Source organism: Salinicola avicenniae, assembly GCF_023736115.1.
GTDB lineage: Bacteria > Pseudomonadota > Gammaproteobacteria > Pseudomonadales > Halomonadaceae > Salinicola > Salinicola avicenniae.
This window is the reverse complement of the sequence record NZ_JAKQZC010000004.1, coordinates 284,562-341,646: the sequence shown is the minus strand read 5'-3', so window position 1 is coordinate 341,646 and position 57,085 is coordinate 284,562. Positions and strand designations below refer to the sequence as shown.

At 63.8% G+C, this 57,085-nt stretch carries 50 protein-coding genes (2 of these 50 only partly in view); 28 read left to right on the top strand and 22 right to left on the bottom strand.

Translation table 11 applies throughout. The features are described from left to right. Both MC381_RS10940 and MC381_RS10935 read right to left on the bottom strand, forming a co-directional pair. A protein-coding gene (locus MC381_RS10940) for a branched-chain amino acid ABC transporter substrate-binding protein (protein WP_251977789.1) crosses the window boundary here: on the bottom strand, positions 1-684 show its 5' portion. 441 nt of this gene lie to the left of the window's left edge; only the first 684 of its 1,125 coding nucleotides appear in the window; it begins with the start codon at positions 682-684; its stop codon lies beyond the left edge, outside the window. 348 nt (positions 685-1,032) lie between these two features. Then, entirely contained in the window at positions 1,033-2,373 is a 1,341-nt protein-coding gene (locus tag MC381_RS10935) for a porin family protein (RefSeq protein WP_251977788.1), read from the bottom strand. Positions 2,374-2,692: 319 nt separating this feature from the next. On the opposite strand from MC381_RS10935, the gene MC381_RS10930 reads away from it, so the two are divergent. Beyond that, entirely contained in the window at positions 2,693-5,242 is a 2,550-nt protein-coding gene (locus MC381_RS10930; protein ID WP_374708171.1) for a membrane-bound PQQ-dependent dehydrogenase, glucose/quinate/shikimate family, read from the top strand. A gap of 97 nt (positions 5,243-5,339) precedes the next feature. On the opposite strand, the gene MC381_RS10925 is transcribed toward MC381_RS10930, so the two are convergent. Both MC381_RS10925 and MC381_RS10920 read right to left on the bottom strand, forming a co-directional pair. Next, positions 5,340-6,101 carry an SDR family NAD(P)-dependent oxidoreductase gene (locus tag MC381_RS10925; RefSeq protein WP_251977786.1) on the bottom strand — a complete coding sequence of 254 codons (762 nt, stop codon included), beginning with the start codon at positions 6,099-6,101 and terminating at the stop codon, positions 5,340-5,342. An 80-nt stretch (positions 6,102-6,181) separates the two neighbouring features. After that, positions 6,182-6,931 carry a sulfite exporter TauE/SafE family protein gene (locus MC381_RS10920; protein ID WP_264297435.1) on the bottom strand — a complete coding sequence of 250 codons (750 nt, stop codon included), beginning with the start codon at positions 6,929-6,931 and terminating at the stop codon, positions 6,182-6,184. A 453-nt stretch (positions 6,932-7,384) separates the two neighbouring features. On the opposite strand from MC381_RS10920, the gene MC381_RS10915 reads away from it, so the two are divergent. Continuing rightward, positions 7,385-8,692 (top strand): aspartate aminotransferase family protein, encoded by a 1,308-nt coding sequence (locus MC381_RS10915; RefSeq protein ID WP_251977784.1) that lies wholly within the window; start codon positions 7,385-7,387, stop codon positions 8,690-8,692. Between the two features lie 130 nt (positions 8,693-8,822). On the opposite strand, the gene MC381_RS10910 is transcribed toward MC381_RS10915, so the two are convergent. After that, positions 8,823-10,283 (bottom strand): aminotransferase-like domain-containing protein, encoded by a 1,461-nt coding sequence (locus tag MC381_RS10910; RefSeq protein WP_251977783.1) that lies wholly within the window; start codon positions 10,281-10,283, stop codon positions 8,823-8,825. 509 nt (positions 10,284-10,792) lie between these two features. Between MC381_RS10910 and MC381_RS10905 the strand changes: the two genes are divergently transcribed. The 7 genes from MC381_RS10905 (at position 10,793) to MC381_RS10875 (ending at position 18,260) form a co-directional block, all read left to right on the top strand. Further along, positions 10,793-12,196, top strand: coding sequence for a sodium/glutamate symporter (locus MC381_RS10905; protein ID WP_251977782.1), 1,404 nt, complete (start codon positions 10,793-10,795; stop codon positions 12,194-12,196). Then, complete coding sequence (locus tag MC381_RS10900) at positions 12,193-13,821, top strand: amidohydrolase (protein WP_251977781.1); 1,629 nt, start codon at positions 12,193-12,195, stop codon at positions 13,819-13,821. The genes MC381_RS10905 and MC381_RS10900 overlap by 4 nt, the downstream gene beginning before the upstream one ends. Beyond that, the gene (locus tag MC381_RS10895) at positions 13,814-14,758 is read left to right on the top strand and encodes a CobW family GTP-binding protein (RefSeq protein ID WP_251977780.1); all 945 of its coding nucleotides are present in this window, start codon (positions 13,814-13,816) and stop codon (positions 14,756-14,758) included. The genes MC381_RS10900 and MC381_RS10895 overlap by 8 nt, the downstream gene beginning before the upstream one ends. 391 nt (positions 14,759-15,149) lie before the next feature. Then, positions 15,150-16,043: a transporter substrate-binding domain-containing protein gene (locus MC381_RS10890; RefSeq protein WP_251977779.1), complete on the top strand. Its 894-nt coding sequence runs from the start codon at positions 15,150-15,152 to the stop codon at positions 16,041-16,043. Between the two features lie 92 nt (positions 16,044-16,135). Beyond that, the gene (locus MC381_RS10885; protein WP_251977778.1) at positions 16,136-16,777 is read left to right on the top strand and encodes an amino acid ABC transporter permease; all 642 of its coding nucleotides are present in this window, start codon (positions 16,136-16,138) and stop codon (positions 16,775-16,777) included. Positions 16,778-16,798: 21 nt separating this feature from the next. After that, positions 16,799-17,464 carry an amino acid ABC transporter permease gene (locus MC381_RS10880; protein WP_251977777.1) on the top strand — a complete coding sequence of 222 codons (666 nt, stop codon included), beginning with the start codon at positions 16,799-16,801 and terminating at the stop codon, positions 17,462-17,464. Next, a complete protein-coding gene (locus tag MC381_RS10875; protein ID WP_251977776.1) occupies positions 17,457-18,260 on the top strand; it encodes an amino acid ABC transporter ATP-binding protein in 804 nt (267 codons plus the stop codon). The genes MC381_RS10880 and MC381_RS10875 overlap by 8 nt, the downstream gene beginning before the upstream one ends. A 68-nt stretch (positions 18,261-18,328) precedes the next feature. On the opposite strand, the gene MC381_RS10870 is transcribed toward MC381_RS10875, so the two are convergent. Continuing rightward, complete coding sequence (locus MC381_RS10870) at positions 18,329-19,414, bottom strand: lipopolysaccharide kinase InaA family protein (RefSeq protein ID WP_251977775.1); 1,086 nt, start codon at positions 19,412-19,414, stop codon at positions 18,329-18,331. Between the two features lie 256 nt (positions 19,415-19,670). Here MC381_RS10870 and MC381_RS10865 point away from each other — a divergent pair, with 256 nt between their 5' ends. Next, positions 19,671-20,651: a D-2-hydroxyacid dehydrogenase family protein gene (locus tag MC381_RS10865; RefSeq protein WP_251977774.1), complete on the top strand. Its 981-nt coding sequence runs from the start codon at positions 19,671-19,673 to the stop codon at positions 20,649-20,651. A 46-nt stretch (positions 20,652-20,697) separates the two neighbouring features. Here the strand turns inward: MC381_RS10865 and MC381_RS10860 are convergent, their stop codons facing one another. Continuing rightward, positions 20,698-21,408 (bottom strand): glutathione S-transferase N-terminal domain-containing protein, encoded by a 711-nt coding sequence (locus MC381_RS10860; protein WP_251977773.1) that lies wholly within the window; start codon positions 21,406-21,408, stop codon positions 20,698-20,700. Between the two features lie 390 nt (positions 21,409-21,798). Between MC381_RS10860 and MC381_RS10855 the strand changes: the two genes are divergently transcribed. The 5 genes from MC381_RS10855 (at position 21,799) to MC381_RS10835 (ending at position 28,067) form a co-directional block, all read left to right on the top strand. Further along, positions 21,799-23,496, top strand: a complete 1,698-nt coding sequence (locus tag MC381_RS10855; protein WP_251977772.1) for an L-lactate permease — start codon at positions 21,799-21,801, stop codon at positions 23,494-23,496. A 132-nt stretch (positions 23,497-23,628) separates the two neighbouring features. After that, a complete protein-coding gene (gene glcD / locus MC381_RS10850) occupies positions 23,629-25,128 on the top strand; it encodes a glycolate oxidase subunit GlcD (protein ID WP_251977771.1) in 1,500 nt (499 codons plus the stop codon). A gap of 61 nt (positions 25,129-25,189) precedes the next feature. Then, positions 25,190-26,302, top strand: coding sequence for a glycolate oxidase subunit GlcE (glcE, locus tag MC381_RS10845; RefSeq protein ID WP_251977770.1), 1,113 nt, complete (start codon positions 25,190-25,192; stop codon positions 26,300-26,302). Between the two features lie 9 nt (positions 26,303-26,311). Continuing rightward, positions 26,312-27,676, top strand: coding sequence for a glycolate oxidase subunit GlcF (gene glcF, locus MC381_RS10840; protein WP_251977769.1), 1,365 nt, complete (start codon positions 26,312-26,314; stop codon positions 27,674-27,676). Next, the gene (locus tag MC381_RS10835) at positions 27,666-28,067 is read left to right on the top strand and encodes a GlcG/HbpS family heme-binding protein (protein ID WP_251977768.1); all 402 of its coding nucleotides are present in this window, start codon (positions 27,666-27,668) and stop codon (positions 28,065-28,067) included. The genes glcF and MC381_RS10835 overlap by 11 nt, the downstream gene beginning before the upstream one ends. Positions 28,068-28,149: 82 nt before the next feature. Here MC381_RS10835 and rluF read toward each other — a convergent pair whose 3' ends face one another. The 4 genes from rluF to MC381_RS10815 form a co-directional block, all read right to left on the bottom strand. Beyond that, complete coding sequence (rluF, locus tag MC381_RS10830) at positions 28,150-29,292, bottom strand: 23S rRNA pseudouridine(2604) synthase RluF (RefSeq protein WP_251977767.1); 1,143 nt, start codon at positions 29,290-29,292, stop codon at positions 28,150-28,152. A gap of 63 nt (positions 29,293-29,355) precedes the next feature. Continuing rightward, positions 29,356-30,081, bottom strand: a complete 726-nt coding sequence (locus MC381_RS10825; protein WP_251977766.1) for an IclR family transcriptional regulator — start codon at positions 30,079-30,081, stop codon at positions 29,356-29,358. Positions 30,082-30,236: 155 nt separating this feature from the next. After that, entirely contained in the window at positions 30,237-32,003 is a 1,767-nt protein-coding gene (locus tag MC381_RS10820; protein ID WP_251977765.1) for an NADPH-dependent assimilatory sulfite reductase hemoprotein subunit, read from the bottom strand. A 30-nt stretch (positions 32,004-32,033) separates the two neighbouring features. Continuing rightward, positions 32,034-33,842: an assimilatory sulfite reductase (NADPH) flavoprotein subunit gene (locus tag MC381_RS10815; protein WP_251977764.1), complete on the bottom strand. Its 1,809-nt coding sequence runs from the start codon at positions 33,840-33,842 to the stop codon at positions 32,034-32,036. Positions 33,843-34,074: 232 nt separating this feature from the next. Between MC381_RS10815 and MC381_RS10810 the strand changes: the two genes are divergently transcribed. Further along, positions 34,075-34,758, top strand: a complete 684-nt coding sequence (locus tag MC381_RS10810; protein WP_251977763.1) for a glutathione S-transferase — start codon at positions 34,075-34,077, stop codon at positions 34,756-34,758. 13 nt (positions 34,759-34,771) lie between these two features. On the opposite strand, the gene MC381_RS10805 is transcribed toward MC381_RS10810, so the two are convergent. Then, positions 34,772-36,568, bottom strand: a complete 1,797-nt coding sequence (locus tag MC381_RS10805) for a DUF748 domain-containing protein (RefSeq protein ID WP_251977762.1) — start codon at positions 36,566-36,568, stop codon at positions 34,772-34,774. Between the two features lie 305 nt (positions 36,569-36,873). Between MC381_RS10805 and MC381_RS10800 the strand changes: the two genes are divergently transcribed. Then, positions 36,874-37,599: a dienelactone hydrolase family protein gene (locus tag MC381_RS10800; protein WP_251977761.1), complete on the top strand. Its 726-nt coding sequence runs from the start codon at positions 36,874-36,876 to the stop codon at positions 37,597-37,599. 78 nt (positions 37,600-37,677) lie between these two features. Here MC381_RS10800 and MC381_RS10795 read toward each other — a convergent pair whose 3' ends face one another. After that, positions 37,678-38,634 carry a TIGR03571 family LLM class oxidoreductase gene (locus MC381_RS10795; protein ID WP_251977760.1) on the bottom strand — a complete coding sequence of 319 codons (957 nt, stop codon included), beginning with the start codon at positions 38,632-38,634 and terminating at the stop codon, positions 37,678-37,680. Positions 38,635-38,723: 89 nt separating this feature from the next. Between MC381_RS10795 and MC381_RS10790 the strand changes: the two genes are divergently transcribed. Continuing rightward, complete coding sequence (locus tag MC381_RS10790) at positions 38,724-39,344, top strand: flavin reductase family protein (RefSeq protein WP_251977759.1); 621 nt, start codon at positions 38,724-38,726, stop codon at positions 39,342-39,344. Here MC381_RS10790 and MC381_RS10785 read toward each other — a convergent pair. The 3 genes from MC381_RS10785 to MC381_RS10775 are packed head-to-tail and all read right to left on the bottom strand — an operon-like array spanning position 39,341 to position 42,545. Next, the gene (locus MC381_RS10785; RefSeq protein ID WP_251977758.1) at positions 39,341-40,948 is read right to left on the bottom strand and encodes a diguanylate cyclase domain-containing protein; all 1,608 of its coding nucleotides are present in this window, start codon (positions 40,946-40,948) and stop codon (positions 39,341-39,343) included. The genes MC381_RS10790 and MC381_RS10785 overlap by 4 nt on opposite strands. Before the next feature lie 6 nt (positions 40,949-40,954). Next, positions 40,955-41,371 carry a type 2 periplasmic-binding domain-containing protein gene (locus MC381_RS10780; RefSeq protein WP_251977757.1) on the bottom strand — a complete coding sequence of 139 codons (417 nt, stop codon included), beginning with the start codon at positions 41,369-41,371 and terminating at the stop codon, positions 40,955-40,957. 10 nt (positions 41,372-41,381) lie between these two features. Next, entirely contained in the window at positions 41,382-42,545 is a 1,164-nt protein-coding gene (locus MC381_RS10775; protein WP_251977756.1) for a porin, read from the bottom strand. Between the two features lie 249 nt (positions 42,546-42,794). Here MC381_RS10775 and MC381_RS10770 point away from each other — a divergent pair, with 249 nt between their 5' ends. The 4 genes from MC381_RS10770 to MC381_RS10755 all read left to right on the top strand — a co-directional run bounded on the left by MC381_RS10770 (position 42,795) and on the right by MC381_RS10755 (position 47,063). Then, complete coding sequence (locus MC381_RS10770; RefSeq protein WP_251977755.1) at positions 42,795-44,357, top strand: bifunctional GNAT family N-acetyltransferase/carbon-nitrogen hydrolase family protein; 1,563 nt, start codon at positions 42,795-42,797, stop codon at positions 44,355-44,357. 3 nt (positions 44,358-44,360) lie between these two features. Then, positions 44,361-45,182 carry a M90 family metallopeptidase gene (locus MC381_RS10765; protein ID WP_251977754.1) on the top strand — a complete coding sequence of 274 codons (822 nt, stop codon included), beginning with the start codon at positions 44,361-44,363 and terminating at the stop codon, positions 45,180-45,182. A 396-nt stretch (positions 45,183-45,578) separates the two neighbouring features. Beyond that, on the top strand, positions 45,579-46,148 hold the full coding sequence (locus tag MC381_RS10760; protein WP_251977753.1) for a ParB/Srx family N-terminal domain-containing protein: 570 nt from the start codon (positions 45,579-45,581) through the stop codon (positions 46,146-46,148). Positions 46,149-46,235: 87 nt separating this feature from the next. After that, on the top strand, positions 46,236-47,063 hold the full coding sequence (locus MC381_RS10755; RefSeq protein WP_251977752.1) for a hypothetical protein: 828 nt from the start codon (positions 46,236-46,238) through the stop codon (positions 47,061-47,063). A gap of 204 nt (positions 47,064-47,267) precedes the next feature. On the opposite strand, the gene MC381_RS18355 is transcribed toward MC381_RS10755, so the two are convergent. Next, complete coding sequence (locus tag MC381_RS18355; protein WP_319022839.1) at positions 47,268-47,489, bottom strand: hypothetical protein; 222 nt, start codon at positions 47,487-47,489, stop codon at positions 47,268-47,270. A 182-nt stretch (positions 47,490-47,671) separates the two neighbouring features. Here MC381_RS18355 and MC381_RS10745 point away from each other — a divergent pair, with 182 nt between their 5' ends. Continuing rightward, a complete protein-coding gene (locus MC381_RS10745) occupies positions 47,672-47,896 on the top strand; it encodes an addiction module protein (RefSeq protein ID WP_251977751.1) in 225 nt (74 codons plus the stop codon). 396 nt (positions 47,897-48,292) lie between these two features. Here the strand turns inward: MC381_RS10745 and MC381_RS10740 are convergent, their stop codons facing one another. Then, positions 48,293-48,565: a hypothetical protein gene (locus MC381_RS10740; RefSeq protein WP_319022838.1), complete on the bottom strand. Its 273-nt coding sequence runs from the start codon at positions 48,563-48,565 to the stop codon at positions 48,293-48,295. Positions 48,566-48,642: 77 nt separating this feature from the next. Beyond that, positions 48,643-48,939 (bottom strand): YciI family protein, encoded by a 297-nt coding sequence (locus MC381_RS10735; RefSeq protein WP_251977749.1) that lies wholly within the window; start codon positions 48,937-48,939, stop codon positions 48,643-48,645. 186 nt (positions 48,940-49,125) lie between these two features. Between MC381_RS10735 and MC381_RS10730 the strand changes: the two genes are divergently transcribed. Together MC381_RS10730 and ltaE are read left to right on the top strand one after the other, a co-directional pair. Continuing rightward, the gene (locus tag MC381_RS10730; RefSeq protein ID WP_251977748.1) at positions 49,126-49,989 is read left to right on the top strand and encodes a sirohydrochlorin chelatase; all 864 of its coding nucleotides are present in this window, start codon (positions 49,126-49,128) and stop codon (positions 49,987-49,989) included. A gap of 129 nt (positions 49,990-50,118) precedes the next feature. Further along, positions 50,119-51,135 carry a low-specificity L-threonine aldolase gene (gene ltaE, locus MC381_RS10725; RefSeq protein WP_251977747.1) on the top strand — a complete coding sequence of 339 codons (1,017 nt, stop codon included), beginning with the start codon at positions 50,119-50,121 and terminating at the stop codon, positions 51,133-51,135. A gap of 7 nt (positions 51,136-51,142) precedes the next feature. Here ltaE and MC381_RS10720 read toward each other — a convergent pair whose 3' ends face one another. Together MC381_RS10720 and MC381_RS10715 are read right to left on the bottom strand one after the other, a co-directional pair. Beyond that, a complete protein-coding gene (locus tag MC381_RS10720; RefSeq protein WP_251977746.1) occupies positions 51,143-51,646 on the bottom strand; it encodes a hypothetical protein in 504 nt (167 codons plus the stop codon). A gap of 143 nt (positions 51,647-51,789) precedes the next feature. Beyond that, positions 51,790-52,653 (bottom strand): LysR substrate-binding domain-containing protein, encoded by an 864-nt coding sequence (locus tag MC381_RS10715; protein ID WP_251977745.1) that lies wholly within the window; start codon positions 52,651-52,653, stop codon positions 51,790-51,792. Positions 52,654-52,989: 336 nt separating this feature from the next. Here MC381_RS10715 and MC381_RS10710 point away from each other — a divergent pair, with 336 nt between their 5' ends. Both MC381_RS10710 and MC381_RS10705 read left to right on the top strand, forming a co-directional pair. After that, positions 52,990-54,219 carry a TauD/TfdA family dioxygenase gene (locus MC381_RS10710; protein ID WP_251977744.1) on the top strand — a complete coding sequence of 410 codons (1,230 nt, stop codon included), beginning with the start codon at positions 52,990-52,992 and terminating at the stop codon, positions 54,217-54,219. Between the two features lie 126 nt (positions 54,220-54,345). Then, a complete protein-coding gene (locus tag MC381_RS10705; RefSeq protein WP_251977743.1) occupies positions 54,346-55,287 on the top strand; it encodes an ABC transporter substrate-binding protein in 942 nt (313 codons plus the stop codon). 418 nt (positions 55,288-55,705) lie between these two features. Here the strand turns inward: MC381_RS10705 and MC381_RS10700 are convergent, their stop codons facing one another. Beyond that, entirely contained in the window at positions 55,706-56,629 is a 924-nt protein-coding gene (locus MC381_RS10700; protein ID WP_251977742.1) for a LysR family transcriptional regulator, read from the bottom strand. Positions 56,630-56,716: 87 nt separating this feature from the next. Between MC381_RS10700 and MC381_RS10695 the strand changes: the two genes are divergently transcribed. After that, on the top strand, positions 56,717-57,085 hold the 5' portion of the coding sequence (locus tag MC381_RS10695; protein WP_374708170.1) for a glutathionylspermidine synthase family protein. The gene runs 786 nt beyond the window's last position; 369 of the gene's 1,155 nt are visible here — the first part of the coding sequence; its start codon is at positions 56,717-56,719; its stop codon lies beyond the right edge, outside the window.

Here is a 57,085-nt window from a genome sequence, read left to right as displayed (position 1 = left end):
GGCGGTCCAGAACACCGCATCGGCGCCGGAACCGCGGATCTTGTTGACCAGCGCGGAGAAATCCTGCTCACCCTTGTTGACGTACTCGAACGCGGCAACCTCGTGTCCGGCTTCGGTCCAGGCGTCGCGCGTCAAGTTGGCCAGATCCTGTGAGTAGGCATCCCCCTGATTGACGATCGCCAGGCTCTCGATGCCCTTGCCCTCGAAGAAGTCGAGCGCCGTCTTGGCCTGATCGTCACCGGTAGAGTTGATCATCACCGCGTTGCCGGGGTTAGCGGGAATCAACTGGGTCGAGTTGGCCGCCACGATCACGAAAGGAATGTTGGCGTCGCCGTAGGTCTTGAGCGTCGGCTGCGTCGCGCCCGAACAGTAGCCGCCGACCACGCCAACCACCTCGCGCGAGGCCAGCCGACTGGCGGCGTTGACCGACTGCTGCGGATCGCAGGCCGAATCACCGGTCACCAACTCGATCTGACGCCCGTCCAGCAGGCCGCCCGCGGCGGCGTTGATCTCCTCGGCGGCCAGCTGCATGGCGTTGAACATGTCCTGGCCGTAGGTGGCTTCCGACCCGGTGGTCGGCACCTGCACGCCCAGCGTGATGGGGGGCTCCTGGGCCATCGCCAGCGAACTGACCGAGAGGCCAAGCAAGGCGGTGGAGACAATGAGATTGCGGAATTGACTCATACAGCAACTTCTCCCTTCAGCGCATTTGTGATTGTTCGAACTGCAAAGGGGACGGGCGCTGCGCCCTTCCGGGTCGACCTGTCACACTCGGCGACAGGTCATCCTGCCATGCGATGTTACATTTCGACACTATGCCTTTTGTATAAAATATACGACAACTATTTGCCGACAACGGCCCTGCAATCAGCGCTGTTTAAACGCGACCGAACGGCCCAACGTTCGTCGCTGGAATCTCCTGCGCAACCCCGGACAGGCCGCCAGCGCGGGTCTTCAGCCATCTCCCGGAACGAAAACACCCCGCCGGAAAGTCCGAGCGGGGCGTTGCGACGAAGGCCATCGAGCGAGCGATCAGTAGGTGATGCCGAAATGACTCTGGAAGCTGGTATGCCAGTTGTCGTCGACCGGCCCGATGTAGTTCAGCGCATTCTTGGACGTGATGACATCGAACCAGGCGTAGTAGCGGCCGGCCGTGACCTTCACACCCAGATCGTTGAGCATCGGATCATCCATATCGCCGAAGCCACCGTTGATTGCCGAATAATCATCGGTCGGATCGATATAGCTGAAGTCGTTATAGAAGAAGAGGTTATCGACGGCACCCCAATTCACATCCATGCTGTAACCGAGACTCGCCGAGTACATCTGCGCTTCGGCCGGAATCAGGAAGTTGAAACCGAACGAGCCGACTTCCACCGCATTGTCGGAGATGCCGGAGACCGATTCGTCAGGGTTCTCGGCATTGAACTCGTAGGTGGTCGCCTGCAGCAGGGTCGTCCAGTTGCCGTAGTTGCCGTTCAGGCCGGCAGCCACGGCCCAGCTATCGCCGCTGTCGTTGGTCTGGTTGTTGTAGAGTTGACCGCCCTTGGCCGACAGGTTCACCTCGGTAGTGTAGTCGGTCCCGTCATTGAAGGTATAGGCGATACGGGCCGCAAGCTGGTTCTCTTCGGTATTGCCCTGGTTACCACGATCGATCAAGTCGCCATTGGCATCATAGGTAGCGGTGCCAGTCATGCCGACAGCGTTGGCCCCATAATGATCGTTGGAATCGCCCAGCTGATCGCTCTTGAAAAAGGCCAGCGAGGTATCCCAGGCGCCCTGGCTGTGCTCCCACGAGATCCCGGCGTTCTGGTTGTCATTGAAGCCTGCCAGATAGGGCAGCGTGCCGTAAAAGCTGAGATATCCGTAATCCATGTTGCCGAACGGCGTCTGGAAAAGCCCCAGCTTGACGCTATCGTTGTCGCCGAATTGATAGGCCGCCCAAGCATGGTGCAGAAAGTCATAGCCATCATAGAAGCGGTACTGGAAGGAGTAGGAGAGGTCCCCCTCGCCGCCGGACATGCCGAGGATGAACTTGCCGAAATCGACATCCCCCGTGGTGTCCTTGTCAGCCTCGTTCCAGTCGTTGAAGGTATAACCCAGTTCGACCAGACCACTGAACTGCGGCGTACCGACTTCATCCAGTAACGAGCGATTTTCCTCGGCCATTTCGCGAGTTTCCGCAGTCGAGGCCTGTTGAGTCGTCTGCTGATCGGCGAGCTGCTGACGCAGCTGCTGGACTTCCTGCTGCAATGCATCCAGACGTCGCTGGATGGTTTCACTGTCCTGCGTCGACTGGGCAAATGCCCCCGGCGCACAAGTCAATAAGCCCAAGGTGATACCCAAGGACTTGAAGATTTTATAGGAATTCACGTTATTGTTCCCTTGCTTACGAATTTGAAGGCGTTTGGCTCAATCTCGATAATTTTCCTCGTCGATGGCGTCGCTTTTACACCGTAACAAAGACCAAAACCCTATTAAACCCTCTTTCAATAAAGGTATATCGACAAACGTTGACCGCATGCCCCTGTCAGCGTACCTGCAGGACGCTGACAGATTGGCGCCAATGCCTCGCCTAACGCCTTGTCTGGGTCTACCATGAAGATATGCGACACCTTGTCGCACAACCCTGCGCCATCGCGACGCCGTTGGCGCCATGCCAAAAAGATCGATATTCAAGGGAGAGAATACGGTGGCCTCATCTTTATCCGCCGGCGGCGGCGGGCAACTGCTGGCCAGGATTGTCGGCATCCTACTCACGCTGATTGGCCTGATACTGGCAGCCGGCGGCGTCTATCTAGCCGTGCTTGGCGGCTCCTGGTACTACCTGATCGCCGGCGTTTTGACACTGCTGTCCGGCATTCAATTACTGCGCGGCAAGCCTTCCGGACTGTGGATTTTCGCCATCGTCTTTATCGGCACCTTCCTGTGGAGCGCCTGGGAGTCAGGGCTCAATTACTGGCGCTGGATCCCGCGTCTCGATGTCATGTTGATCCTTGCGATTCTGGTCGCGCTGGTCTCACCGGCGCTCGCCGGAGGCCCCTCGCGCAAGGCCGGATTCGCCACTGCCGGTGTCCTTTTCCTCGGCCTGGTGGTTGCAGGCGCGCTGGCCTTCCTGCCGGGACGCGGCTACCAGCAGTTCGATCCGGTGCCCGCGGTCGCCGACCGTTCGCTGTCGACCGACGTCGGCGATGCGCAACCGGCCGACGTCCCGGCTGACGGCGACTGGAGCGCCTACGGGCGTGATTCGGCGGCCACGCGTTACTCGCCGATCGAGCAGATCACACCGGATAACGTCGAGAACCTGGAAGTGGCTTGGCAATACCGCACCGGCGACCTGCTCGATCACCGCTGGGGCGCGGAGACCACGCCGCTCAAGATCGGCGATAACGTCTTCCTCTGCACATCACGCAATATCCTGATCTCTCTGGATGCCGCCACCGGCGAAGAGAACTGGCGCTACGACCCGCAGGTCTCCGAAGACGCGGTTCCCTACACCGCGGCCTGCCGCGGCGTGACCTACTACGAGGTACCGGAAACCGCCGACGACGGCGACGCCTCCTCGGCCGACGACGCCAGCATGGAGGTCGCCAACAGCGACACGACCGAGAGCAACGATCAGCAGAACGATACTTCAGCTGCCGAGGCGACCGACGTTGCCACCAACCGCGATCAGAACTGCCAGGCGCGCATCATCTCCGGGACGCTCGACGGCCGCCTGGTCGAGGTCGATGCCATGACCGGCGAGCCCTGCACCGGCTTCGGCGACAATGGCCAGGTCGATATCAAGCGCAACATGGGCGAGACGCCGCCGGGCTACGTCTCCATCAACTCCGCCCCTGTCGTGGTACGTGGCGTGCTGGTGACTGGCCACCAGGTACTCGATGGCCAGCGTCGCTATCCGCCTTCCGGCGTGATCAAGGGCTACGACGTCGAAACCGGCGAACTGCTGTGGGCCTGGGATGCCGGCCGTCCGGATCGCAGCGAGCCACTGACCGGCGACGAGACCTATGTTCGCGGCTCGCCCAACATGTGGACGACCGCCGCCGGCGACAGCAAGCTGGGGCTCGTCTACCTGCCGATGGCCAACAGCGCGGCGGATTACTGGAGCAGCTCGCGCACGCCGGAAGAGAACGAGTGGGCCAGCTCGATGATCGCGCTCGATGTCGAAACCGGCTTGCCAAAGTGGCACTTCCAGACCGCGCACAAGGACGTCTGGGACTACGACCCGGGCTCGCAGCCGACGCTGATCGACTTCCCCACCGGAGACGGCAAGGTACCGGCGCTAGTGATGCCGACCAAGCAGGGCGAGATCTACGTCTTCAATCGCGAAACCGGCGAGCTCTTGGGCGGCGGCGCCGAAGAGCGCGCGGTGCCGCAGGGAGGGGCCGAACCGGAGCAGCGTAGCGAAACACAGCCGTTCTCGAACTACGCCACCCTGCGCCAGCCGGATATCGACGAGAAGGACATGTGGGGCATGACACCCTTCGATCAGCTGTTCTGCCGTATCCAGTATCGCCAGGCCAGCTGGGAAGGCATGTACACGCCGCCGACCGCCGAGCAGCCATGGGTCCAGTACACTGGCTACAACGGCGGCTCCGACTGGGGCAGCGTGGCGATCGATCCCAAACGCGGCGTCATGATCGCCAACTACAACGACATGCCCAACTACAACGAGTTCGTGCCGCGCGATGTCGCCAACGAGCGTGGCTGGGTGCCGCGTGAGGAGCTCGAGCAGGATAGCGGCGGCGCCGAAGGTGCCGGCGATCCGCAGGCCAACACGCCCTACGCGATCAACGTCAACGCCGGCTGGCGTGTGCCCTACACCGGGCTGCTCTGCAAGCAGCCGCCGTACGGTCACATCCGCGCCATCGATCTGGCCAGCGGCGATACGCTGTGGGATCGCCCACTCGGTACCGCGCGCGCCAACGGGCCCTGGGGCATCCGTTCCGGCCTGCCGATCGACATCGGCACGCCCAACAACGGCGGCTCCGCCGTCACCGCCGGTGGTCTGATCTTCATTGCCGCAGCCACCGACGACCTGATCCGCGCCATCGACATTGAGAGCGGCGAAACCGTGTGGCAGGCACCGCTGCCCGCTGGCGGCCAGGCCAACCCGATGGTCTATGAAGCGGATGGACGCCAATACGTGGTGATCGTCGCCACCGGCCACCACTTCATGGAGACACCGACCGGCGACTATGTGATTGCCTACGCCCTGCCGGAAGAGACCACCGACTGAGTCGGAGACCGGCCCCTCAACGACATCGCCCCGGCCAGCTGGCCGGGGCGATGTCGTTTTTAAGCCGTGTACCGTGACGGGCACGGCCAGGGCTGGCTCAGTCGTCGCGATCGATGGCGAAGGCCGACCAGGCCTGACGCGTCGGCATCACTTCTAGACGGTTGAAGTTGATGTGCGCCGGCAGCGTCGCGATGTAGAACATCTGCTCGGCGATATCCTCGGCGGTCAACGCCGTGGTGCCGCGATATAGGTTATCGGAGGCCGTCTGGTCGCCGCCGGTCCGCACCAGCGTGAACTCGGTCTCGGCGATGCCCGGCGCCAGGTCGGTGACGCGAACGCCGGTGCCCAGCAGATCGCAGCGCAGGTTGTAGCTGAACTGCTTGACGAAGGACTTGGACGCGCCGTAGACGTGGCTGCCCGGGTACGGCCACTGACCGGCGATGGAGCCGACGTTGATGATCGTGGCGCCCTCACCGACTTCGATCAGTGTGGGCAGCAGCGCATGCGTGACGTTGACCAGACCGGTGACGTTGGTGTCGATCATGGTATGCCAGTCTTTCAGCTCGACCTTCTGCGCCGGCTGTGGCGCCAGCGCCAGACCGGCGTTGTTGACCAGCGTGCGCACGCGCTTGAAGGCGTCGGGCAATTCGGCCACCGCTTTCGCCACGGCTTCGTCGTCACGCACATCGAGCACGACGGTGTGCACGGCCACCTTGTCGGACAGCTCGGCCTTCAGCGCCTCGAGCCGATCGCCGCGACGGCCGGACAGCACCAGCGACCAACCAGCCTCGGCAAAACGGTGGGCAGCCGCACGGCCGAACCCGGAAGTCGCACCGGTGATAAAAGCAACGTCGTTCACAAGACTCTCCTCGTTTGATTTCGATTCGTCGAACGCGGGGGCACGTCCGACGGCACTCCGTATTGTGTCGTCCCGGACGACTAGAACCACTCCCGCAGCAGCACCCAGGCCGACAACAGCATCAGCAGCGGCGCTACCGTATATTTCAGCGAACGCGGCGGCGAACGTTCGAACGCCCACTGGCCGACCCCGTTGCCGATCAGCGCCGGCACCAGCAGCCAAGCCGCCTGCAGCAGGGTATCGCGTCCCAGTTCGCCGGCCAGCCCCAAACCGATCAGCGAGGCGCTGCTGCTGGCCACGAAGAACAGGATCGCGGTCGCCCTCAGGGACACCGGCGACAGGCGCTGATGCAGAAGATACAGCATCAGCGGCGGCCCGCCGGAAGACGCCAGCGTCATGCACAGACCGGATACGCCACCCGCGACCACGCTGCTCGGCCCCGGTGATCGTGGCGCCGAGTCGATGGCTGACGACTCCCGTCGCAGCAGCAGCGCCAGCGCCCCGGCCAACGCCAGCAGCGCAATGGCGATCCGCAGTGGCGAGGCGGGCAAGCTGGCAATCAGCCAGACGCCGACGACCGTCGCCACCAGCATACCGGCCAGCAGTCGCGCCAGTCGCGGCCAGTCGGCGCGACGCGCGGCCCGCCGCCACAGGCCGATACTGGTCACCAAGTCCAATAACAGCGCCAGCGGCACCGCCTCGATCGGGGGCAAAAACAGCATCAGGCCCAGCGCCAGCAACATGGCGAAGCCAAATCCACAATACCCTCTCACGGCGCCGGCAAAACAGGCCAGCCCCACGGCCGGCCAGAGGTGGGGCAGCGATGACATCATCAAGCGTGATTCCACTTTCGGTGACAGGGGTTCCTCCCGCACCTTAGTCAGCGCCGGGGGCGCCGGGTAGAGCCAGATCGATCAGCGCGACGAGACATCACCCGAGTCGGCGGGCCGCAATCAGGCCACAACTACGCCACAACTACGCTACAACCACGCCACCAACCGACCGACGCTGACACCGCATCCCCCGCTGTCACGAGAGACAATCGATTCTGGCTCTACGCGAACGCCCGCCGGCCCCCTACTCTGATTTCATTCGCGATCGACCGCCCGATGCCAGGGAGGATCGCACCCGACCCGACGCACGGGCCGCTTTCCGGCACGTCGGCCGGTGTCGCCGTACGGGTTTCAGTATCGGCGCCGGCCCCGGTTCCACGACATCGGCTCCACCACTCCGTTTCCATAACACCGGCTCCACACCGGCTCCACAACAACAGGACTCCTGCCATGAACGACAGCATGACCAACGACTTCGTCCGTCAGCTCGACCGCCAGCATGTCTTCCACTCCTGGTCGGCACAGGGCAACCTCAATCCGTTGGTCATCGCCGGCGGCCGTGGCTGCAAGATGTGGGACTACGACGGCAAGGAGTATCTCGACTTCAGCAGCCAGCTGGTCAACACCAACATCGGCCATCAGCACCCGAAAGTCGTCGCCGCGATCCAGGCCCAGGCCGAGCAGCTGGCCACCGTAGCGCCGGCGCATGCCAACCTCGCGCGCAGCGAAGCGGCCAAGCGCATCCTGGCGCGCGCGCCTGCCGGTTTCAGCAAGGTGTTCTTCACCAACGCCGGCGCCGACGCCAACGAGAATGCCATCCGCATGGCCCGCAGCATGACCGGGCGCGACAAGATTCTCTCCGCCTATCGCTCCTACCATGGCAATACCGGCGCCGCGATCGCCGCGACCGGCGACCCGCGTCGTATTCCCAACGAGTTCTCGCGCGGCCACGCGCACTTCTTCAATCCGTACCTCTACCGAACCGAGTTCTGGGCGGGCAACGAAGCCGAAGAGTGCGAGCGTGCCCTGCAACATCTGAAGCGGGTCATCGAGTGCGAGGGGCCGCAGTCGATCGCCGCGATCCTGCTCGAGTCGATCCCCGGGACCGCCGGTATGCTGATTCCGCCCAAGGGCTATATGGAAGGCGTACGTAAGCTGGCCGATCAGTACGGCATCCTGTTGATTCTCGACGAAGTCATGGCCGGTTTCGGCCGCACCGGCCGCTGGTTCGCATTCGAGCACTTCAACGTCAAACCGGATCTGATCGTCTTCGCCAAGGGTGTCAACTCGGGCTATGTACCGGCCGGTGGCGTGGTGGTCTCCGAGGCCATCTGCCGCCACTTCGACGACAACATGTTCTACGGCGGCCTCACCTACTCCGGCCACCCGCTGGCCATGGCCGCGATCGTGGCCACGCTGGACGCGATGCAAGAAGAGGGCGTGGTCGAAAATGCCGATCGTGTGGGTAATGGCGTGCTCGCCAGCGGCCTCAGAAAGCTTGCCGACAAGCATGCCGTGATCGGTGAAACCCGTGGCGTCGGCGTTTTCCATGCGCTCGAACTAGTCAGCGATCGCGAGACTCGTGCCCCGCTGCCGCCTGCGGAGATGGCAAAGATCAAGGGCGCGATGGTCGACAAGGGCCTGTTGCCGTTCGTGGTCGAGAACCGTATCCACGTGGTGCCGCCCTGCATCATCAGCGAAGCGGAAGTCGAACAGGGCCTGTCGATTCTCGACGAGGTGCTCGGCGCCTACCGCTGATCGGATGCGTCCGTGACGCGTCTGGTTCAGGCGCGTCACGGTGAACCATCGTGGGGAACAATCAGACCGCCGTGCCGTCGGGCACGGCGGTCTGTCGTTATGGGGGGGAGCGGCGGCGGCCGGCCGTCACTCAGCCGAAGGCGCGTGCCAGACGCTCGATGCCCGGGCCGATCCGCTCCACGTCGATCGCGCCGAAGCCGAGGCGCATGAAATTGCGTGGCGGCACGCGATCGAAGAAGTGCTGGAAGCCGGGCTCGATCAGCACCCCGTGCTGCGCCGCCTGCCACGCCAGCCGCTGGGTATCGACCGTTTCCGGCGCCTCCAGCCAGAACACGCTGGCATGATCGCCGCCGACACGGCGACACATCGGCAGCTCGCGACGCAGGCTGGTGTCCATCGCCTCCCAGCGTCGAGACATCTCCTCGGCGAACAGCCGCAGATAGCGATCGTAATGTCCCTGAGACAGAAACTGGGCCACCTGCTGCTGCAGGCTGGAAGGCGGATGGCGATACATCAGTCGTCGTAGCGCCCGCAGCTCGTCGATCAGCTCGGCATCGGCCACGAGATAGCCGAGCCGGAGACCCGGCGACAGCGGTTTGGACAGGCTGCTCATGTAGATCACGCGCGAGCCGGCGCGGCTTGCCTTGAGCGCCGGCAAGGCGTGGCGGTCGAAGTTGACCTCCGCATCGTAGTCGTCCTCCAGCACGATCTGATCGCGCTGCTGGATCTGCTCGATCAGCGCCTCGCGCCGGGCCTGGCTCATGGTGACACCGGTCGGCCCCTGATGGCTGGGCGTCACGTAGAGATAGTCGCTACCGGTGGCGCCCGCATCCAGACACATGCCCTCCGCATCGATCGCCTGATAGCTCAGCTGCGCGCCCTGGCGCAGGAAGACATTGGCCGCCTCGCGATAGCCGGGATTCTCCACCGCGACGCGGGTACGGGCGTCGAACAGCAACTGCGCGATCAGGAATAGCGCATTCTGCGACCCCAGCGTGATCAGGATCTCGTCGCTGCGCGCATGGATCCCTCGTTTGGGCAGCACGCGTGTGCGCAGCTGCTCGATCAGCATCGGATCGTCCTGGTCATAGCGGTCACCCAGCCAGTGGCGGTCACGGCGCCCGCCCAGAAGCTGACGCGAGGACTCGCGCCACTGCTCCAGCGGGAACAGCCGCGTATCGAGCTGGCCATAGACGAACGGAAACTCGTAGTGCATCCAGTTGCTGGGGCGCAGGACGCCCTGCAGGTGGCTGGGACGATGCGTAAAGCGATTGCCCCATAGTGGTGCATCGACAACCTCGTCGCGCATCGATACCGGCGTTTCTAGTGCATCGGCGCCATGATAGGCATCATGCAGGTAGTAACCGCTGCGCGGACGACTGACCAGATAGCCATCCTCGACCAGTCCCTCGTAGACCAGCGCCACGGTATTGCGCGACACGCCAAGCTGCAGCGACAGCTTGCGGCAGGAAGGCAAAGCTTCGTCCACCGGGATCGTGCCGGTGTGGATCGCCGCCAGCAGCGCCTCGCGCAGTTGCTCCTGCAGACCGCGCGGCGCATCGAAGTCGAGATGAAAATGATGATCGAGCATGGTGCACTCCCACAGCAATTCTCTGCATGCCCCATCCTTGCAAGATTCACGCCATTCGTCCGTGGATTTCACTGCCGCCACCCCTTTTCACCCATGGAGCCCACGCCGTTGGATCGTTTGCACGGCAAACAACTGTCCCGGCGGTGCACGCGATCTGTCCTATAGAGGTCTGTATCTCTAACTTTAGTATGATTGCCATCTCGACTGGAGGTGGCACGTCGGCCATGACAGCCAGGCCGACAGGCCAGAGCCTGAGCGGGGCCAGACCTGGGCCGACGCCCAGGGCAATGCTCAGGACAGTGCCCACAACGACGCCCCGGACAGTACCTAATCGGACAGTGCCTAATAACAGTACCGACAACACCGACAACGAGACCCGCATCGATGCCAGAGTCGATCGAGCCTCGGGTCCCGAAAACCGATTGCCGCGCGTCAGCCCAAGACCACAATGCCAATGCCGGGCATGACGCCATCGCCGACAACAACGTCAATTACGAGGACTACACATCATGGGCAGCACCTTTCATGGCGTGATCGCCTTTGCGCTGCTGGCCGGCCTGCTGGTCATCGGCAGCCTGCTGCGCAGCCGCCTCGGCTTTCTGCGCGCCAGCTTGATTCCCGGCAGCATCGTGGCCGGCGTCATCGGCTTCGCGCTGCTCTCGCTGGGCTGGATCCCCGGGTATGGACCGTCGGATTTCACCCCCTTGGCTTTCCACTTCTTCACGCTGAGCTTCATGTCGCTGTGTCTGACCGGTAGCCCCAAACCCGCTGCCGGCGAGGCCAAGCAGGGCATTCTCGGCGGCGGGCTGTGGCTGACGCTGATCTGGACCGCCAGCCTCGGCGCCCAGGCGGTGATCGGCTATGCCCTGATGGCAGGCTACGACCTGCTCAGCGGCAGCGACCTGAGCCCGCTGCTCGGCGCCATCGTGACCCACGGCTTTACCCAGGGGCCTGGTCAGGCGCTGACCTACGGCACCATCTGGGAGAACGACTACGGTATCGCCAACGCGGCGCAGGTGGGTGTCATCTTCGCCTCGCTCGGCTTTGTCGCCGCCTTCGTCGTCGGCGTGCCCGCCGCGCGCTATTTCCTCAAGCGCGGCATGAACGCCAATCGCGAATCGACCCTGGACGACGACTTCATCGCCGGCTTCCACAAGCCGACGTCCCGCCCCTCGGCAGGCAAGCAGGTATCACACTCGGGCACCGTCGACTCGCTCGCCTGGCATCTCGGCCTGCTCGGCCTGGCCTATGTCATCACCTACGTCTGGCTTACCGTGATGCAGCCGCTGGTCGAGGGCAATCAGGTGCTGACGGTCTTCTTCAGCTACAACCTGTTCTTCATCCACGGCCTGACGGTCTGCGTGCTGATGCGCCTGGTGATCGACCGCTGCGGCTGGGCCGACAAGGTCGACGACGATACCCTGAAGCGCATCACCAGCGGCTCGGTCGACTTCATGGTCGTCGCCACGCTGATGAGCATCCAGATCGCCGTGCTGGCCGCTCTGCTGGTGCCGATCGCGATCGTCACCGTTGCCGTGACCCTGGTCACGTTCCTCGGTGCCATGGCCATCGGCCGTCTCAGCGGGCGGCTTGGCCCCGAGCGCTCGGTCACCGCCTTCGGCTGCTGCTGCGGCTCCACCGGTACCGGCCTGCTGCTGCTGCGCATGCTGGACGCGGACTTCAGCACCTCGGTGCCCAAGGAGCTGGCGTTCTTCAATATCGCGATTATCGTGGTCAACATCCCGACGCTGTTCTTCATCGCGCCGATCGCGCCGACCCTGAGCGCCTGGCAGTATCTGGCTATCTTCGGCGGCTACTTCCTGCTGATGCTGGTCTGCGTACCGCTGCTGCTGAAGTGGCAGCGTAGCCGGGGCGCCTCGAATGCCTCACTGCAGGAGCCGAATCCGTCATGAGCCACCGCATCTATGTCGCCCGCCGCATTCTGACGATGAACCCGTCGCAACCGGAGGCGACCCACGTCGCCGTCCGCGATGGCAGGATCCTTGGCGTGGGCTCGCTGGAGACACTGGCCGATCTGGGCGACTACGAACTCGACGAGCGCTTTGCCGACAAGGTGATCCTGCCCGGCTTCGTCGAAGGCCACAGCCATGCGCTGGAGGGCGTGCTCTGGGAGTACGCCTATGCTGGCTACTTCTCGCGCACCGACCCCACCGGCGAGACCTGGCCGGGCCTGACCGATATCGATGCACTGCAGCGCCACCTGAGCGCCCAGGCCGCGTCGCTGCCCGCTGGCGAGCCGTTGATCGCCTGGGGCTTCGACCCGATCTACTTCCCGACCCGTCGCCTGACCCGCGAGGAGCTCGATGGCGTCGATCGCGAGCGGCCGATCGTCATCCTCCATGCCAACCTGCACATGATGACCGTCAACAGCGCCATGCTGTCGCGCGCCGGCCTCGAGACACAGGCGGATATCGAGGGCGTGATGACCTTCGAGGATGGCCGACCCAACGGCGAGTTGCGCGAGATGGCGGCGATGTTCGCCATCTTCGACAACCTGAATATCGACCTCTTCGATCGCGGCAGCGAGCCCGCTACGCTCGAGCGCTATGCGCGGATCGCCCAACGTCATGGCGTTACCACGCTGACCGATCTCTACAATCCGCTGAGCGATACCGGCGTCGCCAACATGCGCGACACCTGCAATCGCGACGACGTGCCGATGCGTCTCGCGCCGGCCATGAGCGCGCTCACCTACACGCCGGACGACGGCATCGAACGGCTGCTGGACGCAAAGGTCCATGCCAGTGACAAGCTGCACTTCGGGCTGGTCAAGCTGATGACCGATGGCTCGATCCAGGGCTATACCGCCCGGCTCAACTGGCCCGGCTATCATGACGGCACCCCCAACGGCATGTGGAACGCCGAGCCGGAGCGGCTGACCGAGATCGTCCAGCGCTATCACCAGGCCGGCTTGCAGCTGCATATCCACACCAACGGCGACGAAGCGGTCGATCTGATGCTCGACGCCATCGAATCGGCGCTGGAACTGTGGCCACGGCCGGATCATCGCCACACCCTGCAGCACTGCCAGATCATCAACCAGGCGCAGATGAAGCGCGCCGCGCGCCTCGGCGTCTGCCTCAACATGTTCGCCAACCACCTCTACTACTGGGGCGACATCCACCGCCAGCGCACGCTCGGCCACGAACGCAGCCAGCGACTCGAACCGCTGGCCTCGGCGGACCGTCTCGGCATTCCCATCGCGGCCCACTGCGATGCCCCGGTCACGCCGCTGGCACCGCTGTTCACCGCCTGGTGTGCCGTCGCACGGCGCACCGCCAGCGGCGAGGTCCTCGGCCCGCTGGAGGCACTCAGCGTCGAGCGCGCGCTGAAGCTGATCACGCTGGATGCGGCCTACACGCTCAGGCTCGATGACCGCATCGGCAGCCTCGAGGTGGGCAAGTTCGCCGACATGGCGATCCTCGACGAGGACCCGCGCGAGGTGTCGCTGGACCGGCTGCCCGAGATCGGCGTCGTCGCGACGATGGTGGGCGGTCGCCTCTTCGCCAATGACTGAGGCGTCATCCACGGCCGAGACGATCGCCGTCACCCTGATCGCAGGCTATCTCGGCGCCGGCAAGACCACCTGGCTCAACGCGCACCTGCGCGACGGCGTGGCGCCAGGCACGTTGCTACTGGTCAACGACTTCGGCGCCATCAACGTCGACGCCGAGCTGATCGACTACAAGGGCGACCGCCTGCTCAAGCTGAGCAGCGGCTGCCTGTGCTGCTCGCTCAGCGACGAGCTGGGCACGCAGCTGTCGCGCATCGCCCGCTGGCCCGAGCCGCCGAGCCACGTGCTGATCGAGACCAGCGGCGTGGCCAGACCGACGCGTATCGCCGACCTGATCCGCGTCGCCCGGCAGTATCATCTCGCGCGGATTGTCACCCTGGTCGACCTCGCCTCGCTGGCAACACGCCTCGCCGACCGCCGTGTCGGCGACCTGGTCGCGGCGCAGATCACCGCCGCCAACGAGCTCTTTTGCAACCGTGGCGACGCCCTCGACGACTCGGCGCAGCGGCAGCTGCAAGAACGCCTTGCCGCTCTCAATCCCGACGCCAGCCGTTTCTGGACAGCGCCATTCAACCCCGATCGCGAGGCGGGCACGACCCGCGATGACCGCCAGATCTCGACGCCCCAACCGCCCGCCAGGCCGGTCTATCGCCCGGCCGAGCAAGACCCGGCATGGCAGCGCTTCGCCATCACCCTGCCCGCCACCCTGCAGCGCCAGGAACTCGACGCGCTGCTGACCGCCCATGCGGACGGTCTGGCCCGCGCCAAGGGCTTTCTGCAGGCGGATGGCCGCCACTACGTCTTCCAGTGGAGCGGTGACAAGGCCGACTGGACCCCGAGCACCCCGCGCCCGGGCAGTGGCCAGCTGGTCGGCATCGGCTTCGCCGGCGCCACCTACGAGGCGCTGATCGCGGCACTCGAGGCGCTCTCGACACGCTGATGGCGACCTTTCGACACGCTGATGGCTCTGCCTTTCAGTACCCCGATCGCCTCAACATGCTGAGGGCGCTCGACCACGCCGATAGTCCGTGAACGCGCGACGATCGGGCGACTCGATGCCCCATTTCAGTGCACTTTTCCACCGTTCCCACCCATCGTGCACCACGCTGATATTGGCCTCCCTATCTGGCCAGCCGTTGCCCGCCAACTGGCTCTATAGTCCCGCGCGCCCGATTCTTTAGGGTGGAATCACCGGAGCCCAGACGCGACCGCCATCGGGTTCGGCAGCCATACCTATCCAAGAACAATCAATAGATAGCGCTGGCCCCACGGTGCATGACCAGCGTTGTTCAACTCGCAGTATGACCAACAACAACACGCAAGGGTGATTCATGATGCGTTTGACAACCCGTAGCACTTCGCACTCTCGTCGTTTCTCGAAGCTGATCGCGGCCGCCGTCGCCGGCACGCTGCTATCGTTCTCGCTGTCGAGCGTCGCCGCCGATCTCTCCGAGGTCGAGAGCCGCGGCTATCTAAGCGTCGCGACCGAAGACAACTACTCGCCGTTCAACTACATCGAAGACGGCAATGCCGTCGGCTTCAACGCCGAGATGCTGGAAGAACTCCGAGACTACGCCGACTTCGAGGTGCGTCAGGAGATCCTGCCCTGGACCGGCCTGCTCGCCGCAGTGTCCACCGGCCAGTACGACATGGCGCTCACCGGCGCTTCCGTCTCCGACGAGCGCCTGCGCGTGTTCAACTACACCGCGCCCTACGCCTCCGCACAGCACTTCGCGATCAAACGCGCCGACGACGACAGCATCAGCGACGTCGCCGACCTCGGCGGCAAGACCGTCGGCGTGCAGGCGGGCAGCGTACTGCTTTCGCGCCTGCCGGAGCTGGAGAAGATGCTCAGCGAGCAGGGTGAAGAAATGGGCGAAGTCGTCCAGTACGAGTCCTATCCGGAAGCCTTTGCCGATCTGGCCAACGGCCGCCTGGACTTCGTCATCGATTCCGCCGTCCCGGCCAACACGCTAGTGGCCTCCAAGCCGGACGTCTTCGCCAAGGGCCCTGCGGTTTCCGGCCCGGGCTACGTCTCCTGGCCGATCCCCAAGGGCAGCCCGGAACTGCTCGATTACATGAACGGCTTCCTCGACGAGATGCGCGAAAGCGGCAAGCTGGCCGAGCTGCAGGAGAAGTGGTTCGGCGAGGCCTTCCCGGACCTGCCGACCGAACCGCTGACCAGCGTCGATCAGTTCCACGAGCTGCAGTTCAGCAACATGTGATGCGCCACGCGGGCCGGTCATCCGGCCTGCGTGCCAACGCCGCGGGCAACCCGCGGCGCCTCCCCGCCTGATCGCCCCATGGAGCCACCACCATGAACGCCAGTGCCTGGCAAATGCTGCTGGAAGGCGCGTGGACGACCGTCTGGATTTCAGGCATCTCCATCGCGCTGGGCGTGGTCGCCGGACTGATCATCGCCCTGATTCGAATCGCCAAGATTCCCGTCGTCGACCAGATCCTGGTGCTCTACACCAGTCTGGCCCGCGCCACGCCACTGGTGACGCTGACCCTGTTCATCTTTCTCAGCGCACCGACGTTTGGCATCAATCTCGATCGCAATGTCGCCGGGATCCTGGCGCTGACGCTCAACACCACCGCCTTCAACGCCGAAATCTGGCGCAGCGCCTTTCGCAACTTCTCCCGCGATCAGCGCGAAGCGGCGATGGCTGCCGGCATGACGCCGTGGATCACCTTTCGGCGCATCATGTTGCCGCAGATGGTGATCACCAGTCTGCCCGGCCTGATCAACGAAATGTCTTTCCTGATCAAGGGTAGCCCGGCCATTGCCGTCATCGGCATCGTCGACCTGACCCGGGTGACCAATCGCATTTCCGCCGTGACCTACGAGCCGTTGCCGCCGATTCTCGTCGCCTGCGTGCTCTACATGGCCGTGATCGGCTGCCTCGTCTGGCTGCAGCGAATCGCCGAACGGCAAGCCAATCGGCTGGCCGTCTAGGCAAGCGACAGAGGACAACGCATGAGCAACTGGGAAATACTCTGGAGCGCCCGCGATCAGTTCTGGGTCGGCTTCCTGCGCACGATGGAGATCTTCGGTCTCTCCATCAGCGTCGCCTTCGTGATCGGCTGCGCTCTGCTCTACCTGCTTGAGGGCAGCCGACCCCGGCTCACCGTGCCACTGCGCGTCTTCATCGACGGCATGCGCATGCTGCCCTTCCTGATTCTGGCCTATCTGCTCTACTACGGGCTGCCGAGCTTCGGCATCCGGCTGGATGCCTGGTGGGCCGGCGTCGGTGCGCTGGCGGTCTATCACGGCTGCTATATCGGCGAAATCTTTCGCGGCAGCCGCATCACCTTCCCGCCCGGGCAGGTCGAAGCCGCCAAGGCGCACGGCTTCACCAAGGGCAAGATGTTCTTTCGCCTGATCCTGCCGCAGATCGTGATGCAGACCCGGCCACTGCTGGGCAATCAGCTCATCTATGCGCTCAAGGACACCGCCTTTCTGGTCATCATCACCGTGCGCGAGCTGACGGCCGCCGCCAACAGCCTGTCGGGAACCTACTTCATCCCCACCGAAGCCTTTATCGTCGTCATCGGCTTCTACTGGGCCGTGAGCGTGGTCATGGAAGTCATCATCAAACAGTGTGGGCGCTTCAGCGCCAAGCGAGGATTCGACAATGCCTGATGCCAACCCGTCCACAGCCGGCCACCGCGAGAACGACCGAAGCGGCGCGACCGCGGTCGCCATCCGCAATTTGTCGAAGAGCTTCGATGACGTCGAGGTGCTGCGTGACGTCAATCTGGAGGTCAAGAAGGGGGACGTCGTCACCATTCTGGGCTCGTCGGGCTCCGGCAAATCGACGCTGTTGCGCTGCATCAACTGGCTGGAGCAGCCGGAGCGCGGCAGTATCCACATAGCCGGAGAACGCATTGGCATGACCGACGAGGGCCGCGCCATGTCGGTGAAAGCGCTCGCACGGGTACGTGCCAAGACCGGCATGGTATTTCAGGGCTTCAATCTGTGGCCGCACCTCAACGTGCTGCATAACGTGACCGAAGCGCCGATCCACGTGCTCGGCAAATCGAAACACGAAGCCGAGACCCATGCCCGCGCACTGCTCGAGAAAGTCGGCATGTCGCACAAGATGGATGCCTATCCCAACACGCTCTCCGGCGGCCAGAAACAGCGCGTCGCGATTGCCCGAGCACTCGCCATGCAGCCGGAAGTGATGCTGTTCGACGAACCCACCTCGGCACTCGATCCGGAGCTGGTCGGCGAAGTGCTGGCGGTGATCAAGGATCTCTCGGCCGAAGGCTACACAATGGTCATCGTGACGCACGAAATGGCCTTCTCGCGCGCCGTGTCGGATCAGGTCGTATTCCTCGAAAAAGGGCTGATCATCGAGAAGGCCGACCCGGAAACCTTCTTCACCAACCCCAGCACCGAACGCGTGCGCAAGTTCCTGGAGCGCAACGATTAGGCGCGGGCGGAAACGTCGACGAACGCAGTCGCTTTCGGATAAAGCCCAAGGCTAGCGACACCGCTGCCCTAGCGTCGTGCCGGGCCTGGCCCGCTATCGCAATGCGCCATGGCCGCTTCCTCCGCGCGCTGGGCAGCCGAAGACGTCGCGGCGACGCGGGTGCCGGCCGAAGGCAGCGCGGCCAGCACCTGCGAAACCTCCGGGCACCCTCGCAGCGCGGCGTTCTTGTAGGAGCGAAGGGCGCGTACCTCGAGGCTGCGTAGATCAAGGCTTCCGGTCGCGCGCACCAGGCGCCGGATCGAGATCGTCTTGCTCAGCTGATAGCGCAGTGCCAGGACCAGCAGGGCATCCTGCTCGGCACTCACCGGGCTGTCGGTCACGAAGGCCAGCATCTCTCGCGCCTGATTCAGGCGGGTTGGCAGCTCGCTTTCGTGTCGGCCGTAGAGACTGCGCAGCATCTTGCCGACCTGCAGCGCGGAGGCAATATCCGGGCGCGGCACATCGCGAATCAGTCGCGCGCAGTCGATCACCTTCATCTCGCCGGGATCATCGGCCGCGACCATCACGTTGGTCGGGTTAAAGTCCAGATGACAGAGGCCGACCTGATGAAAACGACGTATCAGACACTGGACCTCATCCAGCAGACGACGTCGACCGACCGTATCGGCCTGCTGCCACGCATCGCCCAGCGTGAGATACCCCTCTAGCCATGGCTGGATCAGTACCTGTGCCTGTGGCAAGCCGTGACGCCGGAAAGTGCCGAGCGCCAGCGGCGCCACGGCCTGCCCGGTCGTGCGCGCGACATAGAGCGTATTGTCGAGCTCCGCAACGCCGTGATCGTAGCCAAACAACCGGTTCTGAACGCCGAGTGCCGCACCGACACGCTTGCGCAGTGGCCGCAGTTCAATGCGCTTGGCGAAGAACTGGCCGCCTTCCGACGAGACCCGCATCGCCGTGCGGCCCTTGCGCCGGCGCAGGACCTCGACGCCAGGCACCTCGAACGCGTCGTTGGCCAGCACCGCATTCAATTGCAGCGCGACTGTCCCGACGGCAGCGTCACCGAGCCGCCAGTCGCCGGCAGAGCGCCCGGCGGTCACGACATCGTCGATCGGCGCCTGCAGGCTGACCGGCAGGCAGAGAGAAATGGCAAGCATGGGGATTTTCGCTTCGTTGAAGACCCAGCGATATCGGCAGGTCTCGGTATTACTTAAGATTGGCTTAAGCAATTTACACCACTATTAGTTACCACGCTATCTTTTATGCCTGAAATCTTGCCCCTCACCGCTTGCGCCCCTGACGACGTTCGAGATACCTCGACACTGACAATCCCCGGTCGCCGCTCAGACGGCGTTGGGCTACGCTGCCGAAAATGGCGCGCATCCTTGTCCGCCAATTGCTCAGGAGGTGCTCATGTCGTTCACGGTCACGGTATTGGATGACTATCAGGGCTGCTGCGCCTTTCTCGATGCCGCGCACACATTGGATGGCAGCGATATCCGTCTCGACGTCGAGCACAATCATCTCGAGGCCGCCAGCCTGCCCGCCCGACTCGCCGATAGCGATGCGGTGATCCTGATTCGCGAGCGCACGACGCTGACTCGCGAGATTTTGGCGCAGCTCCCCAAGCTCAGATTGATCGTGCAGACCGGACGACTGTCCTCGGCAATCGATCTTGAGGCGTGCGACGATCTGGGGATCGCTGTCCGCGACGGCAGCGGCTCGCCCACGGCGCCGGCGGAGCTGACCTGGCTGCTGATCCTGGCGGGTTGTCGACGTCTGGGAAGCTATCTAGCACGACAGTCCCAGGGAGAGTGGCAACGCAGCACCGACCGGCTGGAAACCGAATCGCTGGGTCATGCCCTCAGCGGCCGCACGCTGGGCATCTGGGGGCTTGGCAAGATCGGCTCTCGGGTGGCCGACTACGGGAAAGCCTTCGGCATGCAGGTCATCGCCCACGGCCGCGAATCCAGCGCGGGCCGCGCGTTCGAACAGGAGATCGACTATATCGCCGACCGGCAGGCGTTTCTGGCGCGCAGTGACATCGTCTCGCTACACCTCAAGCTCAACGCCGAGACACGCGGCATGATCGGTGCCGCCGACCTTGCCTCCATGCGCGCCGATGCGCTGCTGGTCAATACCAGTCGCGCCGAGCTGATACGCCCCGGCGCGCTGCTCGATGCCCTGGATGCCGGCCGCCCGGGTAGCGCCGCGCTGGATGTCTTCGAGAACGAACCCGATGGCGCCCGCGCCTATCAGCATCATCCCCGCGTGCTCGCGACGCCGCATCTCGGTTTCGTCGAGCGCGACACCTATGAGCGCTACTTCACGACCGCGTTTCGTCAGGTCAGGGAGTTTGTCGAAGCGGCCCGGCCAACGTCAGCCAGCGCCTAGATCTCGGCAATCGGATTGACGCGCCTTGGCGCTCGGGGCCGGGCCATCATCCGCCGTAACCACCGTCGATATCGACGAGGCGCGTCGCGTTGCGCCCGAGGCCGCCATGCAGATCGAGCATGCGGTGATACCAGGCGTAGACCGGATCGGCGTTGGAGACGAGATCCGCCGCGGAGCAGACTCGTGCCCACAGGAAAACGCCAATGACCAGATAGTCGCTCGCCCCGGCCGCGTCGCCTTCCAGAAACGGCGCTTCATCCAGACGCCCGCGCATCGGCTCCAGCGCGCGGTCGAGCATCGAGAGCCCCTGACTCGGCGAGTGCATCTCCTCGAGCGTGCGACCGAAGGCCTTCTCGCGGGAAGTACGGAAGTAGTCGCGATCCTCGGGATGCACGGCGTTGAACACGTCCATCAGAATCGTGCGCATCACGCCCGGCGCCAGCGAGCGCTCGGCGTAGAACTTGAAGAATCGTGCCCGCGCCTCGGCGACATCGCCGCCCAGCAGAGGCCGCTCGGGATAGACCCGGTCGAGATAGCGAAAGATCTCGTAGCTGTCGGTGACGGTCGTGTCGCCATCCACCAGCACAGGCACTTTCGACTGCCCGGAAAACGCGATTGCGTCCTTGTCCGTGAACTTCCAAGGAATGAAATCGCAGTCGAGCCCCTTGTGCGCCAGCGCGTACTTCACCCGCCAGCAGTAGGGCGAGAAACGCAGCCGCTCATCGCGGCCGCACAGATCGAACATCTTGCGGCTCATGTCACTCTTCTCCGATGTCATCAAGGTTTCGGGTGTCGTCGCAGCATGTGCAAGCGTAGTGCTCGACGTCAAACGAATCCCACCTCCTGAGTGCACATAGGCTAGCCGTCCATTAGTCGCAGCAACGATCGACACGCCGTACCTCAATCCCCCCTCGCTTTGCCAAATTAGCCTTTCCTCTCAGCTCGTTATCCCACCGGTCTCCACCTTGGTCTTATCTGGTCAGACCAATTGTCCAGCGTTGGCACCTCTCGTGGCGCTGGTTATCTTCCGGGCAATCGCCGCACGCTCGTGAAGGCCGCATCAGCGCACGCGCCTTCCCTTCGCCAGGGCGATTGGGCGCCCGCCACGGCGATCCGGGCTCACAATAACGACGCAAGGGCTTTCGACATGAATCAGACACTGCTGTCACTGCTAGCCTTCCTGCCTCTGATACTGGCGGGGGTGTTGCTGATCGGATTTCGCATGGCGGCACGCCTGGCGATGCCGATCGTATTCATTGTCGCGGTGCTGGTCGCACTGCTGGCATGGGACATGACCGGCACCCGCGTGCTCGCCTCGACCCTGCAGGGTCTGATCCTCACCGTGTCGCTGTTGTGGATCATCTTCGGCGCGATTCTGCTGCTCAACACGCTCAAGCACTCCGGTGGGATCATGGCGATCCGTAACGGTTTCTCCGGTATCAGCCCGGACCGCCGCGTGCAGGCGCTGATCGTCGCCTGGCTGTTTGGCTGCTTCATCGAGGGCGCCTCCGGCTTCGGCACTCCAGCCGCGGTTGCCGCCCCGCTGATGGTCGCGCTCGGCTTTCCGGCACTGGCGGCGGTGGTGGTGGGCATGATGCTGCAGTCCACGCCGGTCTCCTTCGGCGCGGTCGGCACCCCGATCGTGGTCGGTGTCACAGGCGGGGTGAACCAGTCCGCGATCGCCGAGCAGCTGGCCGCGGACGGCTCGAGCTGGGAGACCTACTTCCGCCTGATCACCTCGGAGGTCGTCGTGACCCACGGCATCATCGGCGTGTTCATGCCGTTGATTCTGGTGACCGTCATGGTGCGCTTCTTCGGCGCCAACCGCTCCTGGACCGAGGGCCTCTCCATCGCCCCGTTCGCGCTCTTCGTCGGCGCCTGCTTCGTCGTGCCGTCGATGCTCGTCGGCGTCTTTCTGGGACCGGAATTCCCCTCGCTGCTGGGCGGCCTGATCGGCCTGGCGATCGTGGTACCCGCCGCGCGCAAGGGCTTCCTGCTGCCGAAGGATACCTGGGATTTCCCTGAGCGTTCGCAGTGGCCCTCGGAGTGGCTCGGCAAGATCGAAATCAAGGTCGAGGATGTCGCCGGTCGCGCGCCGATCTCCACGCTGATGGGCTGGATGCCCTATGTCATCGTCGCCGTGCTGCTGGTGATTTCGCGCACCGTCCCGTCGGTCAAGGCGGCGCTCTCTTCGGTCAGCACCGGCTGGAGCGACATTCTCGGCGAAGCGGGCATCTCCGGTAGCGTCCAGTGGCTCTACCTGCCCGGCGGCATCATTCTGATCGCGGTCATCTGCACGATCTTCCTCCACCGCATGCGCGCGCCGCAGGTGAAGGCAGCCTTCGCCGAATCCTCGAAGACGATCTTCGGCGCTGGCTTCGTGCTGCTGTTTACCATTCCGATGGTGCGCATCCTGATCAACTCCGGCGTCAACGAGTCCGATCTGGTCTCGATGCCGGTCGCCATGGCCCAACTGGTGGCCGACGGTGTGGGCCAGATCTACCCGCTGTTCGCGCCCGCCGTCGGGGCCCTGGGCGCCTTTATCGCCGGCTCCAACACCGTCTCCAACCTGATGCTCTCGGCGTTCCAGTTCAACGTCGCCGAAGTGCTCGGCGTCTCCACCGCCATGATGGTCGCGCTGCAGGCCGTGGGCGCCGCCGCCGGCAACATGATCGCCATCCACAACGTGGTCGCCGCCTCGGCGACGGTCGGCTTGCTGGGCCGCGAGGGCACGACGCTGCGCAAGACGATCCTGCCGACGCTCTACTACTGCCTCTTCGCCGGCGTCATTGGCCTGCTGGCGTTCTACGTACTCGGCTTCCGTGACCCGCTGATGGGCGGCTGAGCCGGCTCCGGCGCTCCGGATCCTCACGGCCGTGACCGCAACAGCCGTGATGGAGACGGGGGCGCCGATCGTTCATCGCCGCGCCCGGTTGCGGAGCGCCGCCGGGCGACACGCGCACATGAGGAGAGGACCATGTCACTGCTTTACGACGAGCGTCTCGATGGCGAGATCACCGCCGTCGACCGCACCGCGCTGAAGCGGGCGATTCTCGCCGCCGCCCCGGACCTCACGCTGCTCGATCGCGAGGAGGATCTGCACCCGTTCGAGTGCGACGGTCTCTCCGCCTATCGCACCCTGCCGCTGCTGGCAGCCCTGCCGAGCCGGCTGAGCGAGGTCGAATCGCTGATGCGCGTCTGCCACGAGCACGACGTGCCGGTCGTCACCCGCGGCGCCGGCACCGGGCTCTCCGGCGGTGCACTGCCGCTGGAGAAGGGCGTGCTGCTGGTCATGTCGCGCTTCAACCGCATTCTCGAGCTCGATGCCGATACACGCCTCGCTCGGGTGCAGCCCGGCGTGCGCAACCTGGCGATCTCCGAGGCGGCATCGCCGCATGGCCTCTACTACGCGCCGGACCCGTCGTCGCAAATCGCCTGCTCGATCGGCGGCAACGTCGCCGAAAATGCCGGTGGCGTACACTGCCTCAAGTACGGCCTGACCGTGCACAACGTGCTGCGCGTGGAGATCGTCACCATCGAAGGCGAACGCATGGTACTCGGCAGCGAGGCGCTGGATGCGCCCGGCTTCGACCTGCTCGCGCTGTTCACCGGCTCCGAGGGCATGCTCGGCGTCATCACCGAAGTCACCGTCCGCCTATTGCCGAACCCCGAAGTCGCCCGCGTGCTGATGGCCTGCTTCGACGATGTCGAACGTGCCGGTCGCGCGGTAGGCGACATCATCGCCGCCGGCTGCATTCCAGGTGGACTGGAAATGATGGATAACCTGGCGATCCGCGCGGCGGAAGACTTCGTCCACGCCGGCTATCCGGTCGAAGCCGAGGCGATCCTGCTGTGCGAGCTCGACGGCGTCGAGGCCGATGTCCAGACCGACTGCGACCGTGTCCGCGCCATTCTCCAGGCCGCCGGCGCCACGCATATCCAGCTCGCCCGCGACGATGCGGAGCGCCAGCGCTACTGGGCCGGACGCAAGGCCGCCTTCCCCGCCGTCGGGCGCATGTCGCCGGACTACTACTGCATGGACGGCACGATTCCCCGCCGCGAACTGCCGCGGGTGCTGAAGGGGATTGCCGCGCTCTCCGCGGAGTACGGCCTGCGCGTGGCCAACGTCTTCCACGCCGGCGACGGCAACCTGCATCCGCTGATCCTGTTCGATGCCAATCTGCCCGGCGAGCTGGAAACGGCCGAGACGCTCGGCGGGCGTATTCTGGAGCTGTGTGTCGAGGCCGGCGGCAGTATCACCGGCGAGCACGGCGTCGGCCGCGAGAAACTCAACCAGATGTGCAGCCAGTTCGCCGATGACGAGATCACCTTCTTCCATGTCGTGAAGGCGGCCTTCGACACGCACCGCCTGCTCAATCCCGGCAAGAACATACCGACACTGGCGCGCTGCGCCGAGTTCGGCGCCATGCATGTACACCACGGCCAGCTCGCGCATCCCGAGCTGCCCCGGTTCTAGGTTTCGGCCAGGTCCGGGCTGAGCGCTCTCCGCCCGGCGATTCACCTTCAGGAGCGATGTCATGCCCGAACTCGAGTTCCCGCGGCCGGCGGCCGGCAGCGACAACGATGCCGGCCACGACGCCACCGAAGCGCTCTGCGAGACGGTACGTCGGGCCGCCCAGGCGCGGGAAACGCTGCGCATCGTCGGCGGCGATACCAAAGCCTTCTACGGGCGCCACGTATCGGCGCATCACACCCTGTCGACGACGGGGCACCGCGGCATCGTCCACTACGACCCGGTCGAGCTGGTCGCGACCGCACGCGCCGGCACGCCGCTGACCGCGCTCGAGCAAACGCTCGCCGACAACAATCAGCAACTGGCGTTCGAACCGCCGCATTTCGGCGCTGCGGCCACCGTCGGCGGCATGGTCGCCGCCGGCCTCTCCGGGCCGCGCCGCCCGTGGGCCGGCGCCGTGCGCGATTTCGTGCTCGGCATTCGTCTGATCTCCGCCGAGGGCAAGGCCCTGCGTTTCGGCGGCGAGGTGATGAAAAACGTCGCCGGCTACGATCTCTCGCGCCTGATGGTCGGCGCCCAAGGCACGCTCGGCCTGCTGACCGAGGTCTCCTTCAAGGTGTTACCCAAACCGACCGCCTCGACCTGCCTGAGACTAGAAATGGCCGCCGACGCCGCGCGCCAGCACCTGTGCGAATGGGGACGCGAGCCGTTGCCGCTGACCGGCGCGGCGTTTCACGACGGCGTCCTCCACGTGCGCCTGGAAGGCGGCGAGCGCTCGGTCGAGGCGACCCGTCAGCGCCTCGGCGGCGAGGCGGAAGCCGCCGACTACTGGCAGGACCTGCGCGAACAGCGCCTCGCGTTCTTCGCCGCGGCGGACGCGCGCCCGCTGTGGCGTCTCTCGCTACCGCTACGCGCCCGACGTCCGCCGCTCGAGGGCGACTGGCTGGTCGACTGGGGCGGTGCCCAGTGCTGGCTCAGGAGCGCGGAACCCGACGCCGCGATCCAGGAAGCGGCCATTGCCGCGGGCGGCCATGCCACGCGCTTCAGCCCCTGCGGCAGTGAAAACGCGCCGTTTACACCGCTGCCGCCGGTCCTGGAGAAGTATCACCGCCGGCTCAAGGCAAATCTCGACCCCGATGCCATCTTCAATCCCGGCCGGCTATACGCCGGCTGGTAGGGAGCGCCCATGCAAACGCATTTTTCCGAAAGCGCCCGCGCCAGGCCGCAGATCCGCGAAGCGGATCGCATCCTGCGCAGCTGCGTGCACTGCGGCTTCTGCAACGCCACCTGCCCGACCTACCAGCTACTCGGCGACGAGCGCGATGGCCCACGCGGGCGCATCTATCTGATCAAAGAGCTGCTGGAAAGCGAACCGGACGACGATCAGGTGACCCGCGAGACCCAGCTGCATCTCGACCGCTGTCTCAGCTGCCGCAACTGCGAAACCACCTGTCCTTCCGGCGTCGAGTACCACAAGCTGCTCGATATCGGCCGCGCCGAGCTCGAGACACGCGTCGGGCGCCGGCCTGCCGAGCGCGCCCTGCGCCTGGGGCTGCGCACCGCGCTGGTCGAGCCGGAACGCTTCCGGGCGCTGCTGGCGCTGGGCCAGACCTTCCGACCGCTGGCGCCGGACGTGCTGCGCGCCAAGATTCCACCACGCCATCCCCATGATCATCGCCGTCCCGACCCCGACCGCCATCAGCGGCAGATGCTGATTCTCGAGGGCTGTGTTCAGCCCGGGCTCGCGCCCGAGACCAACGACGCCACCGCGCGCGTGCTGGACCGGCTGGGGATCGGCGTGCGCGCCGCCCAGGAGGCGGGCTGCTGCGGCGCGATCGACTTTCACCTCAACGCCCAGCGCACGGGCCGCGCGCGCATGCGCGCCAATATCGACGCCTGGTGGCCGATGATCGAAAAAGAGGGCGACGCGAGGGTCGAAGCCATCGTCCAGACCGCCAGCGGCTGCGGCGCCTTCGTCAAGGAGTACGGCGAGATGCTGGCCGACGATCCAGAGTATGCGGCGAAGGCCCGTCGTGTCAGCGAGCTGACGAAGGACCTGGTGGAGGTACTGCGTGACGAGCCGCTGGAGAACCTGCCATTGGCCCCGGCGGACTCACGTCAGCGGCTGGCCTTTCACTGCCCCTGCACCCTGCAGCACGCGCAGAAGCTCGGCGGCGCGGTGGAAGGCGTGCTCACGCGGCTGGGGTTTCCGCTCGTCCCGGTGCAGGACGCCCACCTCTGCTGCGGCTCCGCCGGCACCTACTCGATCACCCAGCCGACACTGGCGCGCCAGTTGCGCGACAACAAGCTCGACGCGCTCGAGGCGCAGGCGCCGCAGACCATCGTAACCGCCAATATTGGCTGCCAGAGCCATCTCGAGAGTGCCGGCCGCACCCGGGTACGCCACTGGATCGAGCTGGTCGACGAGGCCCTCGATGACACGACCGACGCCAGCGAACGCCAATCCAACGAACACCGATCCGCCAATCGCCAATCCACCGATCGCCATGCCGCCCCTTCCGACACGGAGCACCGTTCCCATGCAGACTAAAGCCGTCCTCGAGCTCAACGAGGTCAACGCCATTCTCGATACCGCCCAGACCGAAGCCGATGCCCAGGGCTGGGCGGTCACGATCGCCGTCTGCGACGATGGCGGCCATCTGCTGGGCCTGCGCCGATTGAACGGCGCCTCGCCCAACAGCGCCGCCATCGCCACCGAAAAGGCACGCAATGCCGCTATCGGGCGCAAGGAGACCCAGGTCTTCGAAGAGATGATCAACAACGGCCGCACCGCGTTCGTGACCGCGCCGATGAGCGCGCTGCTCGCCGGCGGCGTGCCGGTGATGCACGCGAACCAGTTGATCGGCAGCGTCGGCGTCTCGGGGGTGAAGCCGGATCAGGACGTTCAAGTCGCCAAGGCGGGCGCCGCGACAATCGTGTGAGTCCACGATGCGCCGATGACGCCGCCATGGATCCGGCGGCCGTCTGGTGACCCGCGACGGCTCTCGTCGGACCGGTGCTGCCTCACCGCTTCTTGTTACGACCCTGCGTGGCGTGGCCGGCGCGCGATTTGCCGCTGCCGCGCCCCTCGGGCTTGCCCGATTTCGGCGATGAGGATTTACTCGATTTCGGTGACGAGGACTTCCCCAGTTTCGACGATGAGGGCTTACCCGGTTTCGACGATGCGGACTTGCCCTTGACCAGCGGCTGGCCCTTCGGCTTCAGCTTCGGTTTCCCCGTCGCCGCCGTACCCGACTTCGCCGCCTGCCGCCCGGTCGGGCCGCCCTGACTGCCAGCGCGAGGCGGCTTGTGCTTCGTACCACCGGGCTTCGCGCCGCCGGGCTTGGCGGCCGTCGAGGACTTGCCTCGCCCGCGATTGGCGCCGTTCGCCCCGGCTTTCGTGCCCGACTTGTTGGCGCGGGGTGATTGACGCTTGTCGGTCGTCTTCTCGGACTGCTGGGTGAGCGCAAGAATGCCATCGATCTCCTTCGGCGTGAGATCGCGCCAATCGCCCAGTGCCAGCCCCTTGAGCGACACGTTCATGATCCGGGTTCGCACGAGCTGGGTGACGTCGAAGCCGAAGTACTCGCACATACGGCGAATCTGACGATTCAGCCCCTGCACCAGCGTGATGGTGAAGACGAAGGTCGAGACCTTCTCGACCCGGCAGCGCTTGGTCACCTGGCCGAGGATCGGCACACCGCTCTGCATGCCCGTGATGAAGGCGTCGGTGATCGGTTTGTTCACCGTCACCCGATATTCCTTCTCGTGGTTGTTGTCGGCGCGCAGGATCTTGTTGACCAGATCGCCGTTGCTGGTGAGAAAGATCAGCCCCTCTGAGTCCTTGTCCAGCCGGCCGATGGGAAAGATGCGCGCCCCGTGGCCGACGAAATCGACGATGTTGTCCTTCTCGCTCGACTCGGTGGTACTGACGATGCCAACCGGCTTGTTGAGCGCAATGAGGACGAAATCGTCCGCCTCCACCGGCTCGATCTCCTGACCGTTGACCTTGACCCGATCCCCCGGTACGACCTGATCGCCGGTCGTCGCCCGCCGCCCGTTGATCCAGACATTGCCCTGCTCGACGAAGCGATCCGCTTCGCGTCGGGAGCACATGCCACTTTCGCTGATGTACTTGTTGATGCGGGTCGATTGTCGAAGCGACATAGCGTCAAACACCAAAAAACGTCGTGGAAAACCCAAAGTGTGTCGCAAACCGCCGAGGATCCGTTAGTCCTCGAGGCAAAAAACCTGCGCGACATCACCGGTCGTCGAGTCGACACGGGGCATGAGTCGAGTACTGTCTCCCGCCGGCCAGTGATTGGCCAGCGCCGCGAGCTGCGACTTCAGCGCGGCGGTAAGCTCGCCCCCGGGTTCGTCGACGAAGCGTGGCGTCACGCCGGAGAGCGTCAGCGCGCCTAGGGGGCGTCCGTCGGGCGCATGAACGCCGACCGCCAGCACGGCGAGACCGGCACAGCCCGCGTCTCGCTCGACGAAGACTTCGCCGGACGCTTCCGACGCCTGCAGAGCGCGATCGATCGCGCCCTGCGCTAGATCGGATACCGCTCCCGCTTCGAGATAATGGCGCATCTCGCGCCGGCCGATCTCGACGAGACAGCAGCGGCGCTGCCGACCGTCGAGTGTATGGAAGGCAGCGGTTTCCGCAGTGGCGTCACGCAGCGCGATCAGCACCGGTCGCATGAGGCGCTCCAGGCTGTCGTCTTCCGCCGCCAGTGGCGCCAGCCGCGCGATAGCCGGGCCGATGTGGTAGACACCCCGGTCGTCGCGAACGGCATAGCCGTAGTGCTCGAGCGACGCCATCAGCCGCAGGATCGTGCTTTTGTAGAATCCGGTCGCCTGAGACAGCTCGGTCAAGGTCAGCGCCGGACGCTGCGCCGAAAAGGCTTCCAGCAGTGTGAGTGCTCGCTCGACCGCTTCCACACGCCGTTGCGCCATGCTCTTCTCCTCGTCGACCTTTCGAACCCGCATTTCGCGCCATCGACCCTTGCCGATACCGTGCCACTTATCGCGAAGAAAGTTTTACACAGAAAAACGGGGGTCCGCCAAAGAGAATTCGGTATCGACATTGCCGTTTCCAGAAACCCTGGGGCTCAGGCGTCGTGAAACGCTCGCCCAGCGGTGGTCTCCTTGATCACGCCGGTACGAATGACGAAGTCACCAAACGGTTCGCCGGTCTCACGCTCGGCGGCGTAGCGCTGAATCAGCGGTTCGAGTTCGCCGAGGATCGTCGCTTCGTCGATGTTCTCGCGATAGAGCTTGTTGAGGCGCTGACCGCTGAAGCCGCCACCGAGATAGAGGTTATAGTGCCCCGGCGCCTTGCCGACGAAACCGATTTCGGCCAAATAAGGGCGCGCACAGCCGTTGGGGCAACCGGTCATGCGTACGGTGATGGCGTCATCCGAGAGTCCCGCCTCATTCATCACCGTATCGAGCTTGTCGATCAGTGACGGTAGATAGCGCTCGCTTTCGGCCATCGCCAGACCGCAGGTCGGGAATGCCACGCAGGCCATGGCACTGCGCCGCAGCCGTGAGTGATCGGCGACGACCCGATGACGATCGAGAATGGCGTCGATCTCCTCGCGCTTCGTCGCAGGCACCTGAGTCACGATCAGGTTCTGGTTGGTGGTGAGCACGATGTCGCCATCGTGGGTTTCGGCGATCTCGCGCAGGCCGCTGCGTAGCTGCGGGCCGTCATCGAAGTCGGCGATTCGCCCGTTCTGCACGAACAGGCCGTAGTGCCAAAGCCCGTCGTCGCCCTCGATCCAGCCGAGACGATCGCCGTTGTCGGCGAAGTGATACTCACGCGCCGGCGCCAGCGCTTCACCAAGATGCGACTCCACTTCAGCCTTGAAGGCGTCGAGCCCCATGGACTCGACGGTGTACTTGAGCCGCGCCTGCTTGCGGTCGCGGCGATTGCCGTTGTCGCGCTGGGTCAGCATGATCGCCTCGGCGACCGCGGGCACGGCTTCCGGCGTGCAGTAGCCGATCGGGTCGGAAAGTCGCGGAAAGGTGGAGGGCTCGCCGTGAGTCATCCCCATGCCGCCGCCGATGCAGACGGTGAACCCGTCGAGTTCACCATTCTCGACGTGGGCGATAAAGCCGACATCGTGGGCAAACAGATCGACGTCGTTCTCCGGCGGGATTGCCAATGCAACCTTGAACTTGCGCGGCAGATAGTGGCGCGTATAGAGCGGCTCTCGAGGATCGCCCTCGGCTTCGGCATCACGCTTGCTCGACACCGTTTCACGTTCTTCGGCGCCCCCGGCCACGCGTTCCTCGCCGAGAAATATCTCGTGATAGGCACGGGTGCTGGGTAGTAGTCGATCGCTGATCGCGTGGCTCAGCTCGTAGACCTGGCGGTGAATCTGGGAGCGGTGCGGGTTGGCACTGCAGATGACGTTGCGATTGACGTCGCCGCAGGCGGCGATGCAATCGATCATCGCCTTGTCGATCGCCTGCAGATGCGCGCGCAGATTTTCCTTGAACACGCCGTGATACTGGAATGTCTGGCGCGTGGTGATGCGCAGCGTGCCGTTGGCGTAGCGCGAGGAGACATCGTCCAGCGTTAGCCACTGCTTCGGCGAGATCACGCCGCCGGGCAGACGCAGACGCACCATGAAACTGTAAAGCGGCTCGAGTTTCTGATGCCGGCGTTCGTCGCGCAGGTCACGGTCATCCTGCATATAGAAACCGTGGAACTTGGTAAGCTGGGTGTCGTCCTCGGCCACCGCGCCGGTCGCCTCGTCAGCCAGCCCCGCCTCGAGCGAACCGCGTAGATAATCGCTCTCAACCTTGAGCCGTTCATTAGGATGCAGCTCGTCGAACGGCACGTCGCGCAATTTGGCGATGATATCCATGATGTTCTCCTTGCCGGTGAGACCGACCTCTTAGTAGACGTCGCGCAGGTAGCGCCTTTCCTGCTGAAGACGGCGCAGGTAGTCGTCCGCCCCCTCGGCATCGCAGCCGCTCTGCTCGCGGATCACGTCTTTCAGCGCCTGATGCACGTCCGGCGCCATGAATTCGGCATCGCCGCAGACATAAAGGTAGGCGCCGGCTTCAAGCCAGGCGAATAACGTTTCGGCGCGTTCGCGCAGCCGATCCTGAACATAGATCTTGTCGGCCTGATCACGAGAGAATGCGACATCCAGCCGAGTAAGCAGCCCCTGCTGACGCCATTTCAGCCACTCGGTCTGGTAGAGAAAATCGCTTCGCTTGTGCCGATCGCCGAAGAACAGCCAGTTGTCACCGTTGGCCTCGCGCTCCTCCCGCTCCTGCAGGAAGGCGCGAAACGGCGCCACGCCGGTACCGGGACCGATCATGATCAAGGGGGCTTCGTCATCATCGGGCAGCTTGAACTGCTTGTTGTGATCGATATAGATCGGCACCTTGTCGCCGGGCTCGACGCGGTCGGCGAGATAGGTCGTCGTCACGCCGTTGCGCGCCCGGCCGTGAGTCTCGTAGCGCACCACCGCAACGGTAAGGTGCACTTCGTCCGATGCCGCGGCCTGGCTGGAGGCGATGGAGTAGAGCCGCGGCGGCAGCTTGCGCAGTGCCGCGGTGAACTGCGCGGCGTCGATGCCGTCCACCGGAAATTGCTCGATCAGGTCGATGATCTGGCGCCCGTGGAGCCAGTCGCGCAGCTCGTCGCGGGCCTCTTCGCCCAGCAGCCGTTCGAGCTCCGGCACCTCGGACCACTCGGCCCACTGTTTCAGAAACGGTCGCGTCAGCGTGGTGACCTCGAAGTCGGCCAGCAGCGCATCGCGCAGCACTCGCCCCTCGTCGAGCTTTGATGCGGCGTCGAGCTTGAGCGTCTCGATCAGCTCGTCGACGTGGGCGGGGTCGTTCTGCGGCACGACGCCGACGGCATCGCCGGGCAAATACTCAAGCCCGGAATCCTCGAGCGAGAATTCCAGATGCAGCGTGTGCTTGTCGGAGCCGCGGCCGGTGAGCGGCTGGCTGGTCAGCACTTCGGCCATGAACGGGTTCTTGCGCGAATACGCACTCTTGATCGGCGTTGCCGCAGCAGCGTTTGCCTCCGCCGGGGCCGTCGACGAGGAGAGATCGCCGGAGAGCGATTCCAGCACCGTGTCGATCCAGCTCTCGGCGGTCTCCTCGAAATCGACATCGCAGTCGCCGCGGTCAATCAGCCGCTCGCCGCCCAGTTCCGACAGGCGCGCGTCGAACTCCTTGCCAGTGTGGCAAAAGTGCTCGTAGCTGGCGTCGCCCAGGCCCAGCACTGCAAAGCGAACGCCTTCGAGCTTCGGCGCCTTGCGCCCCATCATCAGCTCGTGAAATTCGAGCGCCGGGTCCGGCGGATCGCCATCACCCTGGGTACTGACGACGACCAGCAGCCGCACGACGGCTTTCAACGTTTTCTTGCTGGCATCCGCCATGCTCATGAGCTGGACGTCGAAACCCATCGCAACGGCCCGCTCCGCAGCCAGTTCGGCGACGCCTTCTGCGTTACCGGTCTGGCTCCCGAAGAGCACGGTCAGCGACGTCGACACGGAGGTCGCTTCCACCTGGCTGGCGCCGCTCTCCTGCGCCTGATCCACCGGTTGTGCGCCAAGCCCTGCCAGATAGCCGCTCAGCCACTGGCGCTGAGACGCATCGAGGCTTTCGAGGGCTTGCCGCACACGTTTGGCCTGGTCGGCACTCAAGGGGCTGTTGGTTTCGGTCAGCGAAATCGGGGCCATTCAGAATCTCTCGTCGGTGCTGAAGTCGCGCGTTGTCGGCATCACGCCTTGCCATTCCCTGGGCAAAGGTTAGGCACAGAACCGCTCAGTGTTGGGGCAATGTGCAAAAAGCGAAAAGTTCGATCCGCGCTGTCATTATTCGATTCAGGATTATTGGTCGAGTGATGAAGGCTTTGCGCCCCGAAGTCGACGACGCATACTCGGCTTCTCATTCACGTGATCCGAGGCTCTCATGGCTTATCGACTCTTTATCGCCAACAAGAACTACTCATCTTGGTCGATGCGGCCCTGGGTACTGCTACGCACGCTGGAAATTCCCTTCGAGGAAGTCATGACGCCCTTCGAAGGCGCCGGCATGCAGCAAGCGTTCACGCGATTTTCCCCCACGGCCAAGGTGCCTTGTCTGCATGACGGTGATCTTGTGGTCTGGGAATCGCTGGCGATTATCGAAACCCTCGCCGAAGACCATGCCGCAGTCTGGCCCGGCGATCGTAATGCCCGTACCTGGGCGCGCTGCGCCAGTGCCGAGATGCATGCCGGCTTTGCCGCCCTCCGCGACGAATGTTCGATGACCTGCTCGCTGAGCATCGATCTCGGCACGCCGAGCACGGCGCTCATGAAAGATATCGCGCGTCTTGATGCGCTATGGAAAGAAGGTCTCGATACCTTCGGCGGTCCCTGGCTGGCGGGAGGCGCTTTCACCGCAGTCGACGCCATGTTCGCGCCAGTCGCCGTGCGCGTGCGCGCTTACGGCCTCGAGCTCGGTGAGGCCGCCGCCGCCTATGCACGGCGCCTGCTTGCGCATTCCGCCGTCGCCGAGTGGATCGAACAGGGCATCGCCGAGCCTTGGGTCGACGAACCGCACGAAGCGGACTGCCTACGCGGGCGACGCGTGATCGAGGACCGTCGAGGCTAGGCGGCGCCGAACGTCAATCCGCGCTGTTGTCGCCGCCAATCAGGGCCTGCAGCGAGTCGACCGGCGAGGTGAGGAGATTCGCGAGCGACTCGCGGATCGCCTGCCAGATCACCACGCTCATATCCACCTGCGTGTCGCCATCGACCGTGGTCTCGATCGGAATGTCGAGATCGATCACGCCGGATTCCGCCTGCAGCAGCCCGACCAGCTTCTTCAACGGCAGCGATGTCTCGTCCTGGTCGGTCTGCTCGCCCAGATCGAGCTGCTTGATAATGATGTGATTGCGCGCCGTGAGCGCGCCGTCACGAAGCTGATAGTTGAGATCCAGGTCGGCACTGCCGCTGTCGATTCGGTAACCGGCGAAACGCCGGATGTAGGGAGCGAATTCCGATAGCGCCAACCGCTCGGTGGTCAGGCGCAGGCGCGCCTCGAGCGAGTCACCAAAGCTCGCCTCGCCTTCGATCATGACCGGCGTTCCATCGCTCTCCATACCATCGAAGCGATAGCTCACCGGGGCGTCGCTGCGCGAGTCCAGGCCGTTCAGCTCGCCTTCGAGTTCGTCGATATCGAGAGCCACGGTCGGTGACATGCGGCGATCCTCGAAATCGAACTCGCCTTGCTCGATTCCGAGATGGTCGAGCGCGACGGACAGTCCGCCGCCCTGGCCTTCGCGACCGCGGCCACCATTTTCGTCAGCTCCGTTATCGCCGCCGCTGTCAGTATCATCGCCGCCGCTACTGCCAGCCTCCGCGCCGCCACTGCCAGTCTCATCGCCGCCGGCGCGCGGCGCATCGTCCTGCCCTCTACCCAACGCCTCGGCCAGGTTGAACTGCCCCGACTCTCCCAACTGGGCGGTCAACTTGGGCCCGGTCAGCGTCGCCGACGCCACCCGCAGCTGCTTGCCAGAGGCGAAATCGACCTTCTCGAAGCGCCCCTGCGCCAGCGAGAAGAGCGGCTGCCCCTGCGGCGCATGCGTCTCGAATCCAGTGAGCGCCACCTGTCCGCGATAGGCGATCAGTGCCTCGCTGGCGGCACCGAAGCGGAGCCGACCGTCGAGATCGAAGCGCCCGGCATCGATCCGCGCCGGCACCGCCGCGGTGAGCCAGGGATCGAGTGGCGCCGCCGCGACCTGCTGCGTGGTCACGGCGAGATCGCCGGTGAAAGGCTGGATACCGAATGCCCCTTCGAGATCGACCGTGCCCCCGCCGAGTGTCGCTGTCGCCTGCCCGTGCATCGGGCGACCGCTACCCAGCCGGTAGTCGTGCAATGTCACCTCGACGTCGCTCGCCCTGAGCGAGGCGTTCTCCGGCGTGCGCCGATCCTGCCAGTCGATGCGGCCACCGTGCGCCTCGAGCCGCGCAATCGTGAGCGGCGATGCCTCGCTGTCTGCTTGTGAGGAAGCGCTGCCAGACGAGCCCGCCGCCCCTTCGCTACCCAGCGTCGCCACGTTGAGGGAGCCATCGGCGCGCGAGACGAGATGCAGACGCGGGGCCTCGAGCCGCACCTGCCGCACCTGAATGCCGGACTGCCACAGCGTCGACCAGGCGAACATCACCTCGCCGCTGGGCACCGTGATCATCGGCGTGCGCGGCTCACCGATATCGAGCCCCGAGAATCTGGCTGTCGCCGTGAAGGGATTGAGGGTGATGCGTTCGAGATGCACCGGGGCGCCCAGCGTGCGCGTGAAGCGACTTTCGGCCCACTGGGTCAAGGCCCACGGCGTGATGACGATGGCCGCAAACAGCAACAAGACAACCAGTCCGAAGACGACGGCCCAGCGGCCGTTTCCGGACCCAGCATTCCTGAACATTGACACACTCCCTTGCGTCGACGGCGAATCCATGAGGCGTTGACGCGGAACCGTCAGCGCCTGCCGGGCACGAACCTCCCGGCTCCTTCAGCATAGCAAGCGGGCACCCGAGGTGTAGTCGCTCACTCGCGATCCGGCACAGGCCGCCGTTCGCTCAACATCGCCTCCGGATCGAAAGCGACGTGCTTGTCGCCAGGGAGCGAGAAGCGACAACCACGCCCGGGCAACTGCTAGACTGCCTGATTCGGGCCCTCGATCATCCGCTGTCATGTCACTCTTTTCCACCGGGCCCGCAGGGAGAAACCATGTCTCAAAGCGATTCCCAGACCCGGATCCGAACCGAGTGGATCGAGATCACGGCCGAGGACGGCCAGACGTTCAAGGCTTATCAGGCGCTGCCGCACAAGGGCAAGGGCCCCGGCATTCTGCTGATCCAGGAGATCTTCGGCGTCAACGGCCATATCCGTGGCGTGGCCGAGCAGTACGCGCTCGACGGTTATTCGGTGATCGCCCCTGACATCTTCTGGCGCGAAGCGCCGGGCGTCGAACTAGGCTACGAGGGCGAGGACTGGAAGGCCGCAGCCGCGCACAAGAACGCGCTGGACTATCCCACGGCGATCAGCGATCTGCGGGCGGCCGTGAAGGCATTCCGGGCGAGCCCGGTCTGCGACGGCCCGGTCGCCTCGGTAGGCTACTGCATGGGCGGCGTGCTCTCCTACCTCAGCGGTCTGGATGCTGGCGTCGATGCCGCGATCTGCTACTACGCCGGCGGGCTGACAGAGTATCTCGACCGCGCCGACGCGCTCAAGGTCCCGACCCAGTTCCACTTCGGTGCCGAGGACGATCACATCCCGCTGGAGCACGTCGAGCGCACGCGTGCGGCCTTCGAAGGCCGCAGCGATGTAGAGGTCCATCTCTACGGGGGTGCCGAACACGGCTTCAACTGCTGGGCCCGCGCCAGCTACAACCAGCACGCCTCGGCACTGGCTCACGGCCGCACGCTGACTTTTCTGGCGACCCACGCCCAGTAAGCCGGCGATCCGCGCCCAGCAAGGCAGCCGCTCGGTGCCGGTAGCGCGCTCGCCGGCCGGTTCACGCCGGTCGCCGAATCACGGCGAGTGGAAGTGCGGCAGCACGTGGGCCGCCAACTCGTCGATCACCGCCTCGGCGGGGCGTTCGTCCAGCTCGAGATTGAGCGAGACATGGTGAACGCCCATCTCGCGCAGGCGGGAGAGCTCGCCGACCAGGGCATGCCGCCCGCTACGATATCCCAGCGAGATCGGCGCCGCCGGCGCATCGGGGTCGGTCTCCAGCGCAAGGCGCATCGCCTCGCCAAAGGCGCGGAATTCGCCCGGCACGCTACGCTCGACGGCCGTGCGCCAGAGCCGGTAGCGGTCGCGCTGCTGTCCCGGTTCGCGGTGATAGGTCATCCAGCCTATGGCGTGGCGTGCGATCCAGTTCACGCTCTGCCCGCCGGAGCCGACCGCCAGCAGCGGCACCGAACTCGGCGGCTGAGGTTCGAGCCGGAACGTCGGCGTTTCCGTTTCGTGGCGATCAGGCACCACGGTTGACGGCTCGCCGAGCGCGAGCGCGACCCGTTCCCAGTGCTCGGCAAACCGCCGGCGGCGTTCGCCAATCTCGCGTCCGAAGGCGGCGAACTCGCCCGGGCGATCTCCCGCGCCGAGCCCCAGGACGAAGCGCCCTTCGGACAGCACGGCCACGGACGCTGCCGCCTTGGCGATATGCAGCGGGTGACGCAACGGCAGCACGATGGCGCCGCTGACCAGCACGGCCTGGCGCGTCTCGACCGCCAAGGCGCCCAGCCAGCTCCAGGGGTCGAGATGCCCGACCGGATCGGGATAGTCCGGGCTGTTGAGCGGCACGTCCCGCACCCACAGGGCACGGAAGCCCGCCGCGTCGGCCCGCCGTGCCAGCGCACGCTGGGCCGCAACATTGACCACCCGCTGCCCGGACCGCACCAGCGGCAGATTCAAGCCGATCGACAGCCGCCCCGGCGTGAACAGGCGCCCCGCAGGATTGGCGAGAGTGGCGATAGATTCCGACATGGGACTATCCTTCGACTCCTGATTTTCCGCTTCTGATCTTCCGCTTCACTTTCCGGTAGATAGACGGCACCGGCCAAGGAATCCCAGACATGCCCAGCAACGCCCACTTCTACGAACCGCATCTCGGTCACGGTCTGCCCCACGACCCGTTTAACGCCATCGTCGGTCCGCGACCGATCGGCTGGATCTCCTCGCACGACCGCGACGGCACACTCAACCTGGCACCCTACAGTTTCTTCAACGGCTTCAATTACACGCCGCCGATCGTCGGCTTCGCCAGCGTGGGCTACAAGGATAGCGTGCGCAATATCGAAGCGACCGGCGAATTCTGCTGGCAGTTGGCGACCCGCGAACTGGCCGAGCCGATGAACGAAAGCTGTGCATCGGTCGAGGCCGATGTCGACGAGTTCGCCCTGGCGGGGCTGACGCCGGCGCCCTCTCGCGTCGTCGAGGTCCCTCACGTTCAGCAGGCGCGCGTGGTCTTCGAATGCCGCCTGACGCAGACGCTGCGCCTGCAGTCAGCCGCCGGTGACGAACTCGACACCTGGATGGTCTTTGGCGAAGTGGTCGGCGTGCATATCGATCCTGCGCTGCTCACCGACGGCGCCTACCAGACCGCCGAGGCGCGGCCGATTCTGCGCGGTGGCGGCCCGGCCGACTATTTCGAGATCGACGAGGCTCGCAAGTTTCAGATGTACCGCCCCGGCTAGCGCGACGCGCCCTCTGGCCTATCGTCGCCATGGAAGCGCCAGGCATTGCGCCCGGCGCGCTTGGCGGCGTACATCGCCATGTCCGCATACTGCATCGCCTGCTGCGGGTCGTCGGTATCGCGCCCCAGTATGGCGATGCCGACACTCGCCCCGATGACGATCTTCTCCCCGTCAGGTAGCGAAATCGGCGTGGCGAGCTGCTCGACGAAACGCTGGAGCAGCCGCTCCACTTCCTCCCGCCGCGAGCAGCCGTCGAGCAGCAACACGAACTCGTCACCGCCGAGCCGGGCCACGTAGTCACGCTGACGGACCAGCTGGGAGAGAATATCGCCGACATGGCGCAACACGCGATCTCCCGCGTGATGGCCGTAGGTGTCGTTGATCTGTTTGAAGTGGTCGAAATCGAGCACCAGCAACGCATGGCCGCGTTCCGGGTAGAACCGGTGGTGGCGCGCGATGACCGCCAGTCGGTGATCGAGCCCACGGCGGTTACCGAGCCCGGTCAGCGCATCGGTGATCGCCATACGTTCGGCTGCCGCCGCCGCCGTTTTGCTGGCGGTGATATCCTGCGCCACGCCCTGAATGCGCCCCGTCTCCAGCGGGCTCAATATGAGATTGACCCAACGCTGCTGCCGCTCGTCGCCCAGCGCCACCTCCCAGTGCCGCTGTTCCTGCTCGCCCTCGAGCAGCCCACGCAACGCCTCCGGCCCCGGGGCGCCACTGCTGACGAGTGATGTCAGCGCCTGCGGGTACTGCTCCAGATCTCGCGCCCCGATGATGTCGAATAGGGTCCGGAACGCCGGATTGGCGGCGCGAATCCACCCTTCATCATCGAGTTCGAAGATACCCGCCTCGACGTTGTCGAAGATCGCCCGATAGCGGCGCTCCTCGACCTCTCTCGCCAGTCGCAACCGGCGCTCCTTGCCCAGCGTCTCGACCAGATTGTCGATCATCGCGTTGACGCTGGTGACGAGCTGCCCGATCTCGTCCCCCTGATTGCCGCGCGGAATCTTGAGCTTCTGTCCCGTTTCGGCCTCGAGTTCACTCAGACGATGCGAGATCCCGGTGATCGGACGCGTCACGAAGCGCACGACGACAAGCACCACGCAGATGCCGATGCCGGTCAACTGCAGTACCAGCACGAGACCGATGAACAAGGAAGACTCACGGACCAGCGCATCGATGCGCTGCTGGTTGGGGGTCAGCGTGATGCTGCAGACCGCATCCTCGGCGTCGAAGGGCGACATGATGACACGCGCAACGCTGCTGCCATCGAGCTCGACGCCTTCCGACCGCCCCTGGGCGAGCAGGCTGCCGTCGCCGAGACGAATCCGTGCGGCGTTGACGACCCGGTTGCTCAGCAGCCCGTCGATGACCTCCTCGCCGAAGTGCTGATCGCCGAGAAAACAGGCGACCTGCGCGGTGCGCTCCACGGTGGAGAGCAGCTCTTCCAGCCGCTCCACCTGCTTGCGTTGCTCGCTCTTGGCGCTGAGATAGACGGCGCCACTCATGAACAGCAGGCCAAGCAGGCCGACGATCATCAGGATAATCGCCGTTGTACGCAGTGCCAGACGGGTTCGCAGCAGGGTCAGCAAGCGTGTCATGTCGCGCTATTCATGCAGCGTCAACACGACATGGATGTCGTCGTTGACCTCGTCGCTGTCCATATAGCCCAGCGTATTGGCGTTGTGCATGACCAGATCCCGCATTTCCAGCGGTGTCGCGATCTGCTGCGGCGGCGATGCCTCGCCGGAGAACACCAGACGTGCCCAGTAGGAGTTGATGGTCGCGACATCGCGATTGACCAACACGCGGTAGAAGCGCGTCTTGAGCGGCGTCAGGTCGACCGGTAGTGCCAGATGGCCGTTGGTCAGCTTGCGATAACGCCCCATGAAGATATTGACGGCGTCGTCACGCGATATCTGCGAGATACCGCTCTCCTTGCTTACCACGATCGCGATATCGGCTGTCGCCGGTATCGTGACCAACAGCAGAGAGCACAGTATGAAGGCTCTAACTCGGTTCATGGACGATCCCTTAAAAGATGAAGTCCAGACCGAGGCTGAAGACAGAACTCCACCCTCCGTCCCAGCCACTGTCGGCGTCGCGCCATAAAAAGCCCGGGCTCCGCGTGTGGATACGATCGAACTGCGCTTTCAGTGCCATGCCGGTGGCCAGATCGTAACGCGCACCAAGCGACCAGGTCTGCTGATCGATATCGCTATTATCGGGATTGGTGGAGGTCGTCTGGACCCTCGACAAGACAACATAAGGTGTCACTGGCGCCACCCGATAGCCAAGAGAAATGAAGCCGGAATCAATCTGCCCGTCATGGCGCGTGGTTTGACTGCGATTGACGACCGTTTGGACCTGCAACGGGCCCCGGTCATAGAGCGCCCCCAAAGAAAAGAGCGTAATACGGTCAAAGCCGAAAACGTCACCGAGAACATGATTGGCATCGAGGTTGGCGAAGGGAATCTGCTCGATCTGATCGGCCACCGCGCCCTGGAAATCCACATCCGAGTGGACCTGGGTATAGCTCATGCGGAATCGCCAGGGGCCGGTTTCGTAGTCGAGATTCCCACCGTAAACTTGGTCGACATCGAAATCCGCCGTCAATCCGTCGATCAGATAAATCTCGCTGTCCGAGCGACCGGCGTAAAGCTTGAGCTGCAACAGATCACGGCCGACGGGCTGCTTGAAGGTGATATCCGCCCCATCGATATGCGTCAGTTGTAACGTCCCGAAGTGATCTACCGGCGGACGTACCCATGGATAGGCATAACCGACATAGCGGGAATCCGCGAGCTGGTAGACATCCCAACCCAGTCGACCAACACGCAAGCGTACGGCGGGATCGGGACGATAACGCAGAAAGGCCCAGCTCAACTCGGGACGAAAATTGCCGCTGTCGTGATAGCGGCTGATCCCCTGCACCACGACATCCAGTTCATCGTTCAGGCGCACGCCGAGCTGGGCGCCCAGAAGCGAATCGGTGCGTGCGCTCCAGCCCTCTCCGGCCCCTTTGGCCTGACCGATATCGCGGATGAATTCGGCGCTATCCTGGTTGCTGTGCACCATGCCCAGCGTGCCGAAACCACTCAGGGTCAAACTGCCATTATCGGTCAACGCGCGAGCCACGGCCGGGCTGGCCAGCGCCCACAGCAGCAGGCTTGTCAACAACAGGCGAAGTACACGCATCGCGATTCCCGGACCGCTAGGCGGCCGCTAAGTAAAGTGAATTCAATCACTTCATTGTCGGCAGCTACGCGATAATCTGTAATCGGCGGTCCGGTAGCGGCCACGGCTGCGCCTGCCATCGGCGGCCTTCGGCACGGCCGATCCCGGATCGCGTGTTAGACTTTCTCCCCATTCGCCGCGCGTTCGACGCGCGCCTTTTTCTTCAGACGTTCTATCAAGACGTTTCGCAACGGAGGCGACAGGCGCTCAATGTCACTGGAAGAACTGCATCTCAATCTGCGCAACCTCGCCCCCGAGGACTACGGCCAGCTCAAGCGGTTGATGGACGCCGTCTACGACGACATCGGCGGCGCCTGGTCGAAGCTGACCATCGACAAGCTGATCGCCGAGTTCCCGGACGGCCAGATCGTGATCGAGGACGACGGCAAGATCGTCGGCGTGGCGCTGACGGTTCAGGTCGACTACGACCACTTTTCCAACCCGCACAAGTACGACGAGCTGATCGGCCATCGCGAGATCATCCTCAACGATCCGGAGGGCGATGCGCTCTACGGGCTCGATGTGCTGATCGACCCGGCCTACCGCGGCTACCGCCTCGGGCGGCGGCTGTACGAGGCGCGCAAGGATCTGTGCCGCTCGATGAACCTGCGCGCGATTCTCGCCGGCGGGCGCATTCCCGGTTATCACGAGCACGCCGACGACATGTCGCCGACCGAGTACATCGACCGGGTCGCGCGCAAGGAGTTCTACGACCCGATCCTGTCGTTCCAGCTCGCCAACGACTTCCTGGTCAAGCGCCTGCTGAAGAAGTACTTGCCCGAGGACGAGAAGTCGATGGGCTACGCGACGCTGCTCGAGTGGAACAACATCCTCTACGAGCCGGCTAGCCGCGTGATCGAGACGCGCCGCACCCAGGTCCGCGTGGGCGCCGTGCAGTGGCAGATGCGCGAGTTCGACTCGGTCGAGGCGGTACTCAAGCAGGTCGAGTTCTACGTCGATGCCATCTCCGACTACCAGAGCGACTTCGCCGTCTTCCCGGAGCTGTTCAACACGCCGCTGATGGCCCTGACCGACCAGACCGATCAGGTCGAGGCGATCCAGTTCCTGGCCGGCTTCACCGAACGCTTCAAGACCGAAATCTCGCGCATGGCGGTCTCCTACAACATCAACATCGTCGCCGGTTCGATGGTCGAGAAAGGTGAGGACGGCAAGCTCTACAACGTCGCCTATCTCTGTCATCGAGACGGCGAGATCGACCGCCAGGCCAAGCTCCATATCACCCCGCAGGAGCGCCGCGACTGGATCGTCGAGGGCGGAGACGAGCTGCAGGTCTTCGAGACCGACGCCGGACGAGTCGGCATCCTGATCTGCTACGACGTCGAATTCCCCGAGCTGCCCCGCCTGCTCGCCGAGCAGGACATGGACGTGTTGATCGTACCGTTCTGGACCGACACCAAGAACAGCTACCTGCGCGTGCGCCACTGCGCACAAGCCCGCGCGATCGAGAACGAATGCTACGTGGTCGCCTGCGGCAGCGTCGGCAACGTGCCGTCGATCGAGAACCTCGATATCCAGTACGCCCAATCCTCGGTGTTCTCGCCGTCGGACTTCGCCTTCCCGCACGATGCGGTGATGTCGGAGACCACGCCCAACACCGAAATGGTGATGTTCTCGGATCTCGACCTGACCAAGCTCAAGCTGGTGCGCTCCGAGGGCGCGGTGACCAATCTGAAGGATCGCCGGCTCGACCTCTACGACCTGCGCCTGCGCGACTGGTCGTGGAAATCCGGCGGGCGTCAGGAAGAGAGCTAGGCCATGAACTGGCTGCGGCGACGGCGTGACGCGCAAAATCGGGGGCGGCATCCGTTCGACCCCGACCAGTGGCAGCGCGTGCGCCGGAGCCTGCCGCTGCTCGCCGCGCTCGGCGACGAGGAAGCCAAACGCCTCGGCCCGCGCGCCTGGCAGCTGGTTCACAGCAAACGCTGGGCGGCGGGCGACGGCGCCGAGTTCGACTTCACCGCCCAGCTCGCCATTGCCGCCCAGGCCTGCCTGCTCACGCTCGGCTGGAACGATGACGACGCCCAGGCAGCGTTTGCCAACGTCAACGATATCGTGTTGCTCGCCGACGCCTTCCACCGCCGCGTCGAGGAGATGGACGACGCCGGCGTCATGCACGAATACGACGACGAACGCGCCGGCGAAACCTCCTGGCGCGGCCCCGTCGTCCTCGCCATTCCCGAAGTCGCCGAGAGCGGCGACTTCACTGGCTACAACGTCGTGATCCACGAATTCGCCCACAAGCTCGATTTAGGCAACTCCCAGGACGTCGACGGCTTCCCCCCGCTGGCCAGCAACAGCGACGTCACCGCCCAGGAGTGGCACCGCGTCTTCACCGCCGTCTGGGACGACCTTCAGGCGCATCTCGAACGGGGTAAAGACACGCCTATCGACGACTACGCCGCCACCCACCCCGGCGAATGCTTCGCTGTTTGCTGCGAACTGTTTTTCACCGCCCCGGATCAATTGGTCGAGGTCTATCCCGAGCTTTATGACTTGCTAAAGCGGTACTTCGGGCAGGATGTGTTAGGGCGGTTCGAGCGGCAACAGACAACGGGATTCGACCCAACGCAGGATTGATACCGCATAGCCCTTGCCCGGCCCCGCATCAGCCCCACCGCGCGCCCTCCTACCCTGACTAGCGAATTGGTATCACAATCGTTACTTTTTATAGACATTGCTTTACATTAAAAGGGAAAACGATGCCACGATGCTCGGGTAGCGCCGTGACTGGGGAGTGGGCATGTGAAGACCAAGGCTGTTTACGACCCAAAGCGGATGGCCTAAGGAAGGTCCATGCGCGTTCTAGGGAGTTATGCAGAAAGCGCGATTATTGGTGCCATGTCATCGAGTTATATTTAATGCATAAAGATTTCAATAGGTTGGGATGCGGATGGCGTGCTAAGTAAAATTGTTGAACGCGCGTACGCTCAATTCAATAACCGATCACGCCACCCAATACCCGGTAAGCATCACATGAATATCGAAGACTTAAACGAATCAATGTCTGCGGATGAAGTTATAGCCCACTTGAATGGTGAAAGCATTTACGAATACCGAGCAGAAAAAGAACTCCGGATGAGAATTTCAGAGGAGTCTAAGCAATATGAAGGGGCACCCTCTTCTGGCTGGCCGCCTATCAAATTTAATTGGGATTTATCCTTTGAAGGGCAGCGCTTTTCATTGGACGGCATGAAGGCTGACGAGTTTTTAAAATATTATCCAAATGGATTTTTGTTAGGTCATATCAACCTACAAGAGCTTGATATTAAATTATGCCACTACAGTCGACGCGATGAAGGTGAACTTTGGAAGGTAGGGGCATACGATAAGCTGGCCCGATTGATTGTTTATCTCTCAGAAAATCGGAGAATTTCACCTCCATTAGTAAAACCACTCGAATCTGGAGAAGTCATCTTTAATGGCGGCCATCACCGATATGCAATAGCAAAAGAACTAAACATAGAGAATATCCCAATACATATAGATCCTAAGCACAAGAAGAAAATGGATTCCATTCTAAATATTGAGTGGAAAAATATTTAAAAAGTCAATCAACTTAGCGCCTTTCAGGCGCTGAACGCAGCAAAGCCGTGCCGGTTATGAAGGCGCCATATTTTCAAAAGGGATTTCATGAGCAAGGTTAAAATTAAAATAGTTTCTATCGGCCATTTACCTTTGGAGTTTAATCCAAAGAAAATCAGAAATTTTTCTTCTTCGTTATTTGAAATAACTGGAAACATTGACAATCATGAACTGCGGTGCGATTCCGATGGGACTGATTGGGAGTTTTCTGATAACCTAGTTATAAATCAAATACCTAAAGTAAATGGCGCAGACTTTATGATTGCGATTGTGAATGTCCCATTGGAAGCCAATTGGTATTCTCGAAGACTAGGCAACAATCAAATCGCCTTCACATTTTACGAAATTAAAGAAATTTTGAATTTTTCCAACATCCCTTTGGAAAACGTTATACACCGGCTTCTCATTGCTTACACCTTTGCTTACAAAAGAAACAATAACAAAATTCCAGAGTTCCATGAGATGACCGACTTCACCCACGATGAAACGCGTGGCTGTATTTTCGATATGAACGGCATTAAATCCGATCTAGTTGCTTCGTGTCACACCCCTATAATCTGTGGTGAATGCAAAGAAAAACTCAGGCGAGATCGCGTATCGAACAACGACATCGAATCAGCGGAAAAAGATATTAAAAAGATCCAAAAAGACCTTTATTTTCGTATTTTGGAAAAGGTAAAGCGCTACCCAATTTGGACTCTAATTCTTTCAAGCTTATTTGCGTTACTACTGGGAATTATTGGTTCAATCGCGGGTTCTTTTATATTCGATAATTTAAAAAGTGACGAAAGTCAGCAACGATACATAACAGATGATCCAACAGGACAGCCTGCTGCCACGGTTGAAAAAACACCTGAACAACAGTCTACCAATTAATCAAGTGTTATCTCAGGTCCTAGGCGAATGCGGACATAGTAAATGAATAATTCGCCTACCATGATGCCATCCAAAGACGCTTACCCTGTAACCGCCAACACTTCCCCAAACTCTTCTTGCCAAGCCTCGGCATGCCTTGCCGGATCGGCGGGAAACCGCCCTAATTCCACCGCAAGATCAAAGAAGCCCTGCGCCGGCAGCCCTTTACGGCGCCGACTGACGACGAGCGCGGTGATGAAAGGGGCGGTCCTGTTCCGCGTCCTCACACATCAGGGTCTCCAGCACCTGGGCCACGCGCTGGATCGTGCGTGGCGGCTGCAGGCTCAGCGCTTCGGCGACCTGTTGGTAGGTCATCGGCAGGCTGTCGCGCGGTGCGGTTTCGAGAAGCTGGCGGACGCGCGAGGGTAGTGATGGATCGTCGGTCATAAGGCTCAGGCGTTGGGGTCGAAGAACTTCTCTTCTCGGACACCAGCCTGCTCCGAACTCGGCCAATCACGTAGAGCCGGACCGCTTGGCTTCGAGTCCGCGCCGCGCACCAGGGTCAAGTCATGGCACCGGGCATTCATCCGTGCCAGAATTGAACGGCGCAGGAATGAGAGGGTTCTTCCATGAATTTCCAGAAAATCGAGGACGAAGCTCTCCATCTTTCCAGAGAGGAGCGGGCCCAATTGATCCAGCGACTAGTGCTGAGCCTGGAGGCTCCACCAGAGGAAGAGCTCAGATCCGATTGGTTACTCGAGGCTCGCCGCAGGGCCGAAGAGCTGGATAGTGGCGCTGTTCAGGCTGTGCCCGGTGAAGAGGTCATGAAGAAAGCCAGAGCTCTGACCAGGTGAATTACTCTTTTCACCCGGCAGCGGAAGCCGAGTTCCTGGAGTCAGTGGGTTTTTACGAATCAAAAGTTCCGGGGTTGGGTGGCGCCTTCATGAAGGAATTCGAAGCCTTGGCACAATTACTTGCCGAGTCGCCAAAAGCCTGGGCAGTGGAATTGTCTCCAGATATCCGTCGAGCCCCTCTTCACCGATTTCCGATCTCCATCGTTTACCGAGAAAAGTCTGATGGCTTCCAGGTCTTGGCGGTTGCCCACACTCGGCGCCGTCCGCAGTACTGGCTTGGCAGGCTTTAACTAGTAGCACCGACTTTCCTGTTGGAAATTGAACGGGTAATGCGCCACCGGGATTGAGGGCGTGCAACCCGAACTCCGGCTTCGACTAGAAGCTTACCGCGTATACCTACTCCTTCGCCGCCAGCACGCGCTCGAACTCCTGCCGCCAGGCCTTGGCATATTGCGCCGGGTCGGCGGGAAACCGTCCCAGATCCACCGCGAGATCGAAGAAGCCTTGCGCCGGCAGCCCTTCCCCGCGCCGGCTGACGACGAGCGCGGCGATAAAGGGCCGGTCCTGTTCCGCATCCTCCCGCATCAGGGTTTCCAGCGCCTGGGCGACGCGCTGGATGGTACGCGGCGGCTGCAAGCCCAGCGCTTCGACGACCTGTTGATAGGTCATCGGCAGGCTGTCGTGCGCTGCGGTTTCGAGCAGTTGGCGAACACGTGAAGCTAGAGATGGGTCGTCGGTCATAAGGCTCAGGCGTTGGGGTCGAAGAGTTTCACTTCACGGATATCGACATGCTCCCAGACGCGGCCGGTCATGTAGGGCTCGGTCTCGAGCCAGGTTTCGAGATCGGCGCGGTCGTCGAAACGGAAGTGGGCGTTGGAGCCAATCATCTTGCCGTCGTCATTCAGGATTGCGCCGCCGCTGAGGAACTTCCCCTGTTTGGCAAGATCCCGGACGCCGGCCAGATGCGCTTCGCGCTTGGCGAGCCGGCGCTCCAGGGCACCGTCGTCCGTGTAGTCGTAGGCCACTACCGCGTATTGGGGCATGGAGCGCTCCTGTTCGTTGGATTTCTCAGGTGCTTCGCATCATGCGGCAACCCCGCGCGTGGCACAATCCGCGCCCGGCATGGGTCGCCTCTACCGATCCGCCGCGCTCGCGTATGCTAGATGCATGGCAACACCACGCCACGAAAACTGTCATTCACCGCCGGTACGCGCTAGCCTCGAGGCCCCATGCGAAAGATTCTGCTTGTCGACAACGGCTCCCTGCGCCCCGCCGCCACACGCAATCTGCGCCGACTCGCTCGCGCCTTGAGCGAAGCAAGCGGCGAGCCGGTCGAGGCCGCCTCACTGCTGCATTCGTTCAAGATTCCGCCGGAGCAGCTGGACGGGGAGAAAGCGGTGACGGTTGGCCCGCTGGCCGAACGCCACGCGGCGGCGGGCGGCACGGAACTGATCATCGTGCCGTTCTTCTTCGGCCCCAGCAAAGCGCTAACCGGCTATCTGCCGGAGCGGCTGGCCGAGGTGCAGGCCAACTACCCGTCGCTTTCGGTGAGGATCGCCCCACCGCTGGTCGACACGCGGCTGGCGCCAGATCTGCGTCTGGCGCGTTTGCTGGCGGAGAACGTGCGCGAACGCATGACGGGTCAGTCGCGGCCCAAGGTCGTGCTGGTCGATCACGGCAGCCCCATCCCCGAGGTCACGGCGGTGCGCAACTATCTGGCCGGGCAGCTCAGCGCGCTGCTGGCCGATGAGGTCGATTGCGTGACATTCGCCTCGATGGAACGCCGCGAGGGTGATGCCTATCGCTTCAACGAGCCGCTGCTCGAGGACCTGCTGTCAGAGGAGACGCTGGCCGGCAGCGAGGTGATCCTGTCGATGCTGTTTCTCTCCCCGGGCCGTCATGCCGGTGAGGGCGGCGACATCGCCGAGATCTGCAGCCAGGCGATGGCGCACTCGCCCGGGCTCAACGTCGACACGACGCGGCTGGTGGGCGAAAACGACGCCATCGTCGAGATTCTGCACACGCGTCTGCAGCAGGCGCTCGCCGGCGGACCGCTGCTGCTGGAAAAGCGGGCAGTGTCGTCCCCGTCTTGAGCGATGATGGCCTCCACTCAGCCCCGTGCCAAGCGCTGGTGGCGCCATGGCCGAGTTTGACTGCCGCACCATCAACCGCCTGCCCCTGACACGCGTTTTTCCCAATAACGACAATCCACTGGAGTCCCCATGATCGATCTTCGCAGCGATACCGTCACCCGCCCCAGCGCCGAGATGCGCCGAGTCATGTTCGAAGCGCCGGTCGGCGACGATGTCTGGGGCGATGACCCCAGCGTGACGCATCTCGAGCACTATCTCGCCGAGCGCACCGGCAAGGCGGCGGCGCTGTTCCTGCCCTCCGGCACGCAGAGCAATCTGGTGGCGCTGCTTTCCCACTGCCAGCGCGGCGATGAATATATCGTCGATCAGCAGGCACATACGTACCGGCTGGAAGGCGGTGGCGCGGCGGTGTTGGGCGGTATCCAACCGCAGCCGCTGGATGGGCTGAACACGGGTGAACTGTCGCTTGAGAAGCTGAAGGCGGCGATCAAACCGGTGGACCCGCACTTCGCGCGTACGCGTCTGCTGACGTTGGAGAACACCTTCCACGGCGAGGTGCTCGACGCGGATCACGTGGCGCAGACGACGGCGCTGGCACGAGAGCATGGCCTGGCGACGCATCTCGACGGCGCGCGGATCGGCAACGCGACCGCGGCGAGCGGCAGGAGCCTGGAAGCGCTATGTGCGCCTTTCGACACGGTCTCGGTCTGCTGCTCGAAAGGGCTGGGCGCGCCGATGGGCTCGGTACTCGTGGGGCCGGAAGCCTTTATCGACACGGCCCGCCGCTGGCGCAAGGTGGTCGGCGGCGGCCTGCGTCAGGTCGGCTCGATGGCAGCCGCCTGCGAATATGCGCTCGACCATCACCTGCCCCAGCTGGTGGAGGACCACGCCAAGGCGGCGCACCTGGCCGCCGGGCTGGCGGCGATCGAGGGCATCACGGTAACTGCGCAGGCGACTAACATGGTGTTCGTCAGCTTCGACGATCCTGCACTCGACCCCGCCGAGCTACACGCCTGGCTGGCCGAGCGCGGCATTCTGGTCGGCGCCCTCTACGCCCCGCGCTTCGTCACCCATCGCGATGTCTCGATGGCCGACATCGACCGCGTCGTGGCCGCTTTCGGCGACTATTGCCGGCGCGGCGTCTGATCGGACGCTAGTTGCCGGTCGGGGGCGACGACGGGGAACCGTTTCGCACGCGGGGGCCGCCGTCACCGGCTGTCGCGCCGGGGTCGCAGCGTCGGCTCTCGGTGGAGATCGTGGTGTTGCCGTCATCGCCGTGACAGATCGTGCCGCCATCGCCCTCGCGGCGATAGTCACGATCGTAGTCCTGGTGATAGTCCCGGTAATAGTCTTGGTGATAGCCCCGGTGATAGTCCCGGTAATAGCCGTCACCATCACGCGGACCGGTCATGCCGGGCATGACATGCACGTCGAGCTGCCGATGCCAGTCGTCCATGTGGCCGTTGTGGTGGCGATCCGGTAGACGAATCTGCTGGCCGGTCTGCGGGTCGGCAACGGCAACGCCATCCGCCAGCACGGAGAGACTCGGCAGCGCCATGCCGCTCGCCACGACCAGCGCCAGTGCCAGCCGCGGCGCCATGCGTCGGGCCAACGTGCCAAACGGCCTGCGCCGCTCATGGGACAATATCTCGTTCATCGCTTCCTCCCTCCCTGCCGGTCGCCGTTTTCCGGACGGTTGTCGCTCCAGTCTAGCCGATCACCGTGACTGACCTGGCATTCGGCTGCCCACGGCGACAAAACACCTCGGCCTGCTGCCATCGGGAATCGGCGACATCCCGGTTAGACGGTGTCGAGCAACCAGTTCCAGAGCGCCTGCGCCGGCGGGCGCGGCTGTCGGCTCGCCGGCCGGACCAGCCAGAAGGCTTCTTCGGTTGCCATATCGAGCTCGAAGGGCGCGACCAGATCGCGACTGGCTTCGAGCAGGCGGCGATGCGACAGCGCCACCCCACCGCCGTAGGAGGCTAGTGCCAGAGTGGTCACATGGGTATCGCAGATCATCGCCGGACAGTCGCGTTCCAGCCCGGCCATACCGGCTTCGGCCAGCCAGCGAGGCCAACCGGCTGCAAATCCGGCGGCGTGCAGCAGCGTCTGACCGGCCAGGTCCCGCGGCGACTGAAGCGTCCGCGCCACGGCGGCCGAACAGACCGGCAGCAGGCGCTCCTCGCCGAGACACTCGGCCGCGACGTCGCCCCACTCGCCGGTGCCATAGCGGATCTCCAGATCGGCGCCCTCGGCACCGAAGTCGTCCGCCCAGATCGCGCTGACCAATCGCAGGGTGATCTCCGGATGCGCCTGCTGGAAGCGCATCAGCCGCGGCGCCAGCCACGTCTGCTGCATTGCCGGCGTGGCGCGCAGCGTGACTGGAGCATCCGGGCTCGGGCCGAACACTTCGGAGGTGCCCTCGGCCAGACGCGAGAAGGCCTCCTGCACGCTCGGCAACCAGGCTCGCCCGGCCGGCATCAGCGCCAGACTGCGCGGGTAGCGCACGAACAGTGGCTGGCCGAGACGATCCTCGAGCAGCCGGATGCGCTGGCTGATCGCCGATTGCGTCACCCCCAGCTCGCGGCCGGCCTCGGTAAAGCTCAAGGTACGCGCTGCGGCCTCGAACGCCTGCAGCCAGAGCACGGGGGGGAGGTCGGACATAACAGGTCTCCAGACAGGCAAGGATGGCGTCGACACGCGTGAGGCCTGGCCGATCAATGGCCGAATCGCGTGCCGCAGGGTCGAATGACTCAGGATCGAGCGACTCAGGATCGAATGGCCACGCAGCGAATGGCCCAGAAGGCAATGACCACGAAGGCAATGACCACGAAGGCAATGACCAAACGTCGAATAGCCAAAGCCTGTTATTAGCTTAGCTTGGCCTTAGCGGCCAGATTAATCGTTTGTCACGCCCGGAGACAATCCGCATCCTGATTCCCGCTACGCAATACGACATTCATCACGAGGATGGTAAGCCACCATCGGGAGAGATCTTTCTTGTCTTCAGCCAACGCCTTCCATGACGCCCTGACCTCGCGCGATGCCGCCTCGAGCGCCGTAGACATGGCCGAGCTACGCCGCTACCGCCAAGGCGAGGGCGCGCCGGAAGCGGCACTGGAGAGCGTCGAGCGCGAGGCGCGGCGCCTGGTGCTGACGTGGGCCGATGGCGAGCGCGGCGAGTTTCCGCTGATGTGGCTGCGCGATCACTGCGCCTGCAGCGACTGCCGCCACCCGATGACCCGCGAGCGCCTCTACAAGCTGCTGGAAGATCCGCTGTGGGATCGGCTTGCCGGTGAAGACGCGCTGGCGCATATCGACTTCGATGCCCGCTCGCTGACGCTGACCTGGGCCGACGACCACCGCTCACGCTTCGATGCCGGCTGGCTCCATCAGCGCCGTCCGGGCCAGGATCTGCCGAGCCTGCTGCCGACGCCGACGCCCTGGCCGGAAGGCTTCTTCCCCGAGCGCGTCGAGCACGCCGATTTCGTCGGCGAGGGAGACGGCCGCAGCCGCTGGGTCACTGCGCTGCTGCGCGATGGCCTGGCGCTACTCGACAACGGTCCGTGTGCACTGGAAGAGGTCTCGCGCGTGGCCGAGAGCCTCGGCCCGATGCGCTCGACCAACTTCGGCGGGCGTTTTGACGTGCGCTCAATCCCCAACCCGAACAACGCCGCCTACACCGCGATTGGGCTCGAGCTGCACACCGACCTGCCCAACTGGCGCCAGCCGCCGGATATTCAGCTGCTCTACTGCCTGGAGAACGACGCCGAGGGCGGTGAGTCCAGCTTTACCGATGGCTTTGCCGCCGCCGAGGTGCTGCGTGCCGAAGACCCGGCGGCCTTCCGCGTTCTTACCCAGACGCCGATCGACTTCCGCTTCCAGGATGATGGCCACGATATCGCGGTCCGCGAGCCGGTAATCGACCTGGACGCCAGCGGTCGCCCGCGCGAGATCCGCTTCAACAACTGGATTCGCGACACGCTGAGCCTGCCGGCCGAGCAGATCGAGGCGTGGTACGACGCCTATCGCACCTTCTGGCAGATCCTGCGCCGGCCGGACCGCCGCGTTGAGCTGACGCTGGCCCCCGGCCAGATGGTCGCCTTCGACAATCGCCGCGTGCTTCACGGTCGCAATGCCTTCGACCCGAATACCGGCAAGCGCCATCTTCAGGGCACCTATCTCGATCTGGACATGCTGCAGTCGCATCTGCGGGTGCTGTCGCGGTGAGCCCACCGCCTTCAGCGATCCGCTGATTCGAGCCGCTCGCGTTCATGTCTGTCATGGCCGGGCGGCTTTTCTGCGTGTATCCGGTACGGCCGGCTACACCCTCAAGGGAACGACAGGAGACAACAAATGAGACAAGCGACCATGCTTCCCACCCTTTTGCTGGGCGCGGGCCTGGCTTTCGGCGCCGTGTCGCCCGCCCAGGCCGACGAAAGCACGATCGTCTTCGGGGTCCCCGCCTGGCCCGGCATCACCGTGAAAACCGAGATCGCCCGCCAGTTGCTGGCGCCGCTGGGCTATACCGCACAGGCGCAGGAGATCGGCTTGCAGGTGATCTATCAGGGGCTCGATACGGGCGATGTCGACGTCTTCCTCGGCGCCTGGCTACCGGCACAGAACCCGATGCTGGAGCCGCTTGAGTCCGATGGCAGTATCCAGCGCCTCGCCACCAATGTGACCGGCGCACAGATGACGCTGGCCGTGCCGGACTATGTGTTCGACGCGGGCATCACCTCCTTTGCCGACCTCGACGCGCATCGCGATGAATTCAACGGCGAGCTCTACGGTTTCGGTGCCGGGTCCGCCGCCAGCGAAATCATCAACGACGCAATCGCCAACGATACCTGGGGCCTGGGCGACTGGACCCTGGTGGATACCAGTACCGTCGGCATGCTGAGCGCCGCCAAGAGCCACATTGCCAATGAAGAACCGATCGTCTGGGTTGGCTGGACACCGCACTGGATGAATCTCGAACTGCCCATGCGCTATCTCGAGGATGACAAGAACCTGTTCGGCGAAGGCAACGGTGCCAGCGACGTGCGCACGTTGATGGCGTCGGACTACGCCGAGGCCAATCCGAATCTGGTGACCTTCTTTGACCAGTTTTCGTTCTCCGCCGAGGAGCAGAGCTGGATGATCCAGCGATATGGCCAGGAAGAAGCACCGATGGAGGAAGTCGCCAGCCAATGGATCGAGGCGCATCCGGCACGGGTCGAGTCCATGCTGGCCGATGTCACCACGCGCGACGGCGCCCCGGCGTGGCCGGCGGTTCGCGACGCGCTGTCGCTCTAGCCCGTCAAGCTGTCTGGATGGGACGAGCGGCCGTTCTCTAACAATATTTCGTTACAAATTCGTGCCGACTTTTTTGCCCACCGCGGGAACTTACGCGGCAACGGGACACTCTGAATCAGTGTTCCCTTGAATGATCCCTTACTTGCCCACCATCCCCTGGTGGGCATTTTTTTGTCCGCGTATTGTTGCCGCGATTGCCTGCCGTGCTTCCCGAGACGTCTCCGCCCGATTTTTTTCACGCCAGCGGGAACTTGTCCGGCTGGCAAGGACTCTGAGTAGGTGTTCCCTTGAATGATCCCTTATCTGCCCACCCTCCCCTGGTGGGCATTTTTTTGCTGGGCCTTTCCCCAGCGCCTTAGCACCAACCGCTCCCTCGTCTTGCTCCCCGGCTTCCCGCCGGCGCGTCATCCGCACGGCCCTAGCCGGCCCGAGGCAACGGCGGCACCCGGCCGGCCATCTCCGCCAACATGAAGTCGGCGAACTGCTGAACGCGGGCGCTCTCCCTCGCTCGTTCGCTATAGAGCAGGTGAAAATCCGCGCGTATGCCCCGCCACTGCGGCAGCAGCTCGACCAGCGCCCCGCTGGCCAGCGCCTCATGCACGTCCCACCACGACCGCATCAGCACGCCGTGGCCGTCCAGCGCCAGCCGCGTCATCGCCTCGGCATCGTTGCTGGAGAGACGGCCCTGCACGCGTACCGAGCGCCGCGCACCGCCGCCGTCGCTGGCCTCGAAACGCCACAAGGCGTAATCGGTATCGTTTTCGCGCACGATCAGGCAGTCGTGGCGCGACAGGTCATCGAGCATCTCCAGCGCGGGAGCGTGTTCGAGGTAAGACGGCGCCGCACACAATATGCGCCGGTTGGGGAGCAAGCAGCGGGCAATGCAGCGTGAGTCCGGCGGCTCGCCGACACGAATACCGATATCGACACCCGACTCATCGAGCCCGAGCGGGAATCCGGTCAACTCGAGCTGCAGCGCCAGGGCCGGATGCCGAGCGGCAAATCGCGACAGCAAGGGCGCCACGTGGCCACGCCCGAAGCCGAAGGTGGCATTGATACGCAGACGCCCGGTCAGGGCCGTGCGGTCGCCGCGCAGAGAGTTCTCGAGATCGCCAAGATCGTCGAGGATGACCGCGCCGCGAGCCAGATAGCGTTCGCCTTCCGGGGTCAGCGCAAGACGCCGCGTGGTACGTGCGGCCAGTGACACGCCCAGACGGCGCTCCAGCAGCTGCAGCCGCTTGCTTACCGCCGACAACGACAGTCCCAGCTCGCGCGCCGCGCCGGTCAAGCTACCGGCTCTGGCGATATGCTGGAAAAACGCCAGATCGTCGAGTGCTGTCATGGCATACTCCCCTCCCCCTTGGTTCGCATCGCCCAGATGCCCACTTTCCCTCAAGACTGAAACGCTCGCGGCATGCAAAGAAAACCGATGATTCCGCGCCAGGACTGGTGCTCGCTGGCCGACGCGCTCGGCTTTCACTTTCATTCGATCGACGGCGCCCCGTACTGGGACGAGAGTCTGTGCTATGCCTTCACCCTGCGCCAGATCGAAGACGATCTGGAGGCCCCCACTGGCGAACTGCACGAGATGTGCCTGGCACTGGTCGAGGAGATCGTCGCCAGCGAACGCCTGATGCAGCGCATCGGTTTGCCACCGCACTGCTGGGATCTGGTGCGTCGCAGCTGGCTGGCGCGCCAGCCTTCGCTCTACGGGCGCATGGACTTTGCCTATGACGGCCGGGGGCCGGCGAAGCTCTACGAATACAACGCGGATACGCCAACGGCGCTTTATGAAGCG

Coding starts and splice junctions, on each gene's coding strand:
- MC381_RS10920 (WP_264297435.1), bottom strand. CDS start 6,931: ATGTCATCGCTGCCCCACCTCTGGCCGGCCGTGGGGCTGGCCTGTTTT.
- MC381_RS10915 (WP_251977784.1), top strand. CDS start 7,385: ATGAACGACAGCATGACCAACGACTTCGTCCGTCAGCTCGACCGCCAG.
- MC381_RS10910 (WP_251977783.1), bottom strand. CDS start 10,283: ATGCTCGATCATCATTTTCATCTCGACTTCGATGCGCCGCGCGGTCTG.
- MC381_RS10905 (WP_251977782.1), top strand. CDS start 10,793: ATGGGCAGCACCTTTCATGGCGTGATCGCCTTTGCGCTGCTGGCCGGC.
- MC381_RS10900 (WP_251977781.1), top strand. CDS start 12,193: ATGAGCCACCGCATCTATGTCGCCCGCCGCATTCTGACGATGAACCCG.
- MC381_RS10895 (WP_251977780.1), top strand. CDS start 13,814: ATGACTGAGGCGTCATCCACGGCCGAGACGATCGCCGTCACCCTGATC.
- MC381_RS10890 (WP_251977779.1), top strand. CDS start 15,150: ATGATGCGTTTGACAACCCGTAGCACTTCGCACTCTCGTCGTTTCTCG.
- MC381_RS10885 (WP_251977778.1), top strand. CDS start 16,136: ATGAACGCCAGTGCCTGGCAAATGCTGCTGGAAGGCGCGTGGACGACC.
- MC381_RS10880 (WP_251977777.1), top strand. CDS start 16,799: ATGAGCAACTGGGAAATACTCTGGAGCGCCCGCGATCAGTTCTGGGTC.
- MC381_RS10875 (WP_251977776.1), top strand. CDS start 17,457: ATGCCTGATGCCAACCCGTCCACAGCCGGCCACCGCGAGAACGACCGA.
- MC381_RS10870 (WP_251977775.1), bottom strand. CDS start 19,414: ATGCTTGCCATTTCTCTCTGCCTGCCGGTCAGCCTGCAGGCGCCGATC.
- MC381_RS10865 (WP_251977774.1), top strand. CDS start 19,671: ATGTCGTTCACGGTCACGGTATTGGATGACTATCAGGGCTGCTGCGCC.
- MC381_RS10860 (WP_251977773.1), bottom strand. CDS start 21,408: ATGAGCCGCAAGATGTTCGATCTGTGCGGCCGCGATGAGCGGCTGCGT.
- MC381_RS10855 (WP_251977772.1), top strand. CDS start 21,799: ATGAATCAGACACTGCTGTCACTGCTAGCCTTCCTGCCTCTGATACTG.
- glcD (WP_251977771.1), top strand. CDS start 23,629: ATGTCACTGCTTTACGACGAGCGTCTCGATGGCGAGATCACCGCCGTC.
- glcE (WP_251977770.1), top strand. CDS start 25,190: ATGCCCGAACTCGAGTTCCCGCGGCCGGCGGCCGGCAGCGACAACGAT.
- glcF (WP_251977769.1), top strand. CDS start 26,312: ATGCAAACGCATTTTTCCGAAAGCGCCCGCGCCAGGCCGCAGATCCGC.
- MC381_RS10835 (WP_251977768.1), top strand. CDS start 27,666: ATGCAGACTAAAGCCGTCCTCGAGCTCAACGAGGTCAACGCCATTCTC.
- rluF (WP_251977767.1), bottom strand. CDS start 29,292: ATGTCGCTTCGACAATCGACCCGCATCAACAAGTACATCAGCGAAAGT.
- MC381_RS10825 (WP_251977766.1), bottom strand. CDS start 30,081: ATGGCGCAACGGCGTGTGGAAGCGGTCGAGCGAGCACTCACACTGCTG.
- MC381_RS10820 (WP_251977765.1), bottom strand. CDS start 32,003: ATGGATATCATCGCCAAATTGCGCGACGTGCCGTTCGACGAGCTGCAT.
- MC381_RS10815 (WP_251977764.1), bottom strand. CDS start 33,842: ATGGCCCCGATTTCGCTGACCGAAACCAACAGCCCCTTGAGTGCCGAC.
- MC381_RS10810 (WP_251977763.1), top strand. CDS start 34,075: ATGGCTTATCGACTCTTTATCGCCAACAAGAACTACTCATCTTGGTCG.
- MC381_RS10805 (WP_251977762.1), bottom strand. CDS start 36,568: ATGTTCAGGAATGCTGGGTCCGGAAACGGCCGCTGGGCCGTCGTCTTC.
- MC381_RS10800 (WP_251977761.1), top strand. CDS start 36,874: ATGTCTCAAAGCGATTCCCAGACCCGGATCCGAACCGAGTGGATCGAG.
- MC381_RS10795 (WP_251977760.1), bottom strand. CDS start 38,634: ATGTCGGAATCTATCGCCACTCTCGCCAATCCTGCGGGGCGCCTGTTC.
- MC381_RS10790 (WP_251977759.1), top strand. CDS start 38,724: ATGCCCAGCAACGCCCACTTCTACGAACCGCATCTCGGTCACGGTCTG.
- MC381_RS10785 (WP_251977758.1), bottom strand. CDS start 40,948: ATGACACGCTTGCTGACCCTGCTGCGAACCCGTCTGGCACTGCGTACA.
- MC381_RS10780 (WP_251977757.1), bottom strand. CDS start 41,371: ATGAACCGAGTTAGAGCCTTCATACTGTGCTCTCTGCTGTTGGTCACG.
- MC381_RS10775 (WP_251977756.1), bottom strand. CDS start 42,545: ATGCGTGTACTTCGCCTGTTGTTGACAAGCCTGCTGCTGTGGGCGCTG.
- MC381_RS10770 (WP_251977755.1), top strand. CDS start 42,795: ATGTCACTGGAAGAACTGCATCTCAATCTGCGCAACCTCGCCCCCGAG.
- MC381_RS10765 (WP_251977754.1), top strand. CDS start 44,361: ATGAACTGGCTGCGGCGACGGCGTGACGCGCAAAATCGGGGGCGGCAT.
- MC381_RS10760 (WP_251977753.1), top strand. CDS start 45,579: ATGAATATCGAAGACTTAAACGAATCAATGTCTGCGGATGAAGTTATA.
- MC381_RS10755 (WP_251977752.1), top strand. CDS start 46,236: ATGAGCAAGGTTAAAATTAAAATAGTTTCTATCGGCCATTTACCTTTG.
- MC381_RS18355 (WP_319022839.1), bottom strand. CDS start 47,489: ATGACCGACGATCCATCACTACCCTCGCGCGTCCGCCAGCTTCTCGAA.
- MC381_RS10745 (WP_251977751.1), top strand. CDS start 47,672: ATGAATTTCCAGAAAATCGAGGACGAAGCTCTCCATCTTTCCAGAGAG.
- MC381_RS10740 (WP_319022838.1), bottom strand. CDS start 48,565: ATGACCTATCAACAGGTCGTCGAAGCGCTGGGCTTGCAGCCGCCGCGT.
- MC381_RS10735 (WP_251977749.1), bottom strand. CDS start 48,939: ATGCCCCAATACGCGGTAGTGGCCTACGACTACACGGACGACGGTGCC.
- MC381_RS10730 (WP_251977748.1), top strand. CDS start 49,126: ATGCGAAAGATTCTGCTTGTCGACAACGGCTCCCTGCGCCCCGCCGCC.
- ltaE (WP_251977747.1), top strand. CDS start 50,119: ATGATCGATCTTCGCAGCGATACCGTCACCCGCCCCAGCGCCGAGATG.
- MC381_RS10720 (WP_251977746.1), bottom strand. CDS start 51,646: ATGAACGAGATATTGTCCCATGAGCGGCGCAGGCCGTTTGGCACGTTG.
- MC381_RS10715 (WP_251977745.1), bottom strand. CDS start 52,653: ATGTCCGACCTCCCCCCCGTGCTCTGGCTGCAGGCGTTCGAGGCCGCA.
- MC381_RS10705 (WP_251977743.1), top strand. CDS start 54,346: ATGAGACAAGCGACCATGCTTCCCACCCTTTTGCTGGGCGCGGGCCTG.
- MC381_RS10700 (WP_251977742.1), bottom strand. CDS start 56,629: ATGACAGCACTCGACGATCTGGCGTTTTTCCAGCATATCGCCAGAGCC.